The organism is Prochlorococcus marinus str. MIT 9314 (assembly GCF_000760035.1).
Lineage (GTDB): Bacteria > Cyanobacteriota > Cyanobacteriia > PCC-6307 > Cyanobiaceae > Prochlorococcus_A > Prochlorococcus_A marinus_B.
On sequence record NZ_JNAO01000011.1, the window covers coordinates 57,672 to 100,654 of the forward strand.

57 protein-coding genes, 1 tRNA gene and 1 pseudogene are annotated in these 42,983 nt (G+C 29.2%); 34 read left to right on the top strand and 25 right to left on the bottom strand.

Going from position 1 to position 42,983, the window contains the following annotated elements; translation table 11 throughout:
- Positions 1-89: 89 nt before the first annotated feature.
- The 6 genes from EU98_RS0109000 to dapB are packed head-to-tail and all read right to left on the bottom strand — an operon-like array spanning position 90 to position 4,115.
- Positions 90-680 (bottom strand): DUF4335 domain-containing protein, encoded by a 591-nt coding sequence (locus EU98_RS0109000; RefSeq protein WP_193743022.1) that lies wholly within the window; start codon positions 678-680, stop codon positions 90-92.
- Position 681: 1 nt separating this feature from the next.
- The gene (locus tag EU98_RS09520) at positions 682-1,206 is read right to left on the bottom strand and encodes a DUF3038 domain-containing protein (protein WP_342665654.1); all 525 of its coding nucleotides are present in this window, start codon (positions 1,204-1,206) and stop codon (positions 682-684) included.
- 39 nt (positions 1,207-1,245) lie between these two features.
- Complete coding sequence (locus EU98_RS03325; RefSeq protein WP_032515971.1) at positions 1,246-1,443, bottom strand: DUF2949 domain-containing protein; 198 nt, start codon at positions 1,441-1,443, stop codon at positions 1,246-1,248.
- A 5-nt stretch (positions 1,444-1,448) separates the two neighbouring features.
- Positions 1,449-2,603 carry an FAD-dependent monooxygenase gene (locus EU98_RS03320; RefSeq protein ID WP_032515972.1) on the bottom strand — a complete coding sequence of 385 codons (1,155 nt, stop codon included), beginning with the start codon at positions 2,601-2,603 and terminating at the stop codon, positions 1,449-1,451.
- Positions 2,604-2,623: 20 nt separating this feature from the next.
- Positions 2,624-3,265, bottom strand: a complete 642-nt coding sequence (locus EU98_RS03315) for a hypothetical protein (protein WP_032515973.1) — start codon at positions 3,263-3,265, stop codon at positions 2,624-2,626.
- 1 nt (position 3,266) lies between these two features.
- Entirely contained in the window at positions 3,267-4,115 is an 849-nt protein-coding gene (dapB, locus tag EU98_RS03310) for a 4-hydroxy-tetrahydrodipicolinate reductase (protein WP_032515974.1), read from the bottom strand.
- Between the two features lie 101 nt (positions 4,116-4,216).
- Between dapB and EU98_RS03305 the strand changes: the two genes are divergently transcribed.
- Positions 4,217-8,227: a magnesium chelatase subunit H gene (locus EU98_RS03305; RefSeq protein ID WP_032515975.1), complete on the top strand. Its 4,011-nt coding sequence runs from the start codon at positions 4,217-4,219 to the stop codon at positions 8,225-8,227.
- Between the two features lie 8 nt (positions 8,228-8,235).
- Here EU98_RS03305 and folP read toward each other — a convergent pair whose 3' ends face one another.
- From folP to EU98_RS03290, 3 genes are read right to left on the bottom strand one after another with little or no spacing between them, the layout of a single operon-like run.
- Positions 8,236-9,081, bottom strand: a complete 846-nt coding sequence (gene folP / locus EU98_RS03300; protein WP_032515976.1) for a dihydropteroate synthase — start codon at positions 9,079-9,081, stop codon at positions 8,236-8,238.
- Entirely contained in the window at positions 9,065-9,790 is a 726-nt protein-coding gene (tpiA, locus tag EU98_RS03295) for a triose-phosphate isomerase (protein ID WP_032515977.1), read from the bottom strand. Before tpiA ends, folP begins: the two co-directional genes overlap by 17 nt.
- 52 nt (positions 9,791-9,842) lie before the next feature.
- The gene (locus EU98_RS03290; protein WP_032516021.1) at positions 9,843-10,019 is read right to left on the bottom strand and encodes an RNA-binding S4 domain-containing protein; all 177 of its coding nucleotides are present in this window, start codon (positions 10,017-10,019) and stop codon (positions 9,843-9,845) included.
- A gap of 118 nt (positions 10,020-10,137) precedes the next feature.
- Here EU98_RS03290 and EU98_RS03285 point away from each other — a divergent pair, with 118 nt between their 5' ends.
- Together EU98_RS03285 and EU98_RS03280 are read left to right on the top strand one after the other, a co-directional pair.
- Positions 10,138-11,781, top strand: coding sequence for an ABC transporter ATP-binding protein (locus tag EU98_RS03285; RefSeq protein ID WP_052045507.1), 1,644 nt, complete (start codon positions 10,138-10,140; stop codon positions 11,779-11,781).
- A gap of 32 nt (positions 11,782-11,813) precedes the next feature.
- Complete coding sequence (locus EU98_RS03280) at positions 11,814-12,032, top strand: DUF6447 family protein (protein ID WP_032515979.1); 219 nt, start codon at positions 11,814-11,816, stop codon at positions 12,030-12,032.
- Positions 12,033-12,036: 4 nt separating this feature from the next.
- Here EU98_RS03280 and carB read toward each other — a convergent pair whose 3' ends face one another.
- Positions 12,037-15,333, bottom strand: coding sequence for a carbamoyl-phosphate synthase large subunit (gene carB / locus EU98_RS03275; RefSeq protein WP_032515980.1), 3,297 nt, complete (start codon positions 15,331-15,333; stop codon positions 12,037-12,039).
- A 108-nt stretch (positions 15,334-15,441) separates the two neighbouring features.
- On the opposite strand from carB, the gene EU98_RS03270 reads away from it, so the two are divergent.
- The 10 genes from EU98_RS03270 to EU98_RS03235 all read left to right on the top strand — a co-directional run bounded on the left by EU98_RS03270 (position 15,442) and on the right by EU98_RS03235 (position 21,622).
- On the top strand, positions 15,442-16,080 hold the full coding sequence (locus EU98_RS03270; RefSeq protein WP_032515981.1) for a DUF3318 domain-containing protein: 639 nt from the start codon (positions 15,442-15,444) through the stop codon (positions 16,078-16,080).
- The gene (rsfS, locus tag EU98_RS03265) at positions 16,070-16,414 is read left to right on the top strand and encodes a ribosome silencing factor (RefSeq protein ID WP_032516022.1); all 345 of its coding nucleotides are present in this window, start codon (positions 16,070-16,072) and stop codon (positions 16,412-16,414) included. Before EU98_RS03270 ends, rsfS begins: the two co-directional genes overlap by 11 nt.
- An 8-nt stretch (positions 16,415-16,422) precedes the next feature.
- Complete coding sequence (locus tag EU98_RS03260; RefSeq protein WP_032515982.1) at positions 16,423-16,917, top strand: CGLD27 family protein; 495 nt, start codon at positions 16,423-16,425, stop codon at positions 16,915-16,917.
- Positions 16,918-17,883, top strand: coding sequence for an asparaginase (locus EU98_RS03255; protein ID WP_032515983.1), 966 nt, complete (start codon positions 16,918-16,920; stop codon positions 17,881-17,883). It begins immediately after the preceding gene.
- A 44-nt stretch (positions 17,884-17,927) separates the two neighbouring features.
- Positions 17,928-18,004, top strand: a tRNA-Met gene (locus EU98_RS0109010).
- Positions 18,005-18,370: 366 nt separating this feature from the next.
- On the top strand, positions 18,371-18,517 hold the full coding sequence (locus EU98_RS09905; protein WP_193742605.1) for a hypothetical protein: 147 nt from the start codon (positions 18,371-18,373) through the stop codon (positions 18,515-18,517).
- A 70-nt stretch (positions 18,518-18,587) separates the two neighbouring features.
- Entirely contained in the window at positions 18,588-18,974 is a 387-nt protein-coding gene (gene petP, locus EU98_RS03250) for a cytochrome b6-f complex subunit PetP (RefSeq protein ID WP_032515984.1), read from the top strand.
- Positions 18,975-19,051: 77 nt separating this feature from the next.
- A complete protein-coding gene (locus tag EU98_RS03245) occupies positions 19,052-20,047 on the top strand; it encodes an ABC transporter ATP-binding protein (protein ID WP_032515985.1) in 996 nt (331 codons plus the stop codon).
- Positions 20,037-20,831, top strand: a complete 795-nt coding sequence (locus tag EU98_RS03240; protein ID WP_032515986.1) for an ABC transporter permease — start codon at positions 20,037-20,039, stop codon at positions 20,829-20,831. Before EU98_RS03245 ends, EU98_RS03240 begins: the two co-directional genes overlap by 11 nt.
- Positions 20,828-21,622: an ABC transporter permease gene (locus EU98_RS03235; RefSeq protein ID WP_032515987.1), complete on the top strand. Its 795-nt coding sequence runs from the start codon at positions 20,828-20,830 to the stop codon at positions 21,620-21,622. The genes EU98_RS03240 and EU98_RS03235 overlap by 4 nt, the downstream gene beginning before the upstream one ends.
- Before the next feature lie 269 nt (positions 21,623-21,891).
- Here the strand turns inward: EU98_RS03235 and EU98_RS03225 are convergent, their stop codons facing one another.
- Positions 21,892-22,119, bottom strand: coding sequence for a hypothetical protein (locus EU98_RS03225; RefSeq protein WP_011863020.1), 228 nt, complete (start codon positions 22,117-22,119; stop codon positions 21,892-21,894).
- A 450-nt stretch (positions 22,120-22,569) separates the two neighbouring features.
- Positions 22,570-23,382, bottom strand: coding sequence for a sulfite exporter TauE/SafE family protein (locus EU98_RS03220; protein ID WP_032515989.1), 813 nt, complete (start codon positions 23,380-23,382; stop codon positions 22,570-22,572).
- A 141-nt stretch (positions 23,383-23,523) separates the two neighbouring features.
- Here EU98_RS03220 and EU98_RS0109015 point away from each other — a divergent pair, with 141 nt between their 5' ends.
- Positions 23,524-23,865, top strand: coding sequence for an HNH endonuclease (locus tag EU98_RS0109015; protein ID WP_032515990.1), 342 nt, complete (start codon positions 23,524-23,526; stop codon positions 23,863-23,865).
- Between the two features lie 87 nt (positions 23,866-23,952).
- Here the strand turns inward: EU98_RS0109015 and EU98_RS0109020 are convergent, their stop codons facing one another.
- Both EU98_RS0109020 and EU98_RS03215 read right to left on the bottom strand, forming a co-directional pair.
- A complete protein-coding gene (locus tag EU98_RS0109020; RefSeq protein WP_032515991.1) occupies positions 23,953-24,147 on the bottom strand; it encodes a hypothetical protein in 195 nt (64 codons plus the stop codon).
- A gap of 9 nt (positions 24,148-24,156) precedes the next feature.
- Positions 24,157-24,558: a hypothetical protein gene (locus tag EU98_RS03215; RefSeq protein ID WP_032515992.1), complete on the bottom strand. Its 402-nt coding sequence runs from the start codon at positions 24,556-24,558 to the stop codon at positions 24,157-24,159.
- Positions 24,559-24,737: 179 nt separating this feature from the next.
- Between EU98_RS03215 and EU98_RS03210 the strand changes: the two genes are divergently transcribed.
- The 7 genes from EU98_RS03210 (at position 24,738) to rpsU (ending at position 27,303) form a co-directional block, all read left to right on the top strand.
- Positions 24,738-24,944, top strand: a complete 207-nt coding sequence (locus EU98_RS03210; protein WP_241466395.1) for a hypothetical protein — start codon at positions 24,738-24,740, stop codon at positions 24,942-24,944.
- Positions 24,945-24,980: 36 nt separating this feature from the next.
- Positions 24,981-25,205: a hypothetical protein gene (locus EU98_RS0109025; protein WP_032515994.1), complete on the top strand. Its 225-nt coding sequence runs from the start codon at positions 24,981-24,983 to the stop codon at positions 25,203-25,205.
- Between the two features lie 221 nt (positions 25,206-25,426).
- The gene (locus EU98_RS03205; protein ID WP_032515995.1) at positions 25,427-25,930 is read left to right on the top strand and encodes a hypothetical protein; all 504 of its coding nucleotides are present in this window, start codon (positions 25,427-25,429) and stop codon (positions 25,928-25,930) included.
- Entirely contained in the window at positions 25,921-26,190 is a 270-nt protein-coding gene (locus tag EU98_RS0109030) for a hypothetical protein (RefSeq protein ID WP_241466396.1), read from the top strand. The genes EU98_RS03205 and EU98_RS0109030 overlap by 10 nt, the downstream gene beginning before the upstream one ends.
- Before the next feature lies 1 nt (position 26,191).
- On the top strand, positions 26,192-26,587 hold the full coding sequence (locus EU98_RS03200) for a phosphoribosyltransferase (protein WP_052045508.1): 396 nt from the start codon (positions 26,192-26,194) through the stop codon (positions 26,585-26,587).
- Positions 26,584-27,042 (top strand): nucleoside 2-deoxyribosyltransferase, encoded by a 459-nt coding sequence (locus tag EU98_RS03195; protein ID WP_032515996.1) that lies wholly within the window; start codon positions 26,584-26,586, stop codon positions 27,040-27,042. Before EU98_RS03200 ends, EU98_RS03195 begins: the two co-directional genes overlap by 4 nt.
- Positions 27,043-27,126: 84 nt before the next feature.
- Positions 27,127-27,303: a 30S ribosomal protein S21 gene (gene rpsU / locus EU98_RS03190; protein ID WP_002806486.1), complete on the top strand. Its 177-nt coding sequence runs from the start codon at positions 27,127-27,129 to the stop codon at positions 27,301-27,303.
- Positions 27,304-27,381: 78 nt separating this feature from the next.
- On the opposite strand, the gene EU98_RS03185 is transcribed toward rpsU, so the two are convergent.
- On the bottom strand, positions 27,382-27,699 hold the full coding sequence (locus EU98_RS03185) for a helix-hairpin-helix domain-containing protein (RefSeq protein ID WP_032515997.1): 318 nt from the start codon (positions 27,697-27,699) through the stop codon (positions 27,382-27,384).
- Between the two features lie 267 nt (positions 27,700-27,966).
- Between EU98_RS03185 and EU98_RS03180 the strand changes: the two genes are divergently transcribed.
- Positions 27,967-28,560 carry a uridine kinase family protein gene (locus EU98_RS03180; protein ID WP_032515998.1) on the top strand — a complete coding sequence of 198 codons (594 nt, stop codon included), beginning with the start codon at positions 27,967-27,969 and terminating at the stop codon, positions 28,558-28,560.
- On the opposite strand, the gene EU98_RS03175 is transcribed toward EU98_RS03180, so the two are convergent.
- From EU98_RS03175 to EU98_RS03165, 3 genes are read right to left on the bottom strand one after another with little or no spacing between them, the layout of a single operon-like run.
- Positions 28,553-29,719 carry an NAD(P)-binding protein gene (locus EU98_RS03175; protein ID WP_032515999.1) on the bottom strand — a complete coding sequence of 389 codons (1,167 nt, stop codon included), beginning with the start codon at positions 29,717-29,719 and terminating at the stop codon, positions 28,553-28,555. The genes EU98_RS03180 and EU98_RS03175 overlap by 8 nt on opposite strands.
- Positions 29,720-29,739: 20 nt before the next feature.
- Positions 29,740-30,543: an alpha/beta hydrolase-fold protein gene (locus tag EU98_RS03170; RefSeq protein ID WP_032516000.1), complete on the bottom strand. Its 804-nt coding sequence runs from the start codon at positions 30,541-30,543 to the stop codon at positions 29,740-29,742.
- Positions 30,544-30,575: 32 nt separating this feature from the next.
- The gene (locus EU98_RS03165; RefSeq protein WP_032516001.1) at positions 30,576-30,809 is read right to left on the bottom strand and encodes a hypothetical protein; all 234 of its coding nucleotides are present in this window, start codon (positions 30,807-30,809) and stop codon (positions 30,576-30,578) included.
- Positions 30,810-30,974: 165 nt separating this feature from the next.
- On the opposite strand from EU98_RS03165, the gene EU98_RS03160 reads away from it, so the two are divergent.
- Positions 30,975-31,379 (top strand): hypothetical protein, encoded by a 405-nt coding sequence (locus tag EU98_RS03160; RefSeq protein WP_025894594.1) that lies wholly within the window; start codon positions 30,975-30,977, stop codon positions 31,377-31,379.
- A 23-nt stretch (positions 31,380-31,402) separates the two neighbouring features.
- Here EU98_RS03160 and EU98_RS03155 read toward each other — a convergent pair whose 3' ends face one another.
- Positions 31,403-32,086 (bottom strand): peptidase E, encoded by a 684-nt coding sequence (locus EU98_RS03155; RefSeq protein ID WP_032516002.1) that lies wholly within the window; start codon positions 32,084-32,086, stop codon positions 31,403-31,405.
- Between the two features lie 20 nt (positions 32,087-32,106).
- Between EU98_RS03155 and EU98_RS03150 the strand changes: the two genes are divergently transcribed.
- The 3 genes from EU98_RS03150 to EU98_RS03140 all read left to right on the top strand — a co-directional run bounded on the left by EU98_RS03150 (position 32,107) and on the right by EU98_RS03140 (position 33,579).
- Positions 32,107-32,577 carry a GNAT family N-acetyltransferase gene (locus EU98_RS03150; RefSeq protein WP_032516003.1) on the top strand — a complete coding sequence of 157 codons (471 nt, stop codon included), beginning with the start codon at positions 32,107-32,109 and terminating at the stop codon, positions 32,575-32,577.
- Between the two features lie 442 nt (positions 32,578-33,019).
- Positions 33,020-33,169, top strand: coding sequence for a hypothetical protein (locus EU98_RS09910; protein ID WP_193743023.1), 150 nt, complete (start codon positions 33,020-33,022; stop codon positions 33,167-33,169).
- A gap of 92 nt (positions 33,170-33,261) precedes the next feature.
- The gene (locus tag EU98_RS03140) at positions 33,262-33,579 is read left to right on the top strand and encodes a DUF3303 domain-containing protein (RefSeq protein WP_025923271.1); all 318 of its coding nucleotides are present in this window, start codon (positions 33,262-33,264) and stop codon (positions 33,577-33,579) included.
- A 422-nt stretch (positions 33,580-34,001) separates the two neighbouring features.
- Here the strand turns inward: EU98_RS03140 and EU98_RS0109035 are convergent, their stop codons facing one another.
- Both EU98_RS0109035 and EU98_RS0109040 read right to left on the bottom strand, forming a co-directional pair.
- Positions 34,002-34,271 (bottom strand): hypothetical protein, encoded by a 270-nt coding sequence (locus EU98_RS0109035; protein WP_032516005.1) that lies wholly within the window; start codon positions 34,269-34,271, stop codon positions 34,002-34,004.
- A gap of 105 nt (positions 34,272-34,376) precedes the next feature.
- On the bottom strand, positions 34,377-34,514 hold the full coding sequence (locus EU98_RS0109040; protein WP_002806597.1) for a hypothetical protein: 138 nt from the start codon (positions 34,512-34,514) through the stop codon (positions 34,377-34,379).
- A gap of 200 nt (positions 34,515-34,714) precedes the next feature.
- On the opposite strand from EU98_RS0109040, the gene EU98_RS03135 reads away from it, so the two are divergent.
- From EU98_RS03135 to EU98_RS03110, 7 genes are all read left to right on the top strand, one after another.
- On the top strand, positions 34,715-35,095 hold the full coding sequence (locus EU98_RS03135) for a DCC1-like thiol-disulfide oxidoreductase family protein (RefSeq protein ID WP_032516006.1): 381 nt from the start codon (positions 34,715-34,717) through the stop codon (positions 35,093-35,095).
- Positions 35,096-35,202: 107 nt separating this feature from the next.
- Positions 35,203-35,388, top strand: coding sequence for a hypothetical protein (locus EU98_RS0109045; RefSeq protein ID WP_011818521.1), 186 nt, complete (start codon positions 35,203-35,205; stop codon positions 35,386-35,388).
- A 41-nt stretch (positions 35,389-35,429) separates the two neighbouring features.
- Positions 35,430-35,732, top strand: a complete 303-nt coding sequence (locus tag EU98_RS03130; RefSeq protein ID WP_032516007.1) for a hypothetical protein — start codon at positions 35,430-35,432, stop codon at positions 35,730-35,732.
- Positions 35,733-35,797: 65 nt separating this feature from the next.
- A complete protein-coding gene (locus EU98_RS03125) occupies positions 35,798-36,514 on the top strand; it encodes an MBL fold metallo-hydrolase (RefSeq protein ID WP_032516008.1) in 717 nt (238 codons plus the stop codon).
- A gap of 126 nt (positions 36,515-36,640) precedes the next feature.
- Complete coding sequence (locus EU98_RS03120; RefSeq protein WP_241466397.1) at positions 36,641-36,952, top strand: hypothetical protein; 312 nt, start codon at positions 36,641-36,643, stop codon at positions 36,950-36,952.
- Between the two features lie 50 nt (positions 36,953-37,002).
- Positions 37,003-39,609: an aminopeptidase N gene (pepN, locus tag EU98_RS03115; RefSeq protein ID WP_032516009.1), complete on the top strand. Its 2,607-nt coding sequence runs from the start codon at positions 37,003-37,005 to the stop codon at positions 39,607-39,609.
- 400 nt (positions 39,610-40,009) lie between these two features.
- Positions 40,010-40,171 (top strand): hypothetical protein, encoded by a 162-nt coding sequence (locus EU98_RS03110; protein ID WP_032516011.1) that lies wholly within the window; start codon positions 40,010-40,012, stop codon positions 40,169-40,171.
- A gap of 14 nt (positions 40,172-40,185) precedes the next feature.
- On the opposite strand, the gene EU98_RS03105 is transcribed toward EU98_RS03110, so the two are convergent.
- From EU98_RS03105 to EU98_RS03095, 3 genes are all read right to left on the bottom strand, one after another.
- A complete protein-coding gene (locus EU98_RS03105; RefSeq protein WP_032516012.1) occupies positions 40,186-40,386 on the bottom strand; it encodes a hypothetical protein in 201 nt (66 codons plus the stop codon).
- Positions 40,387-40,479: 93 nt separating this feature from the next.
- Positions 40,480-41,655 (bottom strand): formate-dependent phosphoribosylglycinamide formyltransferase, encoded by a 1,176-nt coding sequence (gene purT / locus EU98_RS03100; RefSeq protein ID WP_032516013.1) that lies wholly within the window; start codon positions 41,653-41,655, stop codon positions 40,480-40,482.
- An 11-nt stretch (positions 41,656-41,666) separates the two neighbouring features.
- Complete coding sequence (locus EU98_RS03095) at positions 41,667-41,909, bottom strand: hypothetical protein (protein WP_032516014.1); 243 nt, start codon at positions 41,907-41,909, stop codon at positions 41,667-41,669.
- Positions 41,910-42,054: 145 nt separating this feature from the next.
- Between EU98_RS03095 and EU98_RS03090 the strand changes: the two genes are divergently transcribed.
- A complete protein-coding gene (locus EU98_RS03090) occupies positions 42,055-42,534 on the top strand; it encodes a glutathione peroxidase (RefSeq protein ID WP_032516015.1) in 480 nt (159 codons plus the stop codon).
- 143 nt (positions 42,535-42,677) lie between these two features.
- On the opposite strand, the pseudogene EU98_RS0109055 reads toward EU98_RS03090, so the two are convergent.
- Positions 42,678-42,983 (bottom strand): annotated as a pseudogene (locus EU98_RS0109055) (hypothetical protein); the annotation flags it as partial.

Below are 42,983 nucleotides of genomic sequence, written 5' to 3' on the forward strand. Positions count from 1 at the left end.
TAAATCAAAGTTCAAAGAAAAAATTTGAATAACTCTGAAAAGAAATTAACCTATAGTATCGTGTTTATATTTAAGATGCTAATTGCTCTTTATTCAGCATTTGTTAGTTCTTTTTTTTCTATATCTTCAAAAGGACTATTGAAATAAATAAAAGAAGAAGAGAACAGAATTAAAGCGCAAATTGCAATAAATGGTGGAATTAAAAAATTGAAAAATTTAACTTTTTTATTTAACCTAAAACTTAATTTTTTATTAATGTTAGTAGGTATATTAGTTTTTTTTAATCTTACTTTTGGCGATTCATTTAACTGATCAAAACAATTTATAGTATCTGAAAGCAATGAATTACCAATCTTTAAAACTAAAGGCTTTACATTTGGTTTAGAGCTCTTTAGAACAATATTATGTATGTGGAGATTATGGGCTTTTATATCGATTAATTTAGATTCATATATTGGGATTTCGTTTTTGATTAAAAGATTTGAATAAATATAAAAAGCATCCATAATAGGCCCTAAATGTTCAATTTTTCCTTCAATAAGTGGTTTATCAACTATGGTTAATTTCCATTGAGAAATTATAGATATTTGTTCTTTATTTTCATTATTGGAATAATCTGGCAATCCGATTATTTCGAGACTTGCTGAAGATTGATGAAATGACAATTTATTTTGCATCATATTAAAAATCGTGTAAAAAATTCTTCAACTTTTGATAGCCCTGATTTGAAATACAAAAAGATAAAATAAGCAAAGACTTTATTATAATCTCATCATTTTCAGCTTGATTTAAAAGCTTTTTCACTCTCATACTATCTAGATTAAATCTCTCTTTAATCAACTCAATAAATCTCTTATTAAAATCATTCCAGATTAGTGAATTCTCTTCAATATTTTCTTTGGATTTCAGTATCTCTCTAATATAAGGATATAAATATTTAGACATTTCGACTGTAATTCTTATTAAGGCATCGAATTCGTCAAGTTTAATATTGTTAGTAACATAGGATTTTCTAAGTGGATTATTGTTCCTTAATTTCCAAATAGTCACTTTATTTGGTAAAACATTATTTAGTTTAAGTCTATTTGATAATGCGTAAAGGGACTGGATACCATTTAAATCAATAGTTTCTAGTATTAATAATAATAAATCAAGCTTCTCTATAGATTTTCTTGATACCTGATTTCTTCTAGTTAAAGCTGTAATTGTTCCTTATCTGAATATGGACAGATTATAACAGAATTATTAATCCATTTTTTGAAATAAAAATGAATATAACTTATCTAGTTCTTCATTAGTGAGCATTCCATAACTCCATAATGATATTGGCAATGGTGTGTTATTTTTTATAGATAATCTTATACCAAGTTCAATTGTAGATTCATCTAAACCTAATACATTAAATAAATAAATTATCATTTCTCGAGATACATAATTATTCATCAGTTCTATTTAATACTTGAGTAAATGAGAGATTTAGTCATTTGATTTAAGACTAATTTTCTTATTAAAGTAAATTTATTTAAAAGTAAAAATGAAAAATTCCTAATTGGAAATAAAAAAACGTTTCTATTAGCAAAAATTGATATCAATGAGTCAGTTATAAAAATAGTGAAGATAATATCTAAAATCCTGCTTGAAAAATACTTAAACTTAAATAATATCAATTGCATTTTAGTAATAGCAGTATTTTTATTAAAAAGATCATAAATAGTATTAACATCTCTCCAACAAGTATTTAGACCCTGACCGCCAACAGGATGAAATGTATGGAATGCATCTCCTACAAAAACAAATTTTTTAAAATTTAAAACTGGTAAATTTAAGGATAATGAAACAGGAAAAATATTAAATTCGCCAATTATTTGGTCCAACTTAAATTCATCTGGCAAGATTGTTGATAAATTATCCATTAAAAAATTCTTGTCAGAATTTAACCTTTCAATTGCCTTTAATGTACTGGAAGTCCAAATTACTTGATATAAGTTTTTTTCTAAAGGTAATAATGCTAATGGGCCTTCTTTCCTAAAAATTTCATAAGCACGCTTTTCACAATGACCTCTAAGAGAAACTTTAAAAGTTAAACAAGACTGATCATAAGATTTTTTTATATCAACAAAATCTAAGAATTTTTTATCAAGTGAGTTTGCTCCGGTTGAAAAGAATTGATAATCAAATAATATTTTTTTACGTAACAATCTCTGTGGCGTCATAAAAAAAATATTTTCATAATTATCAATTTCTTGAAAAAATACGTTCATGAGATCTGAATGTTTAACTACCCAGCCAATATTTTCAGCAGAACTTATATCATCATCTAAGTCAGAAGTTGATAAATTGGTAAAAGCAGAAGTTACGCGATCTGAAATTGAAAGAGAATCAAAGCCAAATAAAAATGGTTCTAATTTTTTCCAAAGTCTGAATTTAGATAAGATTTTTCTTGATGAGTGAGTAATTGCATAAGTTTTATCTTTATCTATTAATCTATCTTTTGATATTAAATCAGTTAAAAAAATATTACAATCAAATTTTGAAAGTGCGATTGAAAGTAATAAACCTGTGGGACCTGATCCAACAATTTTAAAATTAAATTTATTATTCATCAGATTTTTATAAGCATCAACTATCTATTCAAATAAATATAGCAAATTTCCTCAAATGCTGGTCTTAATAAATATGGGTACTCACCAACCCATAAATTAACTTCAGGAAGCCAAGCATCGGTCAAATAAAAATCTCTGTCAAAATTACGATTATCAGATGTTATTAAACATCTAATACTGGAACCCACCCTAATTTGACTGTGCTTATTTTCCATAGGAAAACTTAATTTTTCCAAATAACCATCTTCATCTTCTAATTCAAGTACTAACCAAGTCCTTTTGTTTTCAATAACTTCTAATCGACCTTGCCTATTAGATTGTTCTCTTGAACTTTCGATCTTTTCTGTTTTATAGATATCTGATATATAGCCATCAAAAATAGAAAAAAATTTATATTTTCTTAATTGCAAATTTTTTCTACTTGATTCAAGAATTGGGCCCCAGATGATATACAAAAAGAAACCTACACATAGGAATAACCAGAAATTATTAGTTTGATCTCCAGTCGAACTAATAATTAATGAGATAAATCCACCAATTGAAGAAACAATTACTCTTTGAAGAATTTTTCTCGGATTCCCCAACGCGTACTTAAATTGACTTCCTGTACCAACTGCAGGAATAAGTTTTGAAATTTGACTTGAATTAATTGGAATTAACATTTTAAAAAATCAATTTTTCAAGTCCATAAACTAAAGTTTCAAAATTACCAATTTTTTTAATAGTCTGTAAAACTCCTGGCATGTATGCCTTTCTATCAATAGTGTCATGCTTAATTGTGTAAGTTTCTCCTGCAGATCCCATAATTACTAACTGATGAGCGAGTAATCCTGGTAATCGTACAGAATGTATATTAATTCCTGAATCTCTGAGCCCACCTCGTACACCTGTCAATAACTCAGACTCTTTTACTAAATTTTGATTAAATTTCTTTGGATATTCTTCAATCATTTCTGCAGTTTTTATACAAGTCCCACTAGGAGAATCAGCTTTTTGATTATGATGCATTTCTATTAATTCAATATTGTCATAAAACCTTGCAGCTACCGATGCCGCTTGCTGAAGAAGAACCATGCCTACTGAAAAATTAGGAATTATTGCACAACCAACCGATGCTTTCTGAGCAAAAACAGACAAATCTTGTATTTGCGAAGGGCTGAGACCTGTAGTTCCTACTACTGGTGATACACCATATGCAATAGCTGATCTCGTATTTTCATATACAGAATCAGGATGAGTAAAATCAACCAGCACAGGTTTGATATTTTCATTTCTATAATTTTGACTTACAGAACATAAAGTTCCTTCAAAATCATTTGAAACAAAAACATCACAATTTTTTACCTTCAATAATTCAGAAATATTTGAGCCATTGTTCTTTTCGTTTATGTCGATTGCTGCAACAAGTTCACAATCTGTAGAATTTAATACAGTATTAACAACTTCGCTACCCATTCTGCCTAAAGCTCCGGATACTAGTACTGGTATAGGTTTTTTAGAATTTTCAATCATTTTTTTAAAAATTTTTTTTTAAAGGTTGTTACACGCTATTTATATTCCACACAATAACGTCTTTTCATTCGTAGGCTGGTAGAAATACTTAAAGAAAATCAATGTTTACGCAGGTCCGCTCAGCAAACCGCAGAGTATCTCCTGTTGAGGATAACAAACACAAAGTTGTAATAAAAGCAGTTTATGTTGTCCTTGAGCCACAATACCAAAATTCCTTAACGGAAGCTGCAAAGTCAATAAACAATATGAATGGGCCTATAGGTATAGACCTTAGCGGCTATCTTATCGAAGAACTTAGGAATGATAGTAATTTTGAAGATTTTAAAGAAGATATAGCTAATGCAGATATTTTCGTAGCCTCTTTAATTTTCATTGAAGACCTTGCTCAAAAAGTAGTTGATGCAGTAACTCCATTTAAAGACAAACTTAAAGCATCAATTATTTTCCCCTCCATGCCAGAGGTAATGAGATTAAATAAGCTAGGTTCATTTAGTATGGCCCAACTTGGTCAATCTAAAAGTATTATTGGAGATTTAATAAAAAAGAAAAAAGAATCTGATGGAGCAAGTTTCCAAGACTCAATGTTGAAGTTATTAAACACACTACCTTCAATACTTAAATATCTTCCAGTAGAAAAAGCTCAAGATGCAAGAACATTCATTCTAAGTTTTCAGTATTGGTTAGGTGGTACAACTGAGAATTTAAAAAACTTCTTGTTAATGATATCTGAAAAGTACGCTGTTTCAGAAATCATAAAAGAACAAATAGAAGAATTCAAAATTCAAGACCCTGAAACATTCCCAGATTTAGGAATTTGGCATCCTCTTGCTCCTTGCATGTTTGAAAGTCTTAAAGAATATCAAAATTGGGAAAATAATAGGAAAGATATAAAACTTAAAGATGACAAAACTCCAACAATAGGCTTAGTGCTTCAAAGGAGTCATATCGTTACGGGAGATGATGCTCATTACGTTGCTGTTATTCAAGAATTGGAATACAGAGGTGCAAGAGTACTACCCATCTTCTGTGGAGGTCTAGATTTTTCTAAACCAGTTAATGAATTTTATTATGATTCCACAAATAAGGATCAACCTATAGTAGATGGAGTTGTATCTTTAACAGGATTTGCACTAGTTGGTGGTCCAGCAAGACAAGATCATCCTAAAGCCATTGAAGCCCTAAAAAGGTTAAACAGACCCTATATGGTTGCACTTCCATTAGTCTTCCAAACCACGCAAGAATGGGAAGATAGTGATCTAGGTTTACATCCTGTTCAGGTAGCGCTTCAGATTGCAATTCCAGAGCTTGATGGTGCTATTGAACCTATTATTCTCTCAGGACGTGATGATGCAACAGGTAAGGCGCATACCCTCCAAGATCGAGTTGATGTAATAGCTGAAAGAGCAATAAAATGGTCAACTTTAAGGGTTAAACAAAGAAAGGATAAAAAATTAGCCATCACAGTATTTAGTTTTCCACCAGACAAAGGTAATGTTGGTACGGCAGCATACTTGAATGTTTTTGGTTCAATTTATAGAGTACTCCTTGAAATGAAATCGAAGGGATATCAAATAGATGAACTTCCAAGTAATTCAAAAGAATTAATGGAAAAAGTAATTAACAACCCAGAAGCGATGGATGGCTCTCCAGAGTTAAATATTGCTCATAAGATGTCAGTAAAAGAATACGAAGAGTACACCCCATATTCACAAAGACTCGAAGAAAATTGGGGTAAACCTCCTGGCAACCTTAATAGTGACGGACAAAACCTTCTTATCTATGGGAAACATTTTGGAAATGTCTTTATAGGAGTTCAACCTACATTCGGTTATGAAGGTGATCCCATGAGATTACTCTATTCAAGAAGTGCTAGTCCTCATCATGGTTTTGCAGCGTATTACACATATGTAGAAAAAATCTGGGGGGCTGATGCTGTTCTTCATTTTGGAACTCACGGCTCACTTGAATTTATGCCTGGGAAGCAGATGGGCATGAGTGAAACTTGCTATCCGGATTCTCTCATTGGATCATTACCTAATTTGTATTACTATGCTGCGAATAATCCATCTGAAGCAACAATTGCGAAGAGAAGAGGATATGCTTCAACTATTAGTTATCTTACTCCTCCAGCAGAAAATGCAGGACTATACAAAGGACTTAAAGAACTTAGTGAACTCGTTGGTTCTTATCAACAATTAAGAGAAAATAGCAGGGGTATTCAAATTGTTAATGCAATAGTTGAAACTTCTAAACAATGTAACCTTGACAAAGATGTAGAGCTTCCTTCAAAAGAAGTAGAAGAACTTTCAATAGATGAAAGAGATTTATTTGTTGGTAATGTCTATAAACAGTTGATGGAGATTGAAAGTAGATTGTTACCTTGCGGTCTTCATACTATTGGAGAAGCTCCAACAGCAGAGGAAGCTGTTGCAACACTTGTAAATATTGCTTCTTTAGAGAGAGAACAAGAAGGATTAAGATCTCTTCCTGGATTACTCGCAGAATCCATCGGTCTTACTATTGAACAAATTTATGATGGTAATAATAAAGGTGAACTTAATTTTGTAGAGTTAAATGAAAAAATTATAAAAACAGCAAGAGAGTCTATTTTTGCGATGGTCAACTCTTTAAAAATTCTTGATGGCAGAGTTTATTTAGAAAAATCACTTCTTTCCAAACTTTTCGATTTACTTAAAGTTTTTGGTCTAAATCTACCTACCCCTTGGCTAAGAGTTTGCAGATTAAATGGATTTAATGAAGTTAATCAGAAGGAATTAAATAAATTATTTGATTACTTACTTTTCTGTCTGGAACAAGTCTGCGCAGACAAAGAAATGGATAGCCTCATTAAAGCACTTGATGGAAATTATGTTTTACCTGGACCAGGTGGAGATCCCATAAGAAATCCAGGCGTTTTACCCAGTGGTAAAAATATCCATGCACTTGATCCTCAATCAATCCCAACTACAGCAGCAGTTGCTGCAGCTAAGTCTGTTGTTGACAAATTAATTGAGAGACAAAAAGAAGAGCAAGGAACTTGGCCCGAAACAATAGCTTGTGTTTTATGGGGTACTGATAACATCAAAACTTACGGGGAATCACTTGCACAAATATTATGGTTTGTTGGGGTAAAACCAAAACCAGATTCTGTTGGAAGAATTAACAAATTAGAATTAATCCCTTTAGCAGAATTAGGTAGGCCAAGAATAGATGTAGTAGTTAATTGTTCAGGAGTATTTAGAGATCTATTTATCAATCAAATGGCATTAATAGATCAGGCAGTCAAATTAGCAGCTGAAGCTGATGAACCACTGGAATCTAATTTTGTGAGGAAACATTCACTAGAACAAGCAGAAAAAGAAGGCACTTCTATCAGAGAAGCTTCAGCGAGAGTATTCTCTAATGCAAGTGGAAGTTACAGTTCAAATGTTAATTTAGCCGTAGAAAATTCAACATGGGAGGAAGAAAATGAATTACAAGAAATGTATTTATCTCGCAAAACATATGCTTTTAATGCCGATAATCCAGGTGAGATGAATCAAAAAAGAGAGGTATTTGAGTCAGTAATGAAAACAGCAGATGTTACATTTCAAAACCTTGATTCTTCAGAAATTTCATTAACAGATGTAAGTCATTATTTTGATTCGGATCCTACAAAATTGATTAAGACTTTAAGAGATGACGGAAAAGAACCAAGTAGCTACATAGCAGATACAACCACTTCTAATGCTCAAGTTAGAACACTAGGAGAAACTATCAGATTAGACTCAAGAACCAAACTCTTAAATCCTAAGTGGTATGAAGGTATGCTCAAATCTGGCTACGAAGGAGTTAGAGAACTTTCTAACAGACTTAATTACACTCTTGGTTGGAGTGCTACAAGTGGTCAAGTAGATAATTTTGTATATGAAGAAACTAATGAAACATTTATAAATGACGAAGAGATGAGGAAAAGATTAATGGATCTTAACCCTAATAGTTTCAGAAGAATTGTTGGAACATTGCTAGAAGTTAATGGTAGGGGATATTGGGAAACTTCAGATGAAAATATAGAACAGTTGAAAGAACTATACCAAGAGGTAGAGGATAAAATCGAAGGAGTTAAGGAATAATAAATTTGTTATTTTCTGTAAATCCTATCAGCCACTTTCAGGATTTGATAATTTAGTTTAACGTTGTGGACTCTCACAATATCAATATTAAATTGAGAACACAGACAACTTATTGCTAGTGTTCCTATATCCCTTTCTTTTGGATTTTCCTCATTCAAAATTTCTCCTATAAATCTCTTCCTAGATGCACCTATCAAAATTGGCAAATCCCATTTTTTAAATACATCTAAGTTTCTCAATATTTCCAAATTATGAATGATATCCTTTGAAAAACCAATTCCAGGATCAACAATTATGTTTCTTTTAGATATATTTTTTTCTAAAGCATTCTTAATTAAATTATCAAGCGAGCATTTAACGTCACTTAATACATTCTGGTAATTAGAGAGTTGATTCATATTTTGACTATTACCACGACTATGCGTTATGACGAATGGACAATTGAATTTTGATACAACATCCAAAATATTTATATCTCTTCTTCCTCCAGTGACATCATTTATCCAATTAGCACCATTTAATAGAGCTTCGTAAGCTACGTCAGAATTAAAAGTATCAATAGAAATTAAAACATCTGGATATTCAGATTTTATTAATTTTAGATAAGGAATCAATCTTTTTATTTCTATGCCTGAGCCAACTTCTTCAGCCCCTGGTCTAGTACTTTGAGCACCAAGATCAATAACATCAACGCCATTACTCAAGAAATGATTTACTTGATCTAAAACTTTTTTTGAAGAATTTAATTCTCCACCATCACTAAATGAATCGGGAGTTAAATTAATAACTCCCATAATTGAAGTTTTTTGTCCCCAGCCTTTTGGCCATGAATTTTTATTATTGATAATTTGCAATTCTCGCGAAACTATTCGGATCTAATGAAGCCCCTCCAACTAACACCCCATCTATATCACTCATTGACATGATTTCGTCAATATTATTAGGTTTAACGGATCCTCCATATTGAATAATTACATCATCAAAACCTATTAATTTCCGAATCAAAGAACATATATTATTAGCATCTTCTGCCTCACATGTTTTACCAGTGCCAATAGCCCATATTGGTTCATAGGCAACAATTAAATTAGTTGGATCTGTATTTTCTAATCCTTGTTCAACCTGTCTAGTAATAACTCTATCAGCTTCTCCTCTCTCTCTTTGTTCTAATGTTTCTCCAACACAAACTATTGGAGTAAGTCCACTAGATTGAGCAAAAACTGCTCTTTTATTAATTTGTTCATCACTTTCACTAAAATATTTCCTTGGCTCACTGTGTCCAACGATTGCATATGAGACGCCATGTTCAAGAAGCATTTTTGGAGATATTTCTGCTGTAAATGCTCCTTGATCTTCCCAATGAATATTTTGACTAGAAATATCTATATAATCAAAATCAGAATGATCAGAAAAGGTTGAAATAGCCGTGAAAGGTGGAGCTATAACAACTTTACGATCGTCTTTTATGTTTTTAATTAAAGGAATAAACTCTTCTAGATAGGATTTAGCTTCAGCACAAGTCATGTGCATTTTCCAATTACCAGCAATTACAGATTTTCTCAAAATACTATCTCCAAGAAAAATATACTAATACAAAGTGAGTTGAATAAGCTAACTATTCAAAAATTAATTCATTTTTTAGAAATATTACTTTATCACCCTTGTTTAACTTCCTTCCTCTCCTAGTCTCAATTACACCATTAACCAAAACAGAACCGGATTTAATAAAAATTTTTGCTTCGCCACCAGTAGATACCAAATTTTTCCATTTTAAGAATTGATCCAATTTCATTGTTTTTAAACTCAAAGATATTGATAAAGTAGGATATAACAATTAAATATATAATATCTTGAAATTAATACCACCAGTCAGACCATATTCAAATAGGTTTATCAAGGGTTTTATATGCATGCTTATTTACGTAGCTTGTTGGCCTTTATTAGCATATTTAGCTGGAAACTTAATCCCAGCGATTGGGTCTGGTGATCTTTCAAAAGTTTCTAGCATAATAATTAAGTCTTTATTTGTATTTTTAGTTCAGAAAACCGCTCAATTTGGACAGGATGTTTTCATAGCAAAACCATCTTTAGAAATTAGCGAAGTTATGAGAGGAAATTTATTTAACAGAATTCAAAAAATAGAAATGAATTCTTTTGGAAAGATTTCTGCAGGGGACATCACATATAGACTTACAGAAGATGCAGACAGAGTAAGCGAAGTAATTTATAAAACAGCTCAAGACACTATTCCATGCACTTTACAGTTGTTAGCGGTAATAATCTATATGTTTTATTTAGACTGGTCACTAACATTATCAACTTTTGTTTTAGCACCATTGATTATTCTTTCAGTTAACAGTTTTGGAAGGAGAGTTTTATTCGCATCTGAGAAAAGTCAAGAATCAACAAGTAATTTAGCAGCTTTAATAGGTGAATCTATAAATGGAATGAAGACCATAAGAGCTTTTGCTGTTGAAAATTGGATTGAGAATAGATTTCATAAAAGATTAAGTGCAAATAAAAAAGCAAAATATAAAACATTAAAATTACTTGCATTTCAACATCCAATTGTAGGATTTGTTGAAGCATTTGGAATATTAGCAATATTAGGTTTAGGAGCCGCAAGAATTAATCTAGGCCTTCTAACAAGCGAGGAATTCAGCAGTTTCTTTGCTGCAATATTGATGCTTATTGATCCAATAAGTCATGTAAGTACAAATTTTAATGACTATAAACAGGCAGAAGCATCTATAAAAAGGTTAAAAAACATAAATATAGAACCCATCGAAGATAACAAAGAAACATTAACAAGGATCTCCAATATTATTGGAAAAATAAGTTTCAAAAAAGTTAATTTCGCTTACAAAAAAGATAATCAAGTACTTAAAAATATCAATTTAGACATTAAAAGAGGGGAAGTAACAGCTTTTGTTGGACCTTCCGGAGCTGGTAAAAGTACAATGTTGGCTTTGATATTAAAGTTTATAACTCCAAATAATGGAGACATTTTTATAGATGATAAAAATCTTAAAATATTAAATACAAAAGATATTAGAAAAAACATTGCATTAGTTCAACAACAGCCTTTTTTGTTTTCAGGAACAATTATTGATGTAATAAGAATGGGCAGAAATTTCACCAAAGAAGAAGTTATAGAATCAGCAATAAAAGCAAACGCCCACAACTTCATTCAAATGCTACCTGAGAAATATGAAACTAAGATAACTGAAAGAGGATCAAATTTCTCAGGAGGTCAGATCCAAAGGATAGCAATTGCAAGAGCGATAATTGGAAACCCATCAATACTTCTTTTAGACGAGGCCACAAGTGCGTTAGATGCAGAATCAGAATCTGAAGTCCAAGAAGGTCTTAATAGAGCAATGAAAGATAGAACAGTTATTGTAATTGCTCATAGATTAGCCACTACTCAAGAAGCAAATAAAATAGTTGTTTTCGATAAAGGTGAAATTATTGAAGTTGGGAAACATATTGATTTAATCAATAAGCCTGGAATTTATAAAGAATTATGTGAAAAACAATTGATTAAAAAGTAACAACTCTATTTTATTTATAAAAAAGTAAATCTATGAACGAAAACACAAATGATTCTGCAAATCCAGTTTTAACCTTTGAAGGCAAAAAATATTTAATAAATGAACTTTCTAATGAAATAAAAGAATCTATAAAATTATTACAAATAGCGGAGACACAACTTAAAATACACCAAGATACTCTCAAATTACTTTCAATTAGTCGAAACTCTTTAGTTAATCAATTAAGAGAAAAACTAAAAAACTTAGAATAAAATCTTAATATTCATGGATTTCTTGTAGAGAATAAGTATTAATTTTATTACACTGCAAAGCTTTGATCGCCTTAATGGCTGCCTTTGCTCCAGGAATAGTTGTAAAAGTTGGAATATTATATTCTAAAGCAGCTCGTCTTAAATAAGCATCATCATGAAGAGCCTGTGAGCCAATTGGAGTATTAATTATTAATTGAACAAGTCCAGAACGAATTAGGTCCTCAATATTTGGTCTTCCTTCATGAACTTTTTGCACTTCTTCAACTTGAATTCCTAAATTCACCAAATGTGCAGCTGTCCCTTTTGTTGCTATTAATTTAAATCCTAAAATCAAAAGTTCTTTAGCAACTTCCTCAAGATTTTTTTTATCTAAGTCATTTGTAGACAAAAAAGCTACTCCTTCTGAAGGTACACCATTACCTGCTGCCAATTCCGACTTGGCATATGCAATTCCAAAATCTTTAGCTAAACCCATTACCTCTCCAGTAGATTTCATTTCAGGACCAAGTAATGTATCAGACCCAGGGAATCTTTTAAATGGTAAAACGGCCTCTTTTACTGCCTGATATTTTGGAGAAAATTCTTCTTTGAAATTAATATCTTCTAATGTAAAACCTTGCATTAACTGAGTAGCTAATTTTGCAACTGGTTTACCTATAGCTTTTGAAACAAATGGAACTGTCCTGGATGCTCTTGGATTTGCTTCAAGAATAAATAATTTATTTTCTTTATTATTTGTATTTATTACTGCAAATTGCAAATTAATTAAACCAACAACATTTAATCTTTGTGCAATTAATTTAGTCCAGTTCCTTACATTTTCTATTGTGGATTTTGAAAGAGAGATGGAAGGCAGGCAACAAGCTGAATCTCCTGAATGAATTCCTGCAGGTTCCACATGTTCCATTAAGCCAGCAATTACAACCGACCCCTCTGAATCGCATAAAGCATCAACATCTATCTCAATTGCATTATTCAAATATTGATCAAGAAGGATTGGATGATCAGGAGATACCTTTACTGCTTCAGTGATGTATCTCGATAATTCATACTCATCTTTAACAATTTCCATTGCTCTTCCACCTAAAACATAAGAGGGTCTTACAACCAAGGGAAATCCTATATTTTTGGCTACTTTTTCTGCTTCATTTATATTACGGGCAATACCGTTCAAAGGTTGTCTAATACTTAATTCATTAAGAATTTTTGTAAATTCCTCTCTATCTTCTGCTAAATCGATAGATTCTGGAGAAGTCCCAAGAATTCTTGAACCAGTTCTGACCCCATCATTAGATTTAAGCCATTCAAATAAAGATAATGATAATTTCAGTGGAGTTTGGCCTCCAAATTGAACAATCAAACCATATGGACTTTCGGCTTCTATTATGTTGAGCACATCCTCCAAAGTTACAGGCTCAAAATATAAAATATCGCTAGTATCATAATCTGTTGATACAGTTTCAGGGTTACTATTAACCATTATTGTTTTATAACCATTTGTAGAAGATTGATATGATGCATGACAACAACAGTAATCAAATTCAATTCCCTGACCAATTCTGTTTGGACCTCCCCCTAAAATCATAATTTTTTTTGATTTACTATTTTCTGAAATCTCGCTATCAAAAATTTGAGAATTAAAATTAATGAAAGATTCTTCGTAAGTTGAATAATGATAAGGAGTTGAGGATGTGAATTCTGCTGAACAAGTATCAACAGTTTTATAAATTGGAATTATATTAAGTTTTTTTCTATATTTTCTTACTTCAAAAAACTCAGTATTAGTTAACTTTGCTATCTGTTGATCTGAAAAACCTAATTGTTTAGCATGTAACATCAAATCTCTATCTAGAGTATAAAGTTCCTTATCTTTCAAAAAATCATTTTCAAAATTAAAGATATTACGTAATTTTTCGATAAACCACAAATCTATATTCGTAACTTGTTGAATATAAGTATTAGTTTTCCCAAGCTGCATAGCTTTTTTGATTAGGAGAATTCTTTCAGATGTAGGGTTTCTTAAACAATTTTTTATTTGATTCTCATTTTTAAATTCATCTTGTGAATCACACTCCCACCCAAAAATACCTACTTCTAATGACCTTAATGCTTTCTGAAATGATTCTTCAAAAGAACGACCAATTGCCATTGACTCACCAACAGATTTCATGGCAGTGCTTAAAGTATTAGAAGAGCCTTTAAACTTTTCAAAGGCAAATCTTGGAATCTTAGTAACTACGTAATCAATTGATGGCTCAAAACATGCAGGTGTTTTTTTTGTAATGTCATTAATAATCTCATCAAGTGTATAACCAACAGATAATAAAGCTGCAATCTTAGCTATGGGAAATCCAGTTGCTTTACTTGCTAAAGCAGAGGATCTACTCACACGGGGGTTCATTTCTATGACAATTACTTCTCCATTAGATGGATTTATTGCAAATTGGATATTACTCCCTCCTGTTTCAACTCCTACCTCTCTAATAATTTTCAATGACAAATCCCTTAATCTCTGGTACTCCTTATCTGTTAAAGTCTGTGCAGGAGCTACAGTAATCGAATCTCCAGTGTGGACACCCATTGGGTCTAAATTTTCAATACTGCAAACTATTACTACATTGTCAGCAGTGTCTCTCATCACCTCAAGTTCAAACTCTTTCCATCCAATAAGTGATTTTTCAATTAATATTTGACTACTCGGACTTTCCTCTAAACCTGATTTACACAACTCGACAAATTCTTCAAGGTTAAAAGCAATTCCACCCCCAACTCCACCTAATGTAAATGCAGGCCTTATAATAAGAGGGTAAGAATTAATTTTTTTGGATACCTCTATTGCTTCATCTAGATTAGATGCAATACCAGAAGGACAAACATTTACATCTATTTTCTCCATCGATTCTTTAAACATTTTTCTATCTTCAGCTTTATTTATAGCTTTTAAATCAGCACCAATTAATTCAATATTATTTTGTTTTAAAAAATCTGACTCTGATAATTTTACCGCAAGATTCAAAGCGGTTTGACCTCCCATAGTGGGAAGGATCGCATCAGGTTTTTCTTTTAAAATGATCTGAGAAACAATTTCAGGAGTTAATGGTTCTATATATGTTTTGCTTGCGATCTCAGGATCAGTCATTATTGATGCTGGATTTGAATTTATTAATACAATTTCATAACCAGCATTTCTTAAAGCTTTGCAAGCTTGAGTACCAGAGTAATCAAATTCGCATGCTTGTCCTATAACAATCGGTCCCGAACCTAGAATAAGAATTTTTTTTAGATCACCTCTTTGAGGCATAATTTAAACCCTTCATTTATCACATGCTACTTATAAATCATCAGATGTTAATCAACTTACTTGAAAAGCAACATTTGTTTCTATAGTATTGAAAGAAATTAATATTTTATGAGCGAACTTCAGCGACTTAAAAATTTGTTGCCTCCAGAGAATGAAAGTTGGGTATTTGTTGAAGCTGCTGCGGCTATAGACCCACCTTTAATAACACTTGAGGAAATCGGTCGTGACGAAGTAGAAATTCAAATAGATTTAGATGAATGGGATAACTTTGCTATTGACCACAGAAATCTATTATTTTGGCACGAGGTTGGGAAAATTCAGAATGACACAATTCCCAGAGATGGATGGGAAATGGCAGCTCTCGCCATAGGACTTGGAGGGGCTATTGGAGAGTTGTGGGTACAAGATGGTTTACTTTTATTACTCGCTCTAGGTTTATCAAGTTTTGCAGGTTATAGATTATATTTAAAAAATAATTCTGAAAAAAAACTTCAAGATGCTATATATGCAGATGAAAGAGCTATAGATCTTGCTTGTAGATTTGGATATAGCATTCCAAATGCGTATAAAAGTCTTGGCGGAGCCTTAAAAGAGTTAATAGATAAAACACGAAAAAAGAAAAAAAGAGGTTTCTTTGAAGATAGATTAGAGGCTTTAAGAAAAAGTGCAGAAAAAGCAAGATCAGAATTATCTCAGCAAGAAGGTTCAGAAAAATCAGTTTCAAGCGAAAATGTTTATGGACAATAAAAGTTTGGTTTTAATGGCAGCTAAAGCATGTGATGAAAAAAAGGCAAAAGATATAAAACTAATAAAAATTGACAAAGTATCTTTTATAAGTGAATGGATTTTGATTGCAGAAGGATTATCTGATGTACAAGTCAGATCTATAACTAACTCTGTAGAGGGAGAACTTAGAGAGAAGGCTAAAATTGAACCTATACGAAAAGAAGGGGTCAACGAAGCGAAATGGGCTTTACTTGATTATGGTGATTTGATAGTTAATATTTTTCAACCAGAAATAAGAAAATATTATGACCTTGAATCGTTTTGGAGTAATGGAGATAAACTTATATTTCCATAATATATTTTATGAACGAGTCTAAGTGTCCTGTCCCTAGAGAGCAACAACCCACAAATGAATTCATAGAATTATCAAAATCTAAAATTTTTTCTTGGCCAAAAACAAAAAAGTCACTAATTCTTGTTTTGATAAAATTCTGGATTGGGGCTTTTGTTCTATTTCTTGTCATTTCTTCAGGAAGTGTATATTTTAAAACATCCCCTTTAAGGTACATTCTATTGAGCTTTTTTAGCAGCTTATCAATACCTCTTTTAATTTCAATAAGATTATATTTAGGATGGAATCATATATTTAATAGATTAATATCTGAAAAAGTAGAATACGAAGAATCCGGGTGGTATGACGGCCAAGTATGGGAAAAGCCATTAGTTTTGAAAGAAAAAGAATCACTTATTGCCTCAATTGAAGTAAAACCTATTTTAAAAAATTTAATTCAAATTTTTTCTATTATTTCAGTCTTAGCTTTGTCTGGTATTTTAATTTTTCAATATCACAATTTCTAAATGAGTTCTAATTTCAAAAACCTCTACACCTCTAACAATCCTCCCTTACAAGCAACCTTAATTAGAGGATCAAATATTGAATCGATCCATAAAATTCATGCTGTTATTACTGATAAGAAAGGAAGGGTTTTAATGTGCGCAGGAAATCCAGAATATAAAAGTTTCATAAGGTCAGCACTAAAACCTTTTCAGGCAATACCTTTCGTTAGTAGTGGAGCTGCATCAAAAATTAATAATGAATCAAAATCAATTGCTTTGGCATGCGGGTCACATAGTGGATCAAAACTCCATTCAAGGGAAGCATTCAAAATTTTATGGGAATATGACATTGACATTAATAATCTTAAATGTCCAAAATCCAAGACAAGTCCATTAGAACATAATTGTTCTGGTAAACATGCTGCATTTTTAGCTACATGCAAAAAAATGAATTGGCCATTAGATAGTTACTTAAAGGGAGATCATCCTCTTCAAATAGAAATATTCCGAATTGTTTCTGAATTACTTGAAATCCCGTCATCTGAAATAAATGCAGAACGTGATGATTGTGGTGCGCCCACTCTTTATTTAAAACTATTAGAAATTTCGAGATTATATTCACTTCTGAGCAGTTCAGAAAACGCTGAATTAGAACAAATCAGTAGAGCCATGATAATGAATCCCACAATGATAAGTGATAACAATAAATTTGATACAGAAATAATTAAAGCTTCTCATGGGAACGTTATAGGTAAAGGTGGGGCCGAAGGGATACAGTGTCTTTGTAAAGTAAATGAAGGGATAGGTTTAGCTTTAAAAGTAGAAGACGGTTCAAAAAGAGCAAAGCATGCTGTTAGTCTTCACTTACTAAAACAGTTAGAGTGGATATCTGACTTAAGAATTCAAGACATAGAAGAAAAGGTGTTTAATTTTTCTGAAGGTGTGCGACTTGAAGTTAAAGGTAAAGTAAAATTCCAAGAATCCTAAAAAACAGAAAAAATAACCTCTTCACATGTATGCTATGTATATGACGCGGGGTAGAGCAGTCTGGTAGCTCGTCGGGCTCATAACCCGAAGGTCGGAAGTTCAAATCTCCCCCCCGCCACCATTTAGAAGCAGCTTAACAGCTGCTTTTTTTAGTATTTGCAGTAGTTAATGCCATTATAAAAATGCAAAATTATAAAGTCTTAACTAAAAAGAGTTTATTAAAAATTATTTGAGATCTTTTTGAATAGAAAATTTCAAGTCAACTCTAACTAATAATCCAGTAATGATAAAAAGTATTCCAATGTATGAATTCAAAGATAGGTCCAAAATATTAAATTAATTTCTAACTAAATTTTAACTCACAAATCATATCTATTAAATACGTCAATAAAAAAGAATTTAAAAAAAATTCTGAATTTTGAACATTTACATCTTTAATAAGTTATTTAATAAAGTAGAGTAAGATTTATCTAATTTAGAAAATTATATGCAGAATTTGCTACAACGTGATTTAGGTTCAAGCATGTTATCAATAGCTGTCATATTAGGTTGGTTAGGTCTGTTTTTTGTGTTTTTGAGAGTATTAACAATTTCAATAAAGAGAATCCTAGAGGCTGTTTTCAAAAAATCTTAATTATTGAAATAAATCAATAATTCTGAATTAATCGCATAAATCCTTTATCACTAGGTATAATGACCTAAAAATGTCAATTTTAGATAAGGTTAAGATTGGAAATTCTGTTCAAGTTAACCTAGAACTATCTAAGGATAGACTTAACAAAGAAACTATTGATGCAATCAATGTTTCTTCATTGGCTAAGGTAAGTGATTTCAGAATAACGGATGGCAAAGGTATTGGAGTTGTCTTGCAATTATCTAATGGAAAAGAGCAATGGTTTTTTGAGGATGAAATTGATCTTCTCGACGAAAATGGTAATGTGATAAAGAAAAATTATGATAAACAAGATAATAACTTTATATTTGTTTTTTTAAGAGGATTAAATTATGAAAATAAAAATAATGTAAGCGAGTTACTTAATCCAATTAACTTTTTTATCTGGCTTGTTGTATCGTTTAAAGATATTTTTTGATTGGTTAAAAAATTTTCTAAAATAAAATAAATTTAACAATTTTTTTAAATATTAAATTTCAGTAATTAAAATTTTAAATGGCTCAAAATATTATCGATGTAAAAAATTTATCTAAGTCATTTGATATCTCTTCCAAAGAACCAGGCTTAAAAGGAACAATTAAACATTTTTTTAGAAGACAAACAAAAAGTTTAAAAGTTATCAAAGATATAAGTTTTGAAATTAAAGAAGGAGAAATAGTAGGTTTTCTTGGTGCTAATGGAGCTGGGAAAACAACAATATTAAAAATGCTTTGTGGCTTAATTTATCCAAGTGAAGGTTCGATTTTGGTTTCAGGCTATTTACCTTTCAGAAGAAAAGAAAATTTCCTAAAAAATATCACCTTAATAATGGGTCAAAAGCAACAGCTTATATGGGATCTTCCACCTATTGAATCATTCTATTTGAATGCATCAATATATGATTTAGATAAGTTCGAAGCTAAAAAGAGAATAAAAAAACTATCGGAAATGCTTGAAATTGATGAAGAGCTTTTCATACCTGTTAGAAAACTTTCACTAGGACAGCGTATGAAATCAGAATTACTAGCAGCTTTGATACATGAACCAAATATTCTATTTTTAGACGAGCCGACACTTGGATTAGATATTAATGCACAGAGAAATTTAAGAAAATTCCTTCAAAAATATAATAAAGAAACTAATGCAACGATATGCCTAACAAGCCATTACATGAAAGATATTACATCGCTATGCAAGAGAGTTATATGTGTGCACGAAGGGGAGATATCATATGATGGAAAACTTGACCTTTTATTAAAGAAACTTTCTCCTGTTAAAGAAATATTAATAGTTTGTCGATCAGAAGAGGATACAATTAAATTAGAAAATTCAGGTTTTACTGTTAAAAATAAAATAAAGAATGAAATCACTATAAAAATTGAAAACAACTCTATTATTTCTTCACTAAAAACTATCCTAAATAATTTTGATATTGTAGACCTTTTTATAAATGAACCACCCATAGATGAAGTTATTGGGAAGGTATTAATCAAAAAAGATTATGATATCTAATTTAATTAACCGTAAAATATTCACTTTATTAAAAGTGCAATATTCAAACATGTTGGAGTATAGGGTAGAAATTGCATTGTGGGCAATTTCAGGGATTATTCCTTTTTTCATGTTAAACATTTGGACAAATAATAATCTAAATGAATCCATAAACATTAGTGATATATTGCTTTCAAGGTATTTCTTATGTGCTTTTTTTGTAAGACAGTTTTCTGTAGTTTGGGTTGTATTTAGTTTTGAAGAAGATTCTCTTATGGGGAAGGTATCTCCTTATTTAATTCAACCTTTAAATCCATTTTACAGATATTTTGCACAACATCTTGCAGAACAAATAACAAGATTTCCTTTCGCACTAATAATCGCATTTTTCTTTTTTGTTTTTAATCCAGAAAGTATATGGATACCAAATTTAGGTATTTTACTTTTATCGATAGTATCTACTTTCTTATCCTTCTTAATTCAATTTTTAATTCAGTCAATAGTTGCATGTCTATGTTTCTGGACAGAGAAAGCGTCATCGATAGAAAGATTGTTATTTATTCCAACTTTATTTCTCTCAGGTCTTTTAGCACCAGTAGTTTCATTTCCCGCATATGTTAAATCTTGGATTTATTTGACTCCTTTTCCATATCTAATTGATTTCCCTGCAAACTTACTTTCAGGTAATGAAACAAATATTAGTGGAGGTTTAATTATGCAAATTCTATGGATTTTTATACTTTTCCCATTATTTAAGAAAATCTGGTCTGAAGGAACAAAAAAATATACAGCAATGGGGTCATGAATTTAAGAAAATATCTAAAAGTTTATAAAAAATTCTTACATACTTCTTTAGCTTCTGAATTAGAGTATAAGACAAATATATTAGTTGATTTAATTACCGCAATTTTAAGTTTAGTAGGGAGTATTTTTCTATTATCTATTTTCTTTCAAAATAGTGGATATATTGGAGGGTGGAAATTTGAACAGGCACTAATAATCCAAGCTATTTATACAATTTTGAATGGGATAACTAATACATGGTTTAATCCTAATCTTACAGAAATAGTTAAACACATAAGAGAAGGAACATTAGACTTCGTACTTTTAAAACCTATTGATAGTCAATTTTTTATTTCATTAAAAAAAATAAATCCATCTGGATTTTTAGAAATAATGCTGGGATTTTTAATGTTGTTCTTCTGCATAAGAATAAATCAAATCAATTTAAATTTAAGTTTTATGACCCTATCCTTGATTACAATTAGTTGCTCGATTTGTATTTTATATAGCTTATGGTTTTTTATATCTACTACTACTATTTGGTTTGTTAAGACCTGGAATGCAATAGAAGTATTAAGATCATTCCTTTATATTGGAAGATTTCCTCTAAGTTCATTTTCATTTTCTTTAAGAATCTTTTTTAGTGTTTTTATTCCTATTGCTTTTATAACTACAATTCCTTCTGAAGTTTTTCTCGGACTTTCTGTATTTTGGAAAATATTGCTTGAAATTATTGTAGCGACAATATTTCTTATTAATTCAAGAAAGTTTTGGTTATTTGCATTAAAGTTCTATTCTTCTGCATCTAGCTAACTATTATTTAAAAACCTCCCTGCAAAATTCCCAAATCTGTTGTTTACTTTTCAAATTAGAAAGCCTAGATAATTTTTCGAAATGAAGCTTAGATTTATCAACAGATAAAAGCCTGCAATTGTATTCAATTTTATGATTTCTAGATATGATTCCTAATTTGAGTGCAACATTACTAAAGATAATAATTAACGTAAGAAAAAAAAATATACCGAAAAATTGTAAAAATGATTTTGAATAATTTTCTTTTTCAGTTTTTAATTCAAGCTTCATTACTTAACTATATGCTGAGGGCACTTAATTGCAGCAATAGCAACAGCCGTAACTTTAAAATTTTCAGACTTCTCAATAACCTTTTTAACCTCTAATGGACCAAATTTATTACTTGCATCACTGTAGGAAAGAAGTAAAGATTTATAGTTATCGTGACCTAGATTTCTATACTCACAGAAATTATCCCCAACATAATTCAAAAGAGTTAGTAAAGTTAATTCAATCATTAAAACTTTTTACTAGCGAAGTTCTTACGAATAATACTGTGCAGGACATTTTTAACAAGTAAAATTTCCAAAAACATTTGAAATCATAAAATAGGATTTTTTTCTAATAAACTTTAAAATCAAAAAATTATTTCAGAATTTATTAATTCACATATGAGAAAATCATTAAACCACTACCTGTAGTGTATTTAGTTTACAATCATTGCGCTACAGATAGGGGGTTGCATTTTTTAAGAAATTGGTTTAAAAATAAAGTTCCCCATCACCCGGCCCCACATATGTGAGGCCTTTTTTTATGGTTTTTAAAATAAGGCCTCTTTAAAAGTTTTATTTAATAAAACGAGTAATTAATTAATCCCTTTAATAATGAATAAAGATAATAATTTATTTTTTAATTTATAAGCTTGCTTTAGGATTTTTACCAGAATGTACTGCTATCCTACACTAATTTTATAAAAAGCTTTTTATGGATTTAATCAACAAGCTTATACCAACCAAAATACAAACCGTTATAAAAGTTTTCTTAATAAGTATATTCCCATTTAATTTTGACAGGTGAGCTCCGAAAAATCCTCCTGTAAAGGAACCAATTATTAAAACTATTAATAAATTAAATGGAACCGATCCTACTCTTGCCAAAAATACTGCTCCGACAAAATTCCAAAAAATCCCAACAGTAAAAAATGTCATACTTATGGCTCGAAGAAAATCCATTTCAAAAGTTTTTATTAATAGAATTGTCACAAGCAATCCAGTTCCTGAAGAAATAGAACCATTTAATATACCTATAAGAAAAATAGAAATTAAAAATCTAAATTTATGAACAAAATTAAGCTTTTTATTACCAGATGTCATACCTAAATCTGGTTTAAGGAATGAGTAAAAAGCTAATAATATGGATATTATGCCTAAAATTATGTATAAGTACTTTTCTGATATATATTCAACTACAGAAGCTCCAAAAATTACTCCTGGCAATCCAAAAATTAAAATTTGCCAAGCAACACTTATATCATTACCTAAAGATTTGTAATTTCTTAAGGAACCCCCTATTCCTAGTGCTACTGTAGCTAATTTATGACTAGCCAGAGCCTGATAATAAGGAACTCCAGATAAAATCAATGCTGGTAATTGTAATAATCCCGCTCCTCCTCCAGAAATCGCTGAGAACGTATTAGAAATAAACGATATCAAAAAAATATAAATACTTTTAAATAAAGAATGATCAAAATTTCCAAATAATATAGTTAACAAATAAAGCATTTACTATAAATTGCACTTTGTATTAATAAGTAAAAATTATTCTTTTCATAAGAATCATTTGCTTTAAGAAGTCTTATTTTATCTTTTTCAATCATACTTTAAAAAAAACTGTTATTATCAAAAAAAAATATCAAGAATTTTATGCATAGACAAGATGCAATTTACCTTGATCAGTTTTGCCCCAAGATAAGTAATAAAAATTGGAGAGAGTCACTTAATAAAGTTACTAATTATAAATGTATTTATTGCGGTAAACCCTCAGAATCACTCGACCACCTTCACCCAATGTCAAAAGGTGGGATTAGCAGTACAAGTAATTGCGTACCATGTTGTTTGTCATGTAATGGGAAGAAATCAGATTCAGAAGTTCTTAGTTGGTACAGAAAACAAAATTTTTATGATCCTCGAAGAGCTATGGCGATACGAGCATGGTTTAATGACGATTTGAAACTTGCGTCGGTTCTTTTGAATTACTTAAATTAAAAATGAAACGATAAATTGATTGAGATTCGAAAATATATTATTTATATTGTTGAATAGGATAATTTAATTTAGTAAGCAATGTTTTTATTAAATTATTCTTTTTATTTCTGAATTTATTTTATTGTTCCTAAAAAGCGAAATATTAGTGTAGTCATCTTTCCACATTATTGGTGAATCTATAACCTTTCTCTCTGGTGACTTTACTGAAAAAATCAATCCAAATACAAAAAGAATAGTAATCAATATGATTGTCATTACTAATTTGTCTGAAATATTGTTCATTAACCTAATCTATCTAGAAAAATTTTTGTCTGGAGTAGTTTTTTCATAAATTTCAAGAAAATATGATTTAAAATAATCAACTCCCTCCTTTCCCATTAATCCAAATGACCATCCACAATCATTTACTACTTGCAATGAGATTTGATTAGCCAAGTCACTTTTTTCAATCCATTTTTTCTGAGGATTGTAAGAGAAAGATATAATGTTCTCAGTTTTTACGATAGCTGATTTCATTGCTTCATCTTTAGAAAAACCATTTTTAATAGCGGTGCAATACTTCCTGGAGAAATTATTTGAGATCCTATTTTGCAGCAAACTAACACTAGGATCTGACGTATCAAAAGCTATACCTATTGCAGGTTTTAATTGAAAAGTTATAAATAAAAGTAAGACAAAAAATAATTTAAACAACAGCTATTAATCAATAGTTTCTAAGTAATATAATAATATTATAAAATTGTCTTTTCAATTAAATCTGATAATTATTAAAAGCAAATTAAATTTCAATTTATTAATAAATAAAAGTATTGCGATAAGTTCAGTAATAATAGTCAGAGGTTTATTTGACTACAAATATGTACGAATCATTGATGACATTGCTATTTTTTCCTGATTGGACAAATGGATTACCTTCAGATTTCTTAATCCTTCATTTTTTTGTAGGAGCTGTGATTTTTCCATTCAACATGATTCATGCTAAAGCAAGAAAAATTGACAGTCAAAACCCACAGGAAGCCGCAAATGGGTATAAAAGTTCAGACAATGCAACATTTTTTGGATACGAGGAAATCAAATAGATTTCCATAAAATTAATTTAAGGAATTAGTTTATTGATGATAATTTCCCTAAATACAGCTTTAGATCTAAAAATATTTAGTCCCAGTGAACCTATAGGAATATTCATAATTTTTGTAGGATTAATATTTTCTGGCATGATTTTCTATATTATTTATGCTGTAAGTACTAATAAAGAATCCCTAGAAGACAAAAAAATAAGAACTCAAAAAGAATACTTGCAAAAGGAGAAGATAGGAAAATTATTTCCTAAGAAAAAATAAATTTAATTGCTTTATTACTATAAAGATATTTATTTATATTATTAATTATTAAATCAGTAGGATCTAAAAACATTAGTTTTAGTTCTCTTAAATCAAACATTTCTAAAAATCTAACTATAACAACAATATTTTTTTACGGGGACTTCATATTGTTAATTGCGCAGCTAAATTATTTTCATATCAAGCAAAAAATGTTAAAAATGGAAAAATAATATGAAGTCTTGGAGAATTCACCTCAATATCTATTTCTTGCTAGTGGAGTGAATAATGGAGAAGGGTTTTGGATTGTTGGAATAAAAAATTGCGATGAAAATATACTTGAGGATGAAAATCTATTAGATTGCCATAGAAAAGAATTAATAGGTAATGAATCAGCAAAAGATATTCTCTTAGCTATTAATTTAAACGTAAATAATCTATTAAATGAACTAAGAAACAAAAATTATTTAATTGCAAGACCTTCAATTGGGATTCCATTTGATATCCCTTTAGAAATCTTGGAAAATATTTTTGATTTTTGGTTAGAAATTTATAAAAATCATGAAGCCTGGGAAGTTTGTTTAGGTCTTCTTAAAGTTAGAAAAAGGATTCCCCTAACAAACCTAATTGAAAGCGAAACTTTAAAGGGAAACTCAAAAAAATGGGCTATAAAAATTGAAACTTTACATACTTATGTTCCTTCCTCAATTAAAAATGAAAAATTAAATGACCCCATGTGGGAATAATTTTATCTTTAAATAATAAAAATATTTACTTCGTTGGATATTTAAGTAAAAATAAAATAACTAATAATTTAAAAATGAATAAACCATATTCTTTTAGTATCGATCAAATGAACGGGATAGTTGAGAATACATACGCCAAGATAATAAATGAATGTGAAAATTTAAAAAAAAATACTAATTGCCCAAACGAACAAATAGTAGCACTTTTAAGTGTAATTGCTTCAAATTATGCTAAAACAACAGAAAAAAACGAAAATTAAGATGATAAGTTATTTTACTTGGAGCGAATTTGATAAGAGCGTAGAACAAATAGCTAATAAATGTAGCTTTAAGGAATTTTCAGGAATATATGGAGTTCCTCGTGGCGGATTATGTCTTGCTGTAGCACTAAGCCATAAATTAAAAATTGAATTAATTTCAGAACCAATAAAGAATTCACTAATAGTAGATGATGTTTATGAAACAGGTATTACATTGACGACCTTCAAGAATATTGAAGGAGCAATGTTTTTTGTATTATTTAGTAAAATCAAACCTACATGGTGGAATACAGTACATATAACAAAAAAAACTCAATGGATTGTTTTCCCTTGGGAAAATACTTTAAATTCAAAAAGTGACCGCGAAGATTACATAAAAAAAAGAGGTTTAAGTTGAGAAAGAAATTATATTTGGCTAATCCATATGGATTTTCAAAACAAACTAAAACCCTCTTACATGAATTTATTGAAATCTTCAATGATTTAAATGTAGAAGTATTTGAACCTTTTGAAAGAGCAAATAGATTAATAAAACAAGAAAGTGAGTGGGCATATGAGGTTGCAAGAAGTAATTTCCTTGATTTAAAAGAATGTGATTGTATTTTTGCGATAGTCAATGGAAATCCACCAGATGAAGGTGTAATGATTGAATTAGGGATCGCTATTGCTTTAAAAAAGGAAATCTTTTTATTCAGGGATGATTTTAGAAATTGTGCTGATAGCAATCAATACCCATTAAACCTAATGTTATTTCTTGGACTACCTAAAGATAATTGGGAAAAATATTATTTTGAATCATTACAAGATATAAAAAATAATAAAAAGAGATTTGTGGAGTGGGCTGAAAATTAGCAAATAAATCGTCACCCTAGTAGTGGAAGCTTTTAGTTTAAAAATGTCTGTTGAAGTGTTAGAATATAATTTATTTAGAAAATTTTGACACAAGTTACAGTAGGAGAGAACGAGGGAATTGAATCGGCCCTTAGAAGATTTAAGAGACAAGTATCTAAATCTGGAATTTTTGCAGATTTAAAAAGACTTAGGCATCATGAAACCCCTATTGAAAAATATAAAAGAAAATTGCAACAGAGAAGAAAAGCAAGAAGGAGATAGTTTTCTTTAGCTCATAAATTTTTTGAATATCAGTTGATATTACATATATTTCAGAAAGGTTTAAAAATAAAATTTTAACTACTTAAGCTTTTTAAGCTTCTTAACAAGATTTACTCCAACACCTGACACAGCTAAAAGATCTTTTTCATCTGCTGCAATAACTGCCTTTGTTGTTTTAAATCCAGCCTCGTACAAAGCTTTTGCGCTTTTTGCTCCAACACCTGGAAGTGTAGTCAAAGTTTCAATATTTTTCTTAGAATTTACCGCTTTGGTTTTTGTTTTTGTTTTTGTTTTTGCAGACTTTGCTGCTTTTTTTTCTTTCTTTAAAGGAGTTTCAGAAGTTACTGCACTTTTAAATAAAATTGATTTTAGTTTGCTGAGAAATTTAGAAATCATTGCAATATATAAGTAATAAAATTAGCTACTCAGTTTAATATTATCAAATTCCCGAGGAATTAATTACTAGATAAAAACTAACTGCATAGAAATAATTTATTTACAATTATATAAAGACACATATTTAATATTTATGCAAGCTTACGAGCCATTGCAAGGTATTCTAAATTATTTTAAAAACTAAAAAAAAGTTAAAATGAATATTCAAAATTTAAATGTATTTATTAATAGTAAAGTTAAAATCTTATTAAAGAACAGGTCAAAAAAATGAATCTTATTTTTATAAGTGGACCTTCCGGAAGCGGGAAAACAACTTTATCAAATCAAATAATAAAGAAAAATAAAAATGGTATTGTATTAAGCACCGACAATTACTATAAGACAGGGATAATAAGTAAATTACTACCAAAATTTGTAGAAGGTTTTTTTGATAGAAGTATTAGTTTTAATAATAAACTATTCAAAAAAGATTTTGATTTTATTTATAAGAATGGGATTTCAATCTGTGATCGTTATTATAATTTCGAAAAAAAAGCAATTCAAAATATCTTAAACGAAACAAATAATATTAGTTTTTTAATTGTTGAGGGTATATTTGCTAGAGAATTTTCAAACACTTTAAATAATAAGAATTATATTTTTTTAGAGATAAAAACTAATAAAAATGAGTGCATGAAAAGAGTTGTCCAAAGAGATATAAAAGAAAGGGGTAAGGATAAAAAACAAGCTGAGAATGATTTCTTAAAATCTTGGAGCATTTATTACGAAAAATTCCAACCCCATATCATAAAAAATAATACAAATAAATTCATAATTGAAAAGAACACTGACATAGATCATATTCTGAAAAAAATTATTTAAATACGTCTTTAATTTTTTTCTCTAATATTAAAGCACTTAAAATTGAGCCTTCAATTCTGCCAAATCCATCTCCTTCGAACCAGTCTCCGCAAAAACCAATTCTATATTTACTACTAAATTGTAAAGATAATGGTACGGCAAGGCCAGAAGGCTGTGAAGCTCTCCATTTCATAATAGATATCTTTTCATCAAAAGTTAATTTATTTACTAAAGAATTCCCTTCAAAAAGTTTATTGAAATTTGTAATTATTTTTTGTTTAAAAACTTCTTCATCTTTTAAACTTACAAAAGAATTAATTAACTCTGCATTTTTTGAATGTACTACAATTCCTAATTTATTATTATCTTGCAGCTGAAAAATGATTCTTTCAAATCTATATTTATTTTCTAAATTATTTTTTAAATAAAAATATCTTTGTTTTTTTGAATAATAATCCTTATAACTATAATTTTCATTTGTATAAATTAAAAAAGTTAACCTTGGAATAAATGTTTGTTCTTCCAAGGAATTCAATATTAAATCTATTTTTTTATCAGTATTAATAGGAATAGCTTTTCTTAATGGAATTTGATTTACGTTTAATATTTTTAAAGACCTCTTATGTAACAACAAATTAGTTGAACAAATTAGATATTTAGACTTGAATTTATCGCCATTTTTTGATGTTAGTAACCATTCCTTATCATTAAACTTCATATCAACTATTAAAGTTTCAAAGAAAAAATCAATTTTCTCTTTTAAATTATTTGACTCAATTATCTTTTTCGATAAATCACTCATGGAATCTAAAGATAGATAATTAACCCCACAAGAAAATTCAGATTCTTTTATTGTTTCAAAATTAGAATCCTCATTTAGAAAAAATTTATCTGAGTCGTCAATTTTTATATATTTATTTTTCAATAATTCATCAATATATCTTTTTAATAGAAGATTATTTTTACTGTTAGATATATTAAAATTTGGAGAACCATGGTTTAGTTTCCATCCTTTATATTTTTTGCTCATTCTTGTACTTGATCTCCCTCCAAGTCCACGACCAATTTCAATTAATCCAACTTTTTTTGTATTATTATTATTCAGAAATTTCGAAGCAAAAACACACGCAGATATACCACCACCTATTATTAATAAGTCATAAGTAACATCACTTTTCATAGATTTAATATTGACAGAAATTATCTTGCATTTTCTAAAAATCTAGAAACAGAATAAAGTTTCTCAGATGATGAAAAATCAGATTCAATAACAGGTGTAATATTATTTTTTTTATAAAAACTAACTAAATCGTTTGTGAAATCAAAAAAATTCTCCAAGGCACATAAACACTTTTCAGATATATATACCTCTCTCCAAGGACGAAATTTAAACCGTGCTATAAATTGTTTAGAAGGAATAAATAAACTTCCAAATAAATTTAATTTTTCTTCTTTTGCTACGTTTTTAAGATAAGTCACCTCATTCTGAAGAACTTTAATATCTGTACCATATTGAAACCAAATAGAATTTATTAACCCAGTCGAAAATTTTTTTTCAAACCTTTCTCTTTCTGAAGAAATATTATAGTATTTCTTCAAATATGGATTGTAAGCTATACCTAATTTAACTTTTAAATTTTTTTCTTGTTTTAAATAAGCTAATACATCAACTGAGTCAAAGTTTTTTTTCTTATTTGATCCCGATACAAGCAGAATTTCATAATTTTTATTAGTCTGAGAACTTTTAACAAAATCTAAAAATTCCTGATACGATTTTTCTTTATTTTTTGAATATTGATGGAAAAGACTATAGTGATAGGTCACATTAAATTCATTATAGTTTTTTGATATATATTTAATAGTTGAATTAAATAAATCCTTCTTAATAAGTCCTTTACAGGGAATATTAATATTTTTGATATTATTTAATTTGCAGAAATTAAGTTTATCTTCTAACTGAGAAATATTTTTAAATGATAATTCAAATCTTATATTATTGTTCATTATTTATGAGTCATATTTAGTCACTCAACATATTAACGAAAACACGCATCTGCTACGATTCTTATTTTGGAAGTCTTCTTTTTATTCTTAGCCTTTAGAAAATAACTGGGGGAAATCTCTAATGCAGCTTTTAAAGAAATTTTATCTTCTGCAGATTTTGCAATAATTTGATTAAAACATTTCCAATTTTCTGGTATTACTAAACCGGGCCATGATAAATAAAGACCTACAAAAACACCGAAAAATAAAAATAAAAAAAACCTCATGACTAATAAAATTTTTAGTTTTACTAATTAAAAAAACAATAGTTCAATTTTATTAGAAAATAATTAATAAATTATTTCCTTTCTTCTTATCGCAGATATTTAATCCATGAAAGATTTTCATGAACTCGAGAGGTTAGAATAACAAAAAAAGTATTATTTTAGAATATGGCTAGCCAAGATTATCTAATTGCAATAGCTTTAATAGAGCAAAACTTAGTTAGAGCAATGCCTCTTGGAGGTAAAGAAATTAAAGATAATTTAGAGGAATCAGAAAATTTCAAGAAACTTGGAGAAGAGGTAATTTTAAATCTTCTAATGAGAGTGTTTCAAAGAAGTGATGAAGGTGCTTTAAAAAGGGCTTCTGAAGAAAAAGGTTTGCTCCTTGTTCATATGCATCCTAAAAGAATGCAGAAAGAGCTTCCATTCATTAAATCTGAATGGATAAGAGATGGTGATACACAACAGTTTCTAAAATACCTTGGCAATCTCTCAAAAGAAGTATGGACTGCATCTTTCGTAAAATACAAAGGAATTGAATTTACTTCTATCTCGAAGAATGATGAGATCTAAAAGATATTAAAAATGTTTTCTATTCAAATAATTTCTTTCTTTACATTATTATTATTTTCCCTTGCAACTCTAAAGCAGTTTCTGCCATTACCAAAATCAATTGAAGAATAGTCAAAATCATTTTTAATATGCAAGGCACAATTGGCCTCAATACATATACAAGATTCAATAATTTCTCTCTGAATAACATCATTAACGTAAGGTTCCCTCTCTTTCTCTTCATCGAAATGCGGGCAGGCAATACCTTCAACTATGCCTAAGCAATCAATTATGGCTAATTCATTAGCATAAGAATCAGTTATACCTTTATCAAACCAACAAATAGCTCCAGCACTTACACCACTCATTACAATTCCTTTTTCATAAGCATTTCGCAGGATTTTATGTAAATTCCATTCTTTCCAAACAGCTAACATACTTTTTGTATTTCCACCGCCAACATAAATAATATCTTGAGTTAAAACTTTCTCTTCTAAGTTTTCTGTTCTAGAGAAGAAGTCAATATGGCTTGTTATACAATCAAGTTTAGAAAATGCTCTATAAAAATTTAGTTTATACAAACTACTATCGCCTGATGCTGTTGGTATAAAGCAAATTTTAGGTCTTTTTTTATTACTTAAAGAAACTATATATTTTTCAATTTCAAGAGAGCCTAATGAACGTCCAAACCCTCCTCCCCCAATTGCCACTATATTTTTACTAGGCATATTAAATAAAAGACTTGTATATGAATTTAAGACAAATCACCATTAAAGATCAACTGGAATTAAAGAAGGTTTATTTTGATTCAATTCAATCTTTAGATGAAAAGATTTATAGTCAAGAACAGAAAAGAGCCTGGTCAAGCCAAGCTTGGAATAACCCAAATTTTGAAAAGTCAATAATTCAAGGAAAAGGATGGCTTATAAGTAAACAAGGAATAATTATTGCTTTTGCCACAAGATATCCCACCGATAGAATTGCACTATTTTACTGTAAGGGTAAATTCCAAAGAAAAGGCTATGGCTCTAATTTACTTCATAAATTAGAAGATGAAGCTAAAAAAGAGGGTTTAGATTCTCTTTCAACTGAAGCTAGTTTAATAAGTTATGAATTATTTCTTAAAAATGAATGGAAAATTATACGTAAAGAAAAAGTAATTATAAATAACATTTTTTTTGAAAGATATAAAATGACTAAAATTATAAAAATTAAATAATTAATAATGTCTGGCAAAAGCAAGGGCTTAATTTTGATTCAAAGGGTTCTAATTTGGGCGTTATACTTTTTTTCAGGATTTTTACTTTATTCAAAACAAGGTATTTTACCTTCATTGATAATTACTTTCTCAAGAATTATTTATCCATTATCTATTTTTTGGTTACAAATAAGAATTAAAAAAAGAACCAATTTTCTGCCTATTGATTCAAAGATGACAACTTCGCAATTGTGGTTCAATTTATTACCCGTTATTGCATCTCTATTAACTGTAATTTTTTCTTTAACTAATTCTTTCTTATACATCCTAGGAAAATTAATTAACTCTTAAATAGGGAAATTATTATTTATTAGATTTAGAAATTTCTTATAAAAAACATAATGTAAAGAAATTTGTCTTTTACTTATATTTGTTTAAATTTTAAATAGATATCAATAAAATCATGAAAAATATTTCATTAAAGGGAAATATTAATTTTGATAAAAAAAAAGATATGAATGATTATGAATTCTTCTCCTTAAAAATCACAGATAGTTTATATAAAAAAGATATTGGAAAATTCCTTGAGACTCTCTCTTCTCACTTTATATAGGGAAATATTCTTTTTCTGATCTTCAAATTCAAACAGTCACATTAATAAATAAGTATTTGAGGGATAATAAGTGTAATTTTAAGAATACTCCAATGCAATTATTTCTAGCTGACTGCCAATTTCCAGATATTGAGAATCAAGTGAAAGCTTATCAATTATTTGTAGAAGCTTGGGAAAACGGTGAAATTGCGAAATCAGATAAAACAGATAAATTTGAAATGTTATTTAGAGTTCATGCTCCAGGGGAGGGTAGAGTAGTTTGTTTATGTAAGGCAGAGAGTGATAAAGAAATTTTCGAGCATTTTGCTCCATGGAGAGCCAAATTTGGCATTCACATGGAATTTACACCTGTAATAAGTTGTCAAAATGTTGTTGATTACCATAAAGATTTGTTTAAAACTTTAGGGTAATTAGCTTAAATCTAAAATTTATCGTGATTAAACCTTTTTCCAATCTAATTTATAAAAAAAATAATAAAAATTTTCCTTCTTCAAAAAATAAGCTTAAGAAAGAAGAAAACGGCAAATCTAAGCCATTAATAATATTTGGTTTTATCATCTCAATAACTTCCATCTTTTTACTTTTATTCACCATTAATAACAAATTTGGATGATACATAAGTTATAAGAACTATTACCTGGGAACAAATATGTTCTATTATTATTTTAAAAATAACTAACTAAATGGCCTTTAACGAAGGGGGAATGGCATCGGGCCTTCTAATCATTGCAGTATCTATAGTTTTTGCTGCCGGTTTTGGATTTTTAGTATTGCATTTTGTACCTGGAACTCCATTTTAATTTATCCAACTTAATTTGATTCACAAGATATCTTAAACACTAACAGTTTCTAAATCCTGCATTTGATTATCATCAGAATTTGAATTCTTCTTTAATCGATAGGCATAAACTAAAGATCCTAAAGCTATGGTACTAGAGGCAAAAATCCCAGATATAAGTATCAAGGCAAAAATACCTCCTACTAATCCCCCTTTTAATCTAAGCAAATTAGATTTAATTAAAAGTATTGATAGAAAAACAATAGTAGCTTTTAGGGAAGAGATCTTCAAAAAAGTAAATGGATAAAAAGGGTTTAACAACATTTCTTTGGAGGAATTTAATTTTAATTTATTCTAAAAATAAATTTTAAAAACCGCATAAAAAAAGACTCAAATGAGTCTTTAAAAATCTGTATTAAATATGATGATTTATGCATCAGGGTCAAAATTCTTTAGGTTTGGACCCGCCACAAGACCAACAAGACCAAAAAGGACTAAAGAACCAATTCCAAAGCCTGCTGCCCATGGATTGAAACCACCTAAAGCAAAAGAAGCTAATAAATTCATGATTTTAAAACATAATATCTTCGAGTTAGCATACAGATTTTTATGAAAAATATACCTATATTGAGACATTTCTTCGTAATTATTAGAATCACTTAACTATCCCTTTACAAAAAATCCACAATATTTTTATTATTTGTTTTATTATCGAGGCACTACTATTTTGTTGGCGCACTTTAAGACCATCAAAACTGTTTTTTCTAATGACTTCCAACTATACCTTTATTTATGATGGAGAATGCCCATTCTGCAATCATTTTGCTGAGCTCCTTGAGATCAAAAGCAAGTTAAATAATATTAAAATTATTGATGGTCGTAAAAATTTAACTCTAATTAAATCCTTCCTAGATAAAGGCTATGATCTAGATAAAGGAGCTATCCTCCTGAAAAATGAAGAGATCTTTCATGGGGCAGATGCAATCAATACTATTTGCAAACAGATAAATAATCCTTCAAGTAGTTTACTTTTATTACTTTCTAGAGTTTTTAAATCAAATAAACGAACAAATTTGATATTTCCTTTACTAGTCAGAGCAAGAAGATTTGCATTAATATCAAAAGGTATCTCAATATCCTTACTTTAAAAATTAAAACTTTCTAAATATTAAATAACATATTTATAAGCTTCTGTATCAATAAATGATAATTAATTATTTCTTAGCTAGAACTAGGTGGTATCAAAAAGTATTAAATGATAGAAAACTTCAATCCCTTTATTTCATTGGGCGGTGATAACCAAAAAGTTAATCATATGGCTGAAGCGGCACTTGAAATGAATTTAACTTGCAATGATTTAAAGAAAGATTTAAATTTAACCGATGGTGATGTAGTTGATATGTTGCAACTAGTCATGGATAGGTTTAAAAATAGTAATTAAGTAAATATTGTAATTAATCACTTATATCTATTACTTTTTTAATGAAAACATTACAAATTGAGTTTTCGAAATATAAATTAAATAACTTTTTATGGCCTGAATTAATAGAAGACTACGGATTTGATAAAGCCAGAAAAATTGTTTCTCAAGCTATTGACTTACAAAAAATGAATGGGACTAAAAAAAGCACCATGCCAATCATATTTTCAGGAACAGGAGGATTAGCTCTAATACCAATACAAATGCTAGAAAAAGAAAACTTTGAGATTAGTTATAAGGATAATCAAGTTTTAATATTTAATCTAAAAAGAAAGTCATTTCAAATCTTAAATGAAGCAAACTAATCTAAATTAGTAATTTCTCGATAAAGCCAAAATTACCTTATAGTCTAATAAACAATAAATTTATAATGACTTTTGAAGCGACCTACCTTGGTTCAAATGGTTGGTTTATAAAATTTAAACAAACCAATTTAATTATTGATCCTTGGCTCAAGGGAGATTTAATATTTCCTCCAGGTGAGTGGTTTTTTAAAGGATCATTAGAAGAAGAAATTTCAATAGATAAAAAAATAGACATTGTTTTGTTAACTCAAGGATTACCTGACCACTGTCATGTTCCAACATTAGAAATGTTCAAAAAGGATATTCCTATAATTTGCCCTAAAAGTGCTGTTGAAACATTAAAAAAAATTGGTTTTAGTTCAATTAAAATGCTTAAGCCAACTGAAAAGACAAATCTTTTTAATTTAAGTTTTGAAGCGACTGCTGGGGCTCCAGTGCCGCAAATAGAAAACGGATATATTGTTAAAGACGATCAACAAAATGGTTTTTATGTAGAACCCCATGGATATCTTGATGAAAATTTAAAGAAGCAAAGTCTTGATGCAGTCATTACTCCTACAAAAAATTTAGAATTACCCCTAGTTGGTCCTTTTGTAAAAGGTGCTGATGTAATCCCTAAATTGATTAACAAATTCAGTCCAAAATATATACTTTCAAGCACCATAGGCGGAGATGCAAAATATTCAGGTTTTTTAAATAATTTAATTTCAGTTCAGGATTACGAAGAGACATTAAATTGTAATCTTGTAGATCTAAAGAGTATGCAATCTATTATGATTTAAAATCGATCTAAAAAGATCTTTAATTAAGTCATTTAGCTTGAAAGTAAATCTACTTTAAAAGGAGCTCAAAAAATTCATTCATTTTTTATTACCTCAATACTTTTATTAGCTTTAAATAGTAACTATATGTGTGAAAATTCAAAGCTTAATCTTGTGATGAGAAATAATATTAATGGTGACTTTTCCATAGTAGAAAAAATATCTGAGTTAAAGCCTGGAGCATTTATAAATATTAATTGGAATAAAAAGAATCTTATGCTTCCATATTCTCTAAGAAAAGATTATATTTCTTTTACAGATAAAAAATGGGACTGGAGGTATCAATTTAATAAGGACGGATCGCCTGATATTAATAATCCTTCTTTATACGAACTACTACCTTCTGGGGAGATTAAAACACATTTTTGTGAAACAGAAGATAATAAGCCAAGCTTATAATTTCAAAATAAGTATTCTAGATTTTTTAAATTCTGAACTTCTTTGTAAAGATGAACAATCCAAAAAACCAAAATAATATTTCAAGATATGTAAAACTTGAAGATTACAAAGTTTTTGATTATGAAATTCCAGAAATCTTTTTGGACTTCATAATTAAGAAAAATGCTGTAAATGTTACCACCAAACTAAAATTGGTAAAAAAAAATAAGAATACAAGAAATCTAATTCTTGATGGTACGGATATATTAATAAAAAAAATATTTATAGATGAATCACTACTGGGAAAGGAATCCTACAAACAGCAAAAAAATAAATTAAAAATTAAAAATATAAACAAAGATAATTTTTTATTAAAAATAGAAGGAATAATTAAACCGAAGGAAAATACATCCCTTTTAGGAATGTATGAGAGCAACGGAATTATAACTACGCAATGTGAGGCGGAGGGATTTAGAAGAATAAGTTTTCACTCTGATAGGCCTGATATTCTAAGCAAATACACCGTGAGAATTGAGGCAGACAAAAATGATTACCCTGTCTTACTTTCAAATGGTAACGTCGTAAAAGAAAAAAATCTTGCAAATAATCGACATGAAATAATTTGGGAAGACCCATATCCTAAACCCTCATATCTATTCGCATTGGTAGCGGGGAAACTTAATTGTGTAAAAGACAATTTCATAACAAAATCGAATAAAAAGGTAAAAATAAATATTTATGTTGAGTTTGGCGATGAAAAATATGTTCAACATGCAATAAGTTCCTTACAGAAATCTATGAAGTGGGACGAGGACAAATATAACCTTGAATACGATTTGTCATTGTTCAATATTGTTGCAGTCAGGCACTTTAATATGGGAGCAATGGAAAATAAAAGTCTCAATATTTTCAACTCAAAACTAATACTCGCTAATTCTGAAACAACCACTGATGAAGAATTAGAAAGAATAGAGGGTGTGATCGCCCATGAATACTTCCATAATTGGACGGGTAATAGAGTGACTTGCAGGGATTGGTTTCAACTATCTCTAAAAGAGGGTTTAACAGTATTCAGAGATCAACAATTCACTGCAGACGTTCATAATCGTGAAATCAAGAGACTTGATGATGCGGAATTTCTTAGAAGAAATCAATTTAGAGAGGATTCTGGTCCAACATCACATCCCGTAATGCCTGAAAAATATCAAGAAATAGACAATTTCTATACGACAACGATTTACGAGAAAGGAGCAGAAATAATTAGAATGCTTAATAAGCTTGTAAAAGATGAAAATTTCTATAAAGGTTTTAATAATTACATCTCAACATATGATGGAAAAGCAGCAACAATAGAACAATTTGTCGATAAAATTTTAGAGCACAATAAGGAAATCGATCCTGAAAAGTTTAAAATATGGTACAAGCAAAATGGGACCCCAAAAATTAAATTTAAGAGAATCTGGGATCAAACAGGCGAAAAACTTACAATTGAAGCCTCACAAAGTAATCCAATAAAGAAGAACCCATATAATGATTTACCTCTAATAATTCCTATAAATCTGGCTATATTTTGCAGTGATAATAAAACGATAGAAAAAACAGTTGTTTTAAAAACAAAAAAACAAGAATTCATTTTTAGGAATGTAAGATCTCACATCCAAATTCCTTTAGTAACTTATTTTCGCGAATTCTCTTCACCTGTTGAATGGGAATCAGACACTACCTTGGATGAAAAATTTTTAATATTAAAATATGAAAAAGATTTTTTTACACTATCTAATACTGTAAAAGTATTTTATAAAAAAATTATTTTATGCAGATTAGATGAAAAACCAGATCATAAAATTGAAAATAAATTAATAAGCAGCTTAATATCATTTATAAACAATAAAGATATTAATTTATACCTTTTATCAGAATTACTAAGTATTCCGACATTTGCTGAAATTGAATCGGAGATGGAAAATATAGACCCTTTAAAGATATATAAAACTATTGACGAATTAAATCATTTATTCGGCACCAAATTAAAAGAAGAATTACATTTTAAGCTTCAAGAAATAGAGAAAAAACTAGATAAAGTTTGGCCAGAAGGTAAAAATGAAAGAAAACTAATCGAAACTATTTGGAAACTACTCTTACGCAGTGATGATAAGGAAATTAAAGGCAAAATAATTAATTATGTCGATAGTAATTCGATGACGCTAGCAAAAGCTGCAATGAATTCCTTCAGTAGAGTTAATTGTCCTGAAAGAAAAATTATTTCAAATATATTCCTCAATAAATGGAAAAATAATAGTGTCGTTTTGGATAGTTGGTTTTCATTCAATGCAGCTATAGAAACTTATGATAAAACTAGCGGTATCGAAAAATTATTTAAAAATAAGTTATTTGATTCAAAATCACCAAACACTTTAAGAGCTATATTAAATACATTCGTAACAAGAAATAGTACTTTTCATGCAATTAATGGTTCTGGTTATAAATATATTGCAAAAAAGATAATAGAATTTGATAAATTAAATCCAATAGTAATTTCCCGATTTGTGAAAGTATTTAGTAGATATAATTATTATTCAGAACCTTACAAAAGTAATATGATAGAGACAATAAAGCAGATTAAAAAGAATAAACTATCAAAAAATACTAAAGAAGTTTTAGATGCAATAATAGAGTAATTTTGTGATGATATTTAACTAAATTTTATAATAACGATTGTAAATATTAATAATAAAATAAATACAATAAACTTATTAATAAAAATATAATCCAATACATTTTTATTATCTTTATTCCACTTTTTATTTACGTATTCCTTAGTTATAAATTTATTAGGTCTACCACAATATAAACATGTTGGGGAAGTTTTTAAAATTAAATTTTTACATTGGGGGCACTTTTTTTTTTCCATAATTTAATCTTACTGAATAAAATTGAAATCAGAAACAACGAATAAATTACGTATTTTAAATTTCATTTACTATATTTTGATTAATTAAATATCATTTCAAAAAAAAAAAAAAGATTCTAACTATTTAAAAAAATTCAATATAATAAAAAATTAGTATTTGGTTTGAAATGTTTGCTATTGCACTTGGAATGTCCCCTATCGAAAAAATCACTGTTGCAATATCTGCTTCAATTTTTATAATCGCCTTTTCATGGGTCTCTATTAAGGGAGATTTAAGAAAACTTGCTAATGAACTAATTGAAGATAATGAAAATAATCAGGATAATTAAAAAAATCTTTTAACCTACTTTGCATGCAAGCTAGGATAATCAATAATATGCCTAATTTCTTTCAGAGAAGAACCATAAATTTTTTCACCATTTAAGTGAACACCAATCCATTTTTCCTTTTGATTAAAAAAATTATTTTTAGCAGTATCCCTCTCTAGATAATCTTTATTATCCCAATTTAAAGTTATATCCCAACCTTTATAATTTTCTATCATTGAGAAAGAGAGAACATACTCAAATAATACACAGAGACATACTTAACAAAAACAAAGGAAATAAGTATTTTTTTCGTTATTTTTATTTAATATTTATGTAGTACTGACATTTATTTTAAGAGCAGCTTCATCTGCATTTTTTCTAGCCAAATTAATGTCAGAATTTGATGAGAGCACAACACCCATTCTTCTGCCCTTTCTGGAAACTGGTTTGCCAAATATGAGCACTTTGGTCTTTTCAAATTCTAATGCTTCATTAAGACCCTCATAAATAGGATTTAGATACTCTTGGTTAGAGAGTATAACTCTGGTTGCAGATGGCTCGATTAGATCTATACGCGGTATTGGTAAATTTAAAAAAGCCCTTAAATGTAATTCAAATTCATTAATATTTTGACTAACTAATGTAACCATACCAGTGTCGTGTGGTCTTGGAGATAATTCTGAAAATATAACCTCACTTCCTTTTATAAAAAATTCTACTCCGTATAATCCAGCTCCATTAAGGTTATTTAATACTCTACTTGTCATTCTCTTAGCTTCAATAATTAAGGACTCCTTTATCTCTAAAGGTTGCCAACTACATTGATAGTCCCCATTAGATTGAAGATGTCCAATTGGTAAACAAAAAATATTTTCACCATTTTCTTTTCTTACAGTTAAAAGAGTAAACTCAAAATCAAAATTAATAAATTCTTCAATAATTACACCTTTAACCTTTCCTCTTGAATTTGCTTGTGCCTGTTTCCAAGCATTTTGTAAATCATTTTTTGTTTCAACCAAGCTCTGCCCTTTTCCTGAAGAGCTCATTAAAGGCTTAATTAAAAGTGGGAATCCAATTTCATCTGCTTTTTTTTCTAAATCATCAAATTCAAAAATATAATCAAACTTTGCAGTCTTAATTTTTAAATCTTTAGAAGCTAAGTCTCTAATTTTATCTCTATTCATTGTAATTTCTACAGTTCTGGCGTTGGGAACAATATTGAATCCTTCATCCTCGAGTTCTTTTAGGGCTTCAATTGAAAGTGCCTCTATTTCTGGGACAACATAGTCAGGCTTAAATTCTTTTATAACATTTTTTAAAATATTTTTATCTCCCATATTAATTACTCTTGAATAATCAGCAACTTGCATTGCAGGAGCTTTTTCATATCGATCAATTGCAATAACTTCTAATCCTAATCTTTTGGATTCTATTACTAATTCTTTTCCAAGCTCGCCACTACCAAGTAATAAAATTCTCTTTTTAGAAAAAATTGATTCTTTCATATATATAAAACTTATTTCTCATCACCAGAAGGTTGTGAAGATGTATCATCTGAATTTTTTTTATCTTTAGAATAACTAAACAAAAAATTTCTACCAGACCAATTTTGACTTCGCATGCTACTAGTTATTGATCTTAAAATTGCTCCTAAAAAAAAGATTCCAATCATTGCCCAAATAATTCTTTCTAAAGCAATTGAAGGTGAAAAACCTTGACCGGAATTAATAATTTCAGTAAGTGGGTCTAAAGGGTCCAAATTTTAACTGTGTAATAATATTAATTATAAATGGTTAAATAGATGAAAAATTAAAACTTATGAAAGAAATAAGCAAAACAACTATATAAATTAAACACAATAAAGTCTATACAATGCTATCTTCAAAGGGTGATTTTTTTTAGACATGCAAGTTGACGTACAAAATACTACTGTTCATTCCGCAGACGGATCATCCATAAAACTAGGTGAATATTCAGGGGAAGTAATTTTAGTTGTTAATGTAGCTAGTTATTGCGGAAATACTGCTCAGTATGAGGATCTTCAAAAGCTACATGATCTATATTCAAGCAAAGGGTTAAGAATACTTGCATTCCCTTGTAATGATTTTGGGAAACAAGAACCCGACTCTCTTTCAGAAATAAAAGATTTTTGCACAACAAAATATGGAGTTAAGTTTGAAATCTATGAAAAAGTTCATGCCAAAGGCAACACCACAGAACCATACACAACCCTTAACAAAGTTGAACCTGAAGGAGATGTTGAATGGAATTTCGAGAAGTTTCTGATAGGGAAAGATAGTAAAGTAATTGCAAGATTCAAGCCAGGTGTTAAACCATTTGACGAAAACTTAATAGCAGCAATAGAAGTAGCTTTAGATTCATAAAAACCTTCTTATAATTCAAATTAAAACATTAAAAATAAAGACTTTTTATTTTTAATTAAAAGACAAATTTTTTTAAAAAAATATCCTACTTTTGTATTCAAGCCTTTCTAATAATATTTAATTTAATCTAATTTAAATTCTTATTAATTATCAGAATCAACTTCTACATCTATTATTTCATCTTTAACAGTTCTTTTGTTAGGTTTAATTGATTTTACCTCTGCCTCTGCTTTTTCTTCTTTAACTTCACTTTCTTCTGGTTCTTCTAGTTTTACTTCTGACTCTACTTTTTCTTCTTTAACTTCACTTTCTTCTGGTTCCTCTAGTTTTACTTCTGACTCTACTTTTTCTTCTTTAACTTCACTTTCTTCTGGTTCTTCTAGTTTTACTTCTGACTCTACTTTTTCTTCTTTAACTTCACTTTCTTCTGGTTCCTCTGATTTTACTTC

Coding starts and splice junctions, on each gene's coding strand:
- EU98_RS03155 (WP_032516002.1), bottom strand. CDS start 32,086: ATGCCTAGTAAAAATATAGTGGCAATTGGGGGAGGAGGGTTTGGACGT.
- EU98_RS03260 (WP_032515982.1), top strand. CDS start 16,423: ATGAACGAGTCTAAGTGTCCTGTCCCTAGAGAGCAACAACCCACAAAT.
- EU98_RS03170 (WP_032516000.1), bottom strand. CDS start 30,543: ATGAACAATAATATAAGATTTGAATTATCATTTAAAAATATTTCTCAG.
- EU98_RS03285 (WP_052045507.1), top strand. CDS start 10,138: ATGCTTATTTACGTAGCTTGTTGGCCTTTATTAGCATATTTAGCTGGA.
- EU98_RS03140 (WP_025923271.1), top strand. CDS start 33,262: ATGCAATTATTTCTAGCTGACTGCCAATTTCCAGATATTGAGAATCAA.
- EU98_RS03315 (WP_032515973.1), bottom strand. CDS start 3,265: ATGTTAATTCCAATTAATTCAAGTCAAATTTCAAAACTTATTCCTGCA.
- EU98_RS0109025 (WP_032515994.1), top strand. CDS start 24,981: ATGATAATTTCCCTAAATACAGCTTTAGATCTAAAAATATTTAGTCCC.
- EU98_RS03325 (WP_032515971.1), bottom strand. CDS start 1,443: ATGAATAATTATGTATCTCGAGAAATGATAATTTATTTATTTAATGTA.
- EU98_RS03305 (WP_032515975.1), top strand. CDS start 4,217: ATGTTTACGCAGGTCCGCTCAGCAAACCGCAGAGTATCTCCTGTTGAG.
- EU98_RS03175 (WP_032515999.1), bottom strand. CDS start 29,719: ATGAAAAGTGATGTTACTTATGACTTATTAATAATAGGTGGTGGTATA.
- pepN (WP_032516009.1), top strand. CDS start 37,003: ATGAACAATCCAAAAAACCAAAATAATATTTCAAGATATGTAAAACTT.
- EU98_RS0109020 (WP_032515991.1), bottom strand. CDS start 24,147: ATGAACAATATTTCAGACAAATTAGTAATGACAATCATATTGATTACT.
- EU98_RS0109045 (WP_011818521.1), top strand. CDS start 35,203: ATGATAGAAAACTTCAATCCCTTTATTTCATTGGGCGGTGATAACCAA.
- EU98_RS03320 (WP_032515972.1), bottom strand. CDS start 2,603: ATGAATAATAAATTTAATTTTAAAATTGTTGGATCAGGTCCCACAGGT.
- EU98_RS0109015 (WP_032515990.1), top strand. CDS start 23,524: ATGCATAGACAAGATGCAATTTACCTTGATCAGTTTTGCCCCAAGATA.
- EU98_RS03150 (WP_032516003.1), top strand. CDS start 32,107: ATGAATTTAAGACAAATCACCATTAAAGATCAACTGGAATTAAAGAAG.
- rsfS (WP_032516022.1), top strand. CDS start 16,070: ATGGACAATAAAAGTTTGGTTTTAATGGCAGCTAAAGCATGTGATGAA.
- purT (WP_032516013.1), bottom strand. CDS start 41,655: ATGAAAGAATCAATTTTTTCTAAAAAGAGAATTTTATTACTTGGTAGT.
- EU98_RS0109040 (WP_002806597.1), bottom strand. CDS start 34,514: ATGAATTTATTAGCTTCTTTTGCTTTAGGTGGTTTCAATCCATGGGCA.
- carB (WP_032515980.1), bottom strand. CDS start 15,333: ATGCCTCAAAGAGGTGATCTAAAAAAAATTCTTATTCTAGGTTCGGGA.
- EU98_RS03135 (WP_032516006.1), top strand. CDS start 34,715: ATGACTTCCAACTATACCTTTATTTATGATGGAGAATGCCCATTCTGC.
- EU98_RS03220 (WP_032515989.1), bottom strand. CDS start 23,382: ATGCTTTATTTGTTAACTATATTATTTGGAAATTTTGATCATTCTTTA.
- EU98_RS09910 (WP_193743023.1), top strand. CDS start 33,020: ATGAAAAATATTTCATTAAAGGGAAATATTAATTTTGATAAAAAAAAA.
- EU98_RS03245 (WP_032515985.1), top strand. CDS start 19,052: ATGGCTCAAAATATTATCGATGTAAAAAATTTATCTAAGTCATTTGAT.
- EU98_RS03180 (WP_032515998.1), top strand. CDS start 27,967: ATGAATCTTATTTTTATAAGTGGACCTTCCGGAAGCGGGAAAACAACT.
- EU98_RS03270 (WP_032515981.1), top strand. CDS start 15,442: ATGAGCGAACTTCAGCGACTTAAAAATTTGTTGCCTCCAGAGAATGAA.
- EU98_RS03240 (WP_032515986.1), top strand. CDS start 20,037: ATGATATCTAATTTAATTAACCGTAAAATATTCACTTTATTAAAAGTG.
- EU98_RS03120 (WP_241466397.1), top strand. CDS start 36,641: ATGTGTGAAAATTCAAAGCTTAATCTTGTGATGAGAAATAATATTAAT.
- EU98_RS03290 (WP_032516021.1), bottom strand. CDS start 10,019: ATGAAATTGGATCAATTCTTAAAATGGAAAAATTTGGTATCTACTGGT.
- EU98_RS03200 (WP_052045508.1), top strand. CDS start 26,192: ATGATAAGTTATTTTACTTGGAGCGAATTTGATAAGAGCGTAGAACAA.
- EU98_RS03235 (WP_032515987.1), top strand. CDS start 20,828: ATGAATTTAAGAAAATATCTAAAAGTTTATAAAAAATTCTTACATACT.
- petP (WP_032515984.1), top strand. CDS start 18,588: ATGTCAATTTTAGATAAGGTTAAGATTGGAAATTCTGTTCAAGTTAAC.
- EU98_RS03110 (WP_032516011.1), top strand. CDS start 40,010: ATGTTTGCTATTGCACTTGGAATGTCCCCTATCGAAAAAATCACTGTT.
- EU98_RS03210 (WP_241466395.1), top strand. CDS start 24,738: ATGACATTGCTATTTTTTCCTGATTGGACAAATGGATTACCTTCAGAT.
- EU98_RS03130 (WP_032516007.1), top strand. CDS start 35,430: ATGAAAACATTACAAATTGAGTTTTCGAAATATAAATTAAATAACTTT.
- EU98_RS03255 (WP_032515983.1), top strand. CDS start 16,918: ATGAGTTCTAATTTCAAAAACCTCTACACCTCTAACAATCCTCCCTTA.
- EU98_RS09905 (WP_193742605.1), top strand. CDS start 18,371: ATGCAGAATTTGCTACAACGTGATTTAGGTTCAAGCATGTTATCAATA.
- EU98_RS03105 (WP_032516012.1), bottom strand. CDS start 40,386: ATGATAGAAAATTATAAAGGTTGGGATATAACTTTAAATTGGGATAAT.
- EU98_RS03225 (WP_011863020.1), bottom strand. CDS start 22,119: ATGATTGAATTAACTTTACTAACTCTTTTGAATTATGTTGGGGATAAT.
- EU98_RS03185 (WP_032515997.1), bottom strand. CDS start 27,699: ATGATTTCTAAATTTCTCAGCAAACTAAAATCAATTTTATTTAAAAGT.
- EU98_RS03160 (WP_025894594.1), top strand. CDS start 30,975: ATGGCTAGCCAAGATTATCTAATTGCAATAGCTTTAATAGAGCAAAAC.
- dapB (WP_032515974.1), bottom strand. CDS start 4,115: ATGATTGAAAATTCTAAAAAACCTATACCAGTACTAGTATCCGGAGCT.
- EU98_RS03125 (WP_032516008.1), top strand. CDS start 35,798: ATGACTTTTGAAGCGACCTACCTTGGTTCAAATGGTTGGTTTATAAAA.
- EU98_RS0109000 (WP_193743022.1), bottom strand. CDS start 680: ATGATGCAAAATAAATTGTCATTTCATCAATCTTCAGCAAGTCTCGAA.
- EU98_RS03280 (WP_032515979.1), top strand. CDS start 11,814: ATGAACGAAAACACAAATGATTCTGCAAATCCAGTTTTAACCTTTGAA.
- EU98_RS03165 (WP_032516001.1), bottom strand. CDS start 30,809: ATGAGGTTTTTTTTATTTTTATTTTTCGGTGTTTTTGTAGGTCTTTAT.
- EU98_RS0109035 (WP_032516005.1), bottom strand. CDS start 34,271: ATGTTGTTAAACCCTTTTTATCCATTTACTTTTTTGAAGATCTCTTCC.
- EU98_RS03090 (WP_032516015.1), top strand. CDS start 42,055: ATGCAAGTTGACGTACAAAATACTACTGTTCATTCCGCAGACGGATCA.